This is a genomic window from Streptomyces sp. NPDC046716, from assembly GCF_040645755.1.
In the GTDB taxonomy this organism is placed as follows: domain Bacteria; phylum Actinomycetota; class Actinomycetes; order Streptomycetales; family Streptomycetaceae; genus Streptomyces.
The window spans coordinates 57,672-115,342 of sequence record NZ_JBEYYU010000026.1; the positions used below are offsets into that span (position 1 = coordinate 57,672).

General features: G+C 72.8%; 46 protein-coding genes (2 of these 46 cut by a window edge). 31 read left to right on the plus strand and 15 right to left on the minus strand.

Features of this window, described 5'->3' with window-relative positions; translation table 11 throughout:
• Together ABZ930_RS20645 and ABZ930_RS20650 are read right to left on the minus strand one after the other, a co-directional pair.
• Nucleotides 1–370 carry the start of an MOSC N-terminal beta barrel domain-containing protein gene (locus tag ABZ930_RS20645; protein ID WP_361549686.1) on the minus strand. The gene continues 458 nt to the left of window position 1, outside the view, so the window shows 370 of its 828 coding nt (coding positions 1–370); it begins with the start codon at nucleotides 368–370; the stop codon falls past the left edge of the window.
• Between the two features lie 51 nt (nucleotides 371–421).
• Complete coding sequence (locus ABZ930_RS20650; protein ID WP_361549688.1) at nucleotides 422–886, minus strand: DUF6643 family protein; 465 nt, start codon at nucleotides 884–886, stop codon at nucleotides 422–424.
• Nucleotides 887–1,072: 186 nt separating this feature from the next.
• Here ABZ930_RS20650 and ABZ930_RS20655 point away from each other — a divergent pair, with 186 nt between their 5' ends.
• Nucleotides 1,073–2,293, plus strand: a complete 1,221-nt coding sequence (locus ABZ930_RS20655) for a TerD family protein (protein ID WP_361549690.1) — start codon at nucleotides 1,073–1,075, stop codon at nucleotides 2,291–2,293.
• Between the two features lie 16 nt (nucleotides 2,294–2,309).
• On the opposite strand, the gene ABZ930_RS20660 is transcribed toward ABZ930_RS20655, so the two are convergent.
• Entirely contained in the window at nucleotides 2,310–3,476 is a 1,167-nt protein-coding gene (locus ABZ930_RS20660; protein ID WP_361549692.1) for a glycosyltransferase, read from the minus strand.
• Nucleotides 3,477–3,534: 58 nt separating this feature from the next.
• Here ABZ930_RS20660 and ABZ930_RS20665 point away from each other — a divergent pair, with 58 nt between their 5' ends.
• Together ABZ930_RS20665 and ABZ930_RS20670 are read left to right on the plus strand one after the other, a co-directional pair.
• A complete protein-coding gene (locus tag ABZ930_RS20665) occupies nucleotides 3,535–4,317 on the plus strand; it encodes an aspartate/glutamate racemase family protein (protein WP_361549694.1) in 783 nt (260 codons plus the stop codon).
• A gap of 76 nt (nucleotides 4,318–4,393) precedes the next feature.
• Complete coding sequence (locus ABZ930_RS20670; RefSeq protein ID WP_361549696.1) at nucleotides 4,394–4,957, plus strand: hypothetical protein; 564 nt, start codon at nucleotides 4,394–4,396, stop codon at nucleotides 4,955–4,957.
• A gap of 22 nt (nucleotides 4,958–4,979) precedes the next feature.
• Here ABZ930_RS20670 and ABZ930_RS20675 read toward each other — a convergent pair whose 3' ends face one another.
• Both ABZ930_RS20675 and ABZ930_RS20680 read right to left on the minus strand, forming a co-directional pair.
• Nucleotides 4,980–6,011: an O-antigen ligase family protein gene (locus ABZ930_RS20675; RefSeq protein WP_361549698.1), complete on the minus strand. Its 1,032-nt coding sequence runs from the start codon at nucleotides 6,009–6,011 to the stop codon at nucleotides 4,980–4,982.
• Nucleotides 6,012–6,227: 216 nt separating this feature from the next.
• The gene (locus ABZ930_RS20680; protein WP_361549700.1) at nucleotides 6,228–6,731 is read right to left on the minus strand and encodes a MaoC family dehydratase; all 504 of its coding nucleotides are present in this window, start codon (nucleotides 6,729–6,731) and stop codon (nucleotides 6,228–6,230) included.
• Between the two features lie 196 nt (nucleotides 6,732–6,927).
• On the opposite strand from ABZ930_RS20680, the gene ABZ930_RS20685 reads away from it, so the two are divergent.
• On the plus strand, nucleotides 6,928–7,200 hold the full coding sequence (locus tag ABZ930_RS20685; protein ID WP_361549774.1) for an SHOCT domain-containing protein: 273 nt from the start codon (nucleotides 6,928–6,930) through the stop codon (nucleotides 7,198–7,200).
• A gap of 34 nt (nucleotides 7,201–7,234) precedes the next feature.
• On the opposite strand, the gene ABZ930_RS20690 is transcribed toward ABZ930_RS20685, so the two are convergent.
• The 3 genes from ABZ930_RS20690 to ABZ930_RS20700 all read right to left on the minus strand — a co-directional run bounded on the left by ABZ930_RS20690 (nucleotide 7,235) and on the right by ABZ930_RS20700 (nucleotide 11,443).
• Nucleotides 7,235–8,119 (minus strand): universal stress protein, encoded by an 885-nt coding sequence (locus ABZ930_RS20690; protein WP_361549702.1) that lies wholly within the window; start codon nucleotides 8,117–8,119, stop codon nucleotides 7,235–7,237.
• Between the two features lie 25 nt (nucleotides 8,120–8,144).
• Nucleotides 8,145–10,508: a phosphoketolase family protein gene (locus ABZ930_RS20695; protein WP_361549704.1), complete on the minus strand. Its 2,364-nt coding sequence runs from the start codon at nucleotides 10,506–10,508 to the stop codon at nucleotides 8,145–8,147.
• A gap of 71 nt (nucleotides 10,509–10,579) precedes the next feature.
• Nucleotides 10,580–11,443, minus strand: a complete 864-nt coding sequence (locus ABZ930_RS20700) for a universal stress protein (protein WP_361549706.1) — start codon at nucleotides 11,441–11,443, stop codon at nucleotides 10,580–10,582.
• Between the two features lie 296 nt (nucleotides 11,444–11,739).
• On the opposite strand from ABZ930_RS20700, the gene ABZ930_RS20705 reads away from it, so the two are divergent.
• The 6 genes from ABZ930_RS20705 to ABZ930_RS20730 all read left to right on the plus strand — a co-directional run bounded on the left by ABZ930_RS20705 (nucleotide 11,740) and on the right by ABZ930_RS20730 (nucleotide 18,718).
• Nucleotides 11,740–12,204 carry a cyclic nucleotide-binding domain-containing protein gene (locus ABZ930_RS20705; RefSeq protein ID WP_361549708.1) on the plus strand — a complete coding sequence of 155 codons (465 nt, stop codon included), beginning with the start codon at nucleotides 11,740–11,742 and terminating at the stop codon, nucleotides 12,202–12,204.
• A 418-nt stretch (nucleotides 12,205–12,622) separates the two neighbouring features.
• Nucleotides 12,623–13,273: a CBS domain-containing protein gene (locus tag ABZ930_RS20710; RefSeq protein ID WP_361549710.1), complete on the plus strand. Its 651-nt coding sequence runs from the start codon at nucleotides 12,623–12,625 to the stop codon at nucleotides 13,271–13,273.
• Nucleotides 13,274–13,561: 288 nt separating this feature from the next.
• A complete protein-coding gene (gene lnt / locus ABZ930_RS20715) occupies nucleotides 13,562–15,310 on the plus strand; it encodes an apolipoprotein N-acyltransferase (RefSeq protein ID WP_361549712.1) in 1,749 nt (582 codons plus the stop codon).
• Nucleotides 15,311–15,320: 10 nt separating this feature from the next.
• Entirely contained in the window at nucleotides 15,321–15,803 is a 483-nt protein-coding gene (locus ABZ930_RS20720) for an NUDIX domain-containing protein (protein ID WP_361549714.1), read from the plus strand.
• 55 nt (nucleotides 15,804–15,858) lie between these two features.
• Nucleotides 15,859–16,647 (plus strand): 3-hydroxybutyrate dehydrogenase, encoded by a 789-nt coding sequence (locus ABZ930_RS20725; protein WP_361549716.1) that lies wholly within the window; start codon nucleotides 15,859–15,861, stop codon nucleotides 16,645–16,647.
• Nucleotides 16,648–16,780: 133 nt separating this feature from the next.
• Complete coding sequence (locus ABZ930_RS20730; protein WP_361549718.1) at nucleotides 16,781–18,718, plus strand: GAF domain-containing protein; 1,938 nt, start codon at nucleotides 16,781–16,783, stop codon at nucleotides 18,716–18,718.
• A 58-nt stretch (nucleotides 18,719–18,776) separates the two neighbouring features.
• On the opposite strand, the gene ABZ930_RS20735 is transcribed toward ABZ930_RS20730, so the two are convergent.
• Nucleotides 18,777–20,168 carry an MFS transporter gene (locus ABZ930_RS20735; protein WP_361549719.1) on the minus strand — a complete coding sequence of 464 codons (1,392 nt, stop codon included), beginning with the start codon at nucleotides 20,166–20,168 and terminating at the stop codon, nucleotides 18,777–18,779.
• 251 nt (nucleotides 20,169–20,419) lie between these two features.
• The gene (locus ABZ930_RS20740) at nucleotides 20,420–25,666 is read right to left on the minus strand and encodes a CHAT domain-containing protein (protein ID WP_361549721.1); all 5,247 of its coding nucleotides are present in this window, start codon (nucleotides 25,664–25,666) and stop codon (nucleotides 20,420–20,422) included.
• Between the two features lie 242 nt (nucleotides 25,667–25,908).
• On the opposite strand from ABZ930_RS20740, the gene ABZ930_RS20745 reads away from it, so the two are divergent.
• From ABZ930_RS20745 to ABZ930_RS20760, 4 genes are all read left to right on the plus strand, one after another.
• Nucleotides 25,909–26,592: a DUF3168 domain-containing protein gene (locus ABZ930_RS20745; RefSeq protein ID WP_361549723.1), complete on the plus strand. Its 684-nt coding sequence runs from the start codon at nucleotides 25,909–25,911 to the stop codon at nucleotides 26,590–26,592.
• The gene (locus ABZ930_RS20750) at nucleotides 26,592–27,281 is read left to right on the plus strand and encodes an RES family NAD+ phosphorylase (protein WP_361549725.1); all 690 of its coding nucleotides are present in this window, start codon (nucleotides 26,592–26,594) and stop codon (nucleotides 27,279–27,281) included. Before ABZ930_RS20745 ends, ABZ930_RS20750 begins: the two co-directional genes overlap by 1 nt.
• Before the next feature lie 394 nt (nucleotides 27,282–27,675).
• Nucleotides 27,676–28,182: a DUF6584 family protein gene (locus tag ABZ930_RS20755; protein ID WP_361549727.1), complete on the plus strand. Its 507-nt coding sequence runs from the start codon at nucleotides 27,676–27,678 to the stop codon at nucleotides 28,180–28,182.
• A gap of 57 nt (nucleotides 28,183–28,239) precedes the next feature.
• A complete protein-coding gene (locus ABZ930_RS20760; RefSeq protein WP_361549729.1) occupies nucleotides 28,240–28,992 on the plus strand; it encodes a trypsin-like serine protease in 753 nt (250 codons plus the stop codon).
• Between the two features lie 69 nt (nucleotides 28,993–29,061).
• Here the strand turns inward: ABZ930_RS20760 and ABZ930_RS20765 are convergent, their stop codons facing one another.
• From ABZ930_RS20765 to ABZ930_RS20775, 3 genes are all read right to left on the minus strand, one after another.
• Nucleotides 29,062–29,961: a hypothetical protein gene (locus ABZ930_RS20765; protein ID WP_361549731.1), complete on the minus strand. Its 900-nt coding sequence runs from the start codon at nucleotides 29,959–29,961 to the stop codon at nucleotides 29,062–29,064.
• Nucleotides 29,958–30,968, minus strand: coding sequence for an SPFH domain-containing protein (locus ABZ930_RS20770; RefSeq protein WP_361549733.1), 1,011 nt, complete (start codon nucleotides 30,966–30,968; stop codon nucleotides 29,958–29,960). The genes ABZ930_RS20765 and ABZ930_RS20770 overlap by 4 nt, the downstream gene beginning before the upstream one ends.
• Before the next feature lie 103 nt (nucleotides 30,969–31,071).
• Nucleotides 31,072–32,115 carry a LacI family DNA-binding transcriptional regulator gene (locus ABZ930_RS20775; RefSeq protein WP_361549735.1) on the minus strand — a complete coding sequence of 348 codons (1,044 nt, stop codon included), beginning with the start codon at nucleotides 32,113–32,115 and terminating at the stop codon, nucleotides 31,072–31,074.
• Between the two features lie 224 nt (nucleotides 32,116–32,339).
• Here ABZ930_RS20775 and ABZ930_RS20780 point away from each other — a divergent pair, with 224 nt between their 5' ends.
• The 15 genes from ABZ930_RS20780 (at nucleotide 32,340) to ABZ930_RS20850 (ending at nucleotide 52,618) form a co-directional block, all read left to right on the plus strand.
• A complete protein-coding gene (locus ABZ930_RS20780) occupies nucleotides 32,340–33,512 on the plus strand; it encodes a Gfo/Idh/MocA family oxidoreductase (protein ID WP_361549737.1) in 1,173 nt (390 codons plus the stop codon).
• Nucleotides 33,509–34,432 carry a PmoA family protein gene (locus ABZ930_RS20785; RefSeq protein ID WP_361549739.1) on the plus strand — a complete coding sequence of 308 codons (924 nt, stop codon included), beginning with the start codon at nucleotides 33,509–33,511 and terminating at the stop codon, nucleotides 34,430–34,432. Before ABZ930_RS20780 ends, ABZ930_RS20785 begins: the two co-directional genes overlap by 4 nt.
• Nucleotides 34,426–35,154 (plus strand): cupin domain-containing protein, encoded by a 729-nt coding sequence (locus ABZ930_RS20790; protein ID WP_361549741.1) that lies wholly within the window; start codon nucleotides 34,426–34,428, stop codon nucleotides 35,152–35,154. The genes ABZ930_RS20785 and ABZ930_RS20790 overlap by 7 nt, the downstream gene beginning before the upstream one ends.
• A gap of 77 nt (nucleotides 35,155–35,231) precedes the next feature.
• Nucleotides 35,232–36,560: an ABC transporter substrate-binding protein gene (locus ABZ930_RS20795; RefSeq protein WP_361549743.1), complete on the plus strand. Its 1,329-nt coding sequence runs from the start codon at nucleotides 35,232–35,234 to the stop codon at nucleotides 36,558–36,560.
• Nucleotides 36,557–37,522, plus strand: coding sequence for a sugar ABC transporter permease (locus tag ABZ930_RS20800; RefSeq protein WP_361549745.1), 966 nt, complete (start codon nucleotides 36,557–36,559; stop codon nucleotides 37,520–37,522). Before ABZ930_RS20795 ends, ABZ930_RS20800 begins: the two co-directional genes overlap by 4 nt.
• The gene (locus ABZ930_RS20805; protein WP_361549776.1) at nucleotides 37,429–38,388 is read left to right on the plus strand and encodes a carbohydrate ABC transporter permease; all 960 of its coding nucleotides are present in this window, start codon (nucleotides 37,429–37,431) and stop codon (nucleotides 38,386–38,388) included. The genes ABZ930_RS20800 and ABZ930_RS20805 overlap by 94 nt, the downstream gene beginning before the upstream one ends.
• 6 nt (nucleotides 38,389–38,394) lie before the next feature.
• A complete protein-coding gene (locus ABZ930_RS20810) occupies nucleotides 38,395–39,003 on the plus strand; it encodes a hypothetical protein (protein WP_361549747.1) in 609 nt (202 codons plus the stop codon).
• 62 nt (nucleotides 39,004–39,065) lie between these two features.
• Complete coding sequence (locus ABZ930_RS20815; protein WP_361549748.1) at nucleotides 39,066–40,868, plus strand: sugar-binding domain-containing protein; 1,803 nt, start codon at nucleotides 39,066–39,068, stop codon at nucleotides 40,866–40,868.
• A gap of 132 nt (nucleotides 40,869–41,000) precedes the next feature.
• A complete protein-coding gene (locus tag ABZ930_RS20820; RefSeq protein ID WP_361549750.1) occupies nucleotides 41,001–44,129 on the plus strand; it encodes a discoidin domain-containing protein in 3,129 nt (1,042 codons plus the stop codon).
• 186 nt (nucleotides 44,130–44,315) lie between these two features.
• A complete protein-coding gene (locus tag ABZ930_RS20825; protein WP_361549778.1) occupies nucleotides 44,316–45,104 on the plus strand; it encodes an ABC transporter ATP-binding protein in 789 nt (262 codons plus the stop codon).
• Nucleotides 45,101–46,084 (plus strand): iron-siderophore ABC transporter substrate-binding protein, encoded by a 984-nt coding sequence (locus tag ABZ930_RS20830; RefSeq protein WP_361549752.1) that lies wholly within the window; start codon nucleotides 45,101–45,103, stop codon nucleotides 46,082–46,084. The genes ABZ930_RS20825 and ABZ930_RS20830 overlap by 4 nt, the downstream gene beginning before the upstream one ends.
• 4 nt (nucleotides 46,085–46,088) lie before the next feature.
• Complete coding sequence (locus ABZ930_RS20835) at nucleotides 46,089–48,161, plus strand: iron ABC transporter permease (protein WP_361549754.1); 2,073 nt, start codon at nucleotides 46,089–46,091, stop codon at nucleotides 48,159–48,161.
• A gap of 221 nt (nucleotides 48,162–48,382) precedes the next feature.
• A complete protein-coding gene (locus ABZ930_RS20840) occupies nucleotides 48,383–49,885 on the plus strand; it encodes an NAD(P)/FAD-dependent oxidoreductase (protein ID WP_361549756.1) in 1,503 nt (500 codons plus the stop codon).
• Nucleotides 49,886–49,991: 106 nt separating this feature from the next.
• A complete protein-coding gene (locus tag ABZ930_RS20845; protein WP_361549758.1) occupies nucleotides 49,992–50,960 on the plus strand; it encodes a diiron oxygenase in 969 nt (322 codons plus the stop codon).
• A gap of 50 nt (nucleotides 50,961–51,010) precedes the next feature.
• Nucleotides 51,011–52,618, plus strand: coding sequence for an FAD-dependent oxidoreductase (locus ABZ930_RS20850; RefSeq protein WP_361549760.1), 1,608 nt, complete (start codon nucleotides 51,011–51,013; stop codon nucleotides 52,616–52,618).
• A gap of 13 nt (nucleotides 52,619–52,631) precedes the next feature.
• On the opposite strand, the gene ABZ930_RS20855 is transcribed toward ABZ930_RS20850, so the two are convergent.
• Nucleotides 52,632–53,330 (minus strand): TetR/AcrR family transcriptional regulator, encoded by a 699-nt coding sequence (locus ABZ930_RS20855; RefSeq protein WP_361549762.1) that lies wholly within the window; start codon nucleotides 53,328–53,330, stop codon nucleotides 52,632–52,634.
• 81 nt (nucleotides 53,331–53,411) lie between these two features.
• Nucleotides 53,412–53,825 (minus strand): rodlin, encoded by a 414-nt coding sequence (locus ABZ930_RS20860; protein ID WP_361549764.1) that lies wholly within the window; start codon nucleotides 53,823–53,825, stop codon nucleotides 53,412–53,414.
• A 241-nt stretch (nucleotides 53,826–54,066) separates the two neighbouring features.
• Between ABZ930_RS20860 and ABZ930_RS20865 the strand changes: the two genes are divergently transcribed.
• Both ABZ930_RS20865 and ABZ930_RS20870 read left to right on the plus strand, forming a co-directional pair.
• A complete protein-coding gene (locus ABZ930_RS20865; protein WP_361549766.1) occupies nucleotides 54,067–56,286 on the plus strand; it encodes an NADP-dependent isocitrate dehydrogenase in 2,220 nt (739 codons plus the stop codon).
• A gap of 124 nt (nucleotides 56,287–56,410) precedes the next feature.
• Nucleotides 56,411–57,671 carry the 5' portion of a M13-type metalloendopeptidase gene (locus ABZ930_RS20870; protein WP_361549768.1) on the plus strand. It continues 704 nt past the right edge of the window, so 1,261 of the gene's 1,965 nt are visible here — the first part of the coding sequence; the start codon lies at nucleotides 56,411–56,413; the stop codon falls past the right edge of the window.

Here is a 57,671-nt window from a genome sequence, read left to right on the forward strand (position 1 = left end):
TGAGGCGGACCTCGGTGCCCAGGCAGGTGCTCCACCAGGCGTGCGCCGCGTCCGCCGCGGGCACGGCCTCCACCTTGTCGCGCCAGACCTCGATGGTGGCCGTCGGGCCCGGCTCGGGCACCTCGACCGTCAGCGGCCGCTTCCCGGGCGCGGACAGCCGGACGGCGCCGCCGGGCAGCAGGTCGGCGGCGGCCAGCGCGAGGCGCGGATGCGGCCGCTGCGTGACGATCTTGTTCGCCGCGTCGACCAGGACCCAGCGCCGGTCTCCCGCCAGCCCCCACGGCTCCACGACCGCCTCGCGCGGTGCGTGCCCCCGAACCGCCTTCAGCGGGTAGACATGGATCGAACTGAGCACAGGCTGCTGCGACATGGGACCATCCTGCCAGCAGGCACCGACAACCCCATGTGCGGGCCGTCCGGATCAGTAACCGCGGTACTGCTGACGGTTGTACGGATCCTCGTACGGCGCGGGCGCGGGACGCGGCGCGGCCGGGCGCATCGCCTCGTAGCCGGTGCCGGGGGCCTGCCGCTGCGGCTGGTGCTGCTGCGGGGCCTGGTAGCCGCGCGGCGCGCTCGTCTGCTGCGGGATGTACGCGGTCGGCGCCGCCTGCATCTGCGCGGGCTGCATCTGGGCCGGCTGCATCTGCGCGGACTGCTGGTGCGGATAGCCGTACTGCGGCGCCGGAGCGGAGGGACCGGACGGCAGGGCGGGCAACGCGGCCGGAAGCGCGGGAAGATGGCTTCCGGTGTCGTACGCGGAGGGGACCCGGATCGGGGCGATCTGGGGTGTGCCCCGCTCGGCGACGAGGGAGTCGTAGATCGGGGTGTCCGGGAAGGACGGCGCGGAGTAGTAACCGCCGCCATAGGTGGAGCGGGGGGAGGTCATGGCACATAAGTTAAGCCCACGATGTGGTCGATGGGGTAGCCCGATAAGAGGGTTCTTTTGCGTGTCGGGTGTGACCGTGCGTCCCCAATGCGAGCGAACTCGGCAAAAACGGTCGTTGTGCGGCGTTAGATTCGTGTAAGGGCCGAGTTCTCGGCGGTAACAAATTCGCCCGTGAAGGGGGCAGACATGACCATGGGCAAGGGAACGAACGTCCCCGTGCGGGCTTCGGCGGTACGCGTCGAGCTGGGATGGCGCGGCGGCCCCGGCGTGCCCGACGCGGACGCCTCGGCGCTCCTGCTCGCCTCCGGAAAGGTCCGCTCGGACGCGGACTTCGTGTTCTACAACCAGCCCGCCCACGCGTCCGGCGCGGTCCGGCACGAAGGCAAGACGACCACGGGCGGTGAGGTGACGGACACGCTGTCCGTGGATCTCGCGCGTGTGGAGCCGGCCATCGAGCGGGTCGTCCTCGCCGCGTCGGCCGACGGCGGCGCCTTCGGCCGGGTCCCCGGCCTGCACATCCGCGTCCTCGACGCGGCCTCAGGCGCCGAACTCGCCCGCTTCGACAGCACGGACGCCTCGGTCGAGACGGCGTTCGTCCTGGGGGAGCTGTACCGCCGGCAGGGCGCCTGGAAGTTCCGCGCCGTCGGCCAGGGCTACGACAGCGGCCTGGCCGGGCTGGCCACCGACTACGGGATCACCGTCGACGAGCCGCGGGCGACGATCGCCCCGCCGCCGATGCCCACGGCACCGCCCGCCCCCTCCGGGCCGGTCCGGCTCACCAAGGTGACGCTCACCAAGGCCGCCCCCTCGGTGTCCCTGGCCAAGCAGGGCGGCACCTCGGGCGCGATGCGCGTGAACCTCAACTGGGAGGTGCGCAAGCAGTTCAGCGGCTGGGGCAGCAAGCGCGGCCGGGCGACCGCCCGCCACCGCGACCTCGATCTCGACCTGTGCGCCCTGTACGAACTCACCGACGGCCGCAAGGGCGTCGTCCAGGCGCTGGGCAACGCCTTCGGATCGCTGCACCAGCCCCCGTACATCCATCTCGACGGCGACGACCGCACCGGCGGCGTGGCCACCGGTGAGAACCTCACGATCAACCTCGACCACAAGAACGCGCTGCGCCGCGTGCTCATCTTCGTGACCATCTACGAAGGCGCGCGCAGCTTCGCCGACCTCCACGCCACGGTCACCCTCGCGCCCCTGGGCGGGGCCCCGATCGACTTCTCCCTGGACGAGTGCACGGTCCCCTCCACCGTGTGCGCGCTCGCGCTCATCACCAACGACGGCCACGACCTGACCGTGCAGCGCGAGGCCCGCTACCTGGTGCCCGAGCGGGGCGTCAGCCCGCAGCGCACCGTGGACCGCGCCTACGGCTGGGGCATGAACTGGACCCCGGGCCGCAAGTAGGAGGCGCCGGGGGAGGTCAGGACGTGGCGTCCGGCCGGGCGTACGTCCGGCCCTTCCACGCCGCGCCCCGCCCCCGGTAGTGCTGCACCGCGGAGTCCACCGTCATGAGGAGGTACAGGAACGCGGTGAACGGCAGCAGGGGCGCCAGCCACAGGGTCTGCCGGTAGTAGCGCAGCATCGGGATGTACGTCGCCGTCATCACCGCCCACGCGAGGCCGCCGAGGAGCGCCACGGGGCCGTTGCGCGCCACCAGGCCGAGGAACACGGCGGCGGGCGGCACCAGATAGACCAGCGCCAGTCCGAGCACGGTGCCCAGCAGCACCAGCGGGTTGTGCCGCAGTTGCGCGTACGCGGAGCGCGACACCATGCGCCACAGGTCCGTCAGCCGCGGGTAGGGGCGCACGCTGTCCACGTGTTCGGCGAGGCCGAGCCAGATGTGGCCGCCGGAGCGCTTCACCGCCCGCGCGAGCGACACGTCGTCGATGACCGCCTGCCGGATGGCGTCCGGGATCCGGGCCCGTTCGGCCGCCTCGGTGCTCAGCAGGACGCAGCCGCCCGCCGCCGCGGCCGTGCGCGACCCGGGGTCGGCGATCCGGCGGAACGGGTACAGCTGGGCGAAGAAGTACACGAAGGCCGGCACGACCAGCCGCTCCCACCCGCTCGCCACCCGCAGCCTCGCCATCTGCGACACCAGGTCGAAACCGCCCGTGCGGGCCGACGCCACCAACTCCCGCAGGCTCTCCGGCTCATGGGCGATGTCCGCGTCGGTCAGGAGCAGGAACTCCGGGCCACGCGCGCGTGCCAGCGTGATGCCGTGCCGCACCGCCCACAGCTTCCCGGTCCAGCCCGCGGGCGGTTCGCCGGGGGAGTCGACCGTCAGCGGGAGCCCGCCGTGCCGGTCGGACAGGGCGCGGGCCAGCGCGCCGGTGCCGTCCGAACTGCCGTCGTCGATCAGGAAGATCTCCGCGTTCCCCGGGTACTCCTGGGCCAGGAGCGAGGGCAGGCTCTCGGGCAGCACCTCCGCCTCGTCACGGGCCGGGACCACCACACAGACGTCCGGCCAGTGCCCCGGATCGGTGCGCGGCGGCAGCCGCAGATCGGTGCGCCAGAAGAACCCCTGGCACAGCAGCAGCCACAGCCATGCGGCGAGCCCGGCCGCGGTGATCCACACAACGACGTCCATCCGCCGCAGTCTGCCCCACCGGCGCGGTTCTGTCGGAGCCATCGTCTATGGTTTCCGGGTGAAGATCGCGCTCATGGACTCGGGAATCGGACTGCTCGCGGCCGCCGCCGCGGTACGGAGCCTGCGGCCCGACGCCGATCTCGTGCTCTCCTCGGACCCGGACGGCATGCCCTGGGGCCCGCGCACCCCGCAGGACGTCACCGAGCGGGCGCTGGCCGTCTGCGAGGCCGCCGCCGCACACCGCCCCGACGCCCTGATCATCGCCTGCAACACGGCGTCCGTGCACGCCCTGCCCGCGGTCCGGGCCCGCCTGGAGCCGGAGATCCCCGTCATCGGCACCGTCCCCGCGATCAAGCCCGCGGCGTCGGGTGGCGGCCCCGTCGCGATCTGGGCCACGCCGGCCACCACCGGCAGCCCGTACCAGCGTGGCCTGATCCGCGACTTCGCCGCCGGAGTCGAGGTCACCGAGGTGCCCTGCCCGGGGCTCGCCGACGCCGTGCAGTGGGCCGACGAGGACGCCATCGACCGGACCGTCGCGGCCGCCGCCGCGCTCACTCCGCGTGACGTGCGGACCGTCGTCCTCGGCTGCACCCACTACGAGCTGGTGGCGGAGCGTATCCGCGCGGCGCTGCAGCAGCCCGGCGCCGAGCCGCTGACGCTGTACGGCAGCGCGGGCGCCGTCGCCGCGCAGGCGCTGCGCAGGGCCGGCGACCGGGCCCGCGCCACGACCGGGCACAGCGGACTCACGGTGCTCCTCAGCGGTCGCGCGGAAACGCTTCCGCAGGCGGCGCTCACCTACGCCGAGGGCCGGGCGCTGCAGGCCGTCAGCCACGCCGGGTGACCCTGGGCACCGGTCCGGAGCAGTGACTCTCCGCGAGGCGGTGCCGCGGCGGCGGAACATGAGTAGTCTCGAACGCATGAGGAAAGACGCCGCCGACGCAGCCCCCGGGCGACGCACGTCCGACCGGGTGACCGAGATCTGGACCGGCCACGCACACAATCGTGTGCAGTGGCTGCTGGCCCTGGGCGGCTTCGCCTGCCTGGCCCTCGGCATCGAGCTCGCCGTGGACAGCTCCTGGGCCACCGGTATCGCCGCTCTGGCGATGTCCGTGGTCGGGCTGATCGCGGTCGGCCTGCTCGTGCTCTTCGGCACCCTCGCCTTCCTGCACGTCGCGGTGAAGGTCGACAAGGACCACCTCGAGGTGCGCTGCGGTCACGTCGGACTGCCGCGCCGCCGGATCCCGCTCGCCCATGTCGTCGACGCCGACTTCGCACCGCGCGTCACCCCGCGCCAGTGGGGCGGCTGGGGTTACCGCTGGCGTCCCGAGATCGGCACGGCCGTCGTCGTACGGCGCGGCGAGGGCGTGGTGCTCAGCCTCGGCGACGGCCGGAAGTTCACGGTGACCGTCGACGACGCGGAGAGCGCGGTGCGCCACATCCGCGACCGGCTGAAGCCGTCGCCCGCGCGGCCGGTGGCCTGACGCCCCGCCGCTCCACGACCGATCAGCCGCGGCCGTCCCGGACGAACTCCGGGGCGGCCGCGTCGTCGTCCGGCGGTTCGTCGCCGAACGGGACGGCGGTGGCGATGCCCGCGAGCAGCCCCGCGCCCGCCGTCACGGCCGTGAAACTGAGCGCGTTGCCGACCGTCGCCAGCATCGCCACCGCCGTCAGGGCCGCACCGGCCGTGAGCACCACCGGCGTCGGACGGGCCGAGCGCCACAGCACGTACAGCAGCCAGCAGTACGCGGCCGTGAGCAGCGCGAGCCCGATGAAGCCCTGTTCCGCCGCGACCTGAAGCACCGCCGAGTGCGGTCGGGCGTCCGGGGCCGATGATCCCGCGGACAGGGTGGACGCGGTGCCGAAGTCCGCGAACCGGCCCGGCCCCGCCCCGAGCGACGGGTCGGACGCGGCCAGGTCGAGCGCCCGGTGCCACAGCTGGACGCGGCGCTCGGACAGCTCGCCCTCCAGGAACGACGCCGGTCCCGAGGGCAGGGCGCCGTCGGCGAGCGCGATACCGAGCCCCGCCACCGCGGCCGTGCCGACGCCGAGTCCCGCGAGCGCTCCCGCCCGGCGCCGCAGCCGGGCCGAGGCGAGCGCGCACAGCACGACGACGCCGCTCGCCGCCGCCCCCGCGCCGGATCCGGCCAGCGCACCCACCGCGACGGTGCCGGCGGACAGCAGGTGCAGCGTGGTCCGCAGGCGCCGGTTCCGCGCCGCCCAGGCCGCACAGCTCAGCGCGCCCGTCGACAGGACGAGCAGCGCGGCCGTCGCCCCGGCGCCGCCCGGCGGCGCCGCGGTGTTCGGCGCGGGCACCGCCTGCGGGGACGCCACGGCCAAGGCCAGACCGCCGGCCGCGACCGCGCAGGACGTGGCGACCGGGGCGAGCCCACCGGCGATCCGCCCGCCCGCGTACCCCGCGGCGACGGCCAGCACCGCGAGCAGCACCCCTTCGGGGCGGCCCGCCCGCGCGGTCGCCGTGATCAGTGACCAGGTCGCGCAGCCGCCTAGCACGGCGACGCCGACGACGTCCGACACCCCGCGCCGCCGCCGGTCCACTCCCGGCCCGGCACTCGTGGACCACCCCGTTGATCCCAACCCCGTCGCCCCCCGACTGAGACGGGCCCCGCACGCGATGGCCGGATCCGGCACGGCGTCGGGGACTCGGGCACACGGTAACGGCTGGTGCGGCGCTTTGGACCGCAGTTGCGCAGGAACGTTCCTGGCTCGGTTCCGCCGGTGCTGCGGTGCGGGTCAGCCGGCGTCGCGGCTGCGCAGCAGATTCATCGCGGTGAGCGTGAGCACGGTCTCGTCGTGCTGGTTGAGCACCTCGACGTCGGTGTGCACGATGCCGCGGTCCGGCTTCGAGCGCGACAGCCGGGCCTCGCGGATCGTCGTACGGATCGACAGCCGGTCCCCGGGCCGGACCGGGCGGGTCCAGCGCAGGGTGTCGATGCCGGGCGAGGCCAGACTGGCGATCGCGCTGACGTAGTGGTCGGCGTAGAGCCGCATCATCACCGACGCGGTGTGCCAGCCACTGGCGATGAGGCCGTCGAAGGGCCCGGCCGCGGCGGCGACCGGGTCGGTGTGGATGCTCTGCGGATCGAACTCCCCGGCGAACCGGAGGATGTCCGCCTCGGTCACGGCGATGCTCCCGTACCGGTAGCTCGCGCCGGGCACGTAGTCCTCGAAGTACCGCTTCTCCACAGGGATGTCGAAGTCGGGGCCGATGGCGGAGGTCGCCGGCGTCGTCGTCATCGGCGCACGGTAACCCATGGGGTGTGCACGCATCATGGGATCCGGCCGGTCCCGCCCCGGCCGGTGGGCCGGGCGGCGTTGCCCCTTTCGGCCCATGGCGGGCCTGGGAGTTCGGGGCCACCGTGGAAGCGAGGCGCAGGTACCGGGGGCGCCCGGCCTCTGGTGCTCTGGGCCCGTGAGGGAGTGAGCGACCGTGATGTTCTGGAACGGACAGGCCGGTGGCTGGGCCTGGTTCGCGATGTCGGCGGGGATGCTGCTCTTCTGGCTGCTCGTGGGCGTGATCGCCGTGCTCTCCTTCCGGGCGTTGTCCCGCCCGGAGCGCACCGTGCCGCCGGGGGAGGCCGCACCCGGGACGATCCTCGACGAACGGTTCGCCCGCGGCGACATCGACGAGGACGAGTACCGGCGCCGCCGGGCCGTCCTGGCCGGACGACCCGCCGACGCCGGAGACCGGCCGCGGAAGCGGTAGACGGGGACGGGACGGGGGGAGGGAACCCCGCTCCTCAGTCGTGCGGCACCAGCAGCACCGGGCACTTCGTGCGGTGGATCAGGGTGTGGGCGACATGGCCCAGGCGGGCCCCGGCCGTCGTACGACGCCCGATGAGCACGAGCCCCGCGGTCTCGGCCGCCATGAGCAGATGGTGGGCCGGGTGCCCGTACTCCAGCCGCTCCACGACCCGTATCTCGGGGAACTTGTGCCGCCAGGGCAGGAGCGTCGCGTGCAGCGCCCGGAAGCGTTCGGTCTCGGCACCCGCGGCGTCGCCGGGCGGTGTCGTCCCGGGCGCGTAGTCGTGCAGGGCCGGCAGGGTCCAGGCGTGCAGCACCTGGAGTTCCATGCCGCGCACCGCCGCCGCCTCGAAGGCATGGGTGAGCAGATCGTCGCCCGGGTGCGCGAGGTCCAGGCCGGCCAGCACGGGCCGGTAGGGCGCGGGGACGGGCCCCGTGCGCTCGTCCTCGGGGCGCTGCCCGGCCCTGACCAGCGCGACCGGGCCGGTGGCGCGGGCGCAGACGGCGGCCGCCACCGAGCCCACGAGGAAGCCGGTGAACCCGGAGAGGCCGCGGGAGCCGAGCACCAGCATCGTCGACGAGGCGGCGGCGTCGAGGAGCACGGGGACCGGCGCTCCGTCGGTGTGCCCGAACCGGATCTCCAGCGCCGGGTGGGCGTAGGAGAGCTGGCGGGGCAGATCGTGCAGGGCCGCGGCCGCCCGCTCGGCCGGGGCGTCCAGCTCCGGCAGTCCCGACGGCGCGGCCGTGCCGGGACCCGCGTGCAGCAGGCGCAGCGGCAGACCGTGCCGCACGGCTTCACGGGCGGCCCAGTCGGCGGCGTCGCGGCTCTCGGCGGAGCCGTCGATGCCGGCGGTGATCGGGCGCTCGGACAGGGATGACATGAGGCGGACCTCCTCAAGGCGCGGGTCAGCCGGTCCAGGACCAGGCTGCGACATCGGGCAGATCGGTGCCGTGCTCGCGGATCCAGGCTTGGTGCCGGGTCCGGGCGTCGGCCATCTCCTGGCGGACCGCGGCCGCGCGCACGGCGAGGCCGGGCACCCGGTCGATGACGTCCATGACGAGGCGGAAGCGGTCGAGGTCGTTGCGCACGACCATGTCGAACGGTGTGGTCGTGGTGCCCGACTCCTTGTAGCCGCGTACATGGAGCTGGCGGTGCCCCGCGCGGCGGTAGACGAGCCGGTGGATCAGCCAGGGATAGCCGTGGTACGCGAAGATGACGGGTTTGTCGGGGGTGAACAGGGCGTCGTACTCGAAGTCGGCCATGCCGTGCGGGTGGTCGTCGCGCGGCATCAGCCGGGTCATGTCGACGACGTTGACGACACGGACCGTCAGCTCCGGCAGGTGCCGGCGCAGCAGGCCGGCGGCGGCGAGGACCTCCTGGGTGGGCACGTCCCCCGCGCAGGCGAGGACGACGTCCGGCTCCCCGGAACCGTTCTCCGTGCCCGCCCACTCCCAGATGCCGGCGCCCCGCGCGCAGTGGGCGCGGGCCTCGTCCAGGGAGAGCCAGTCGAAGCACGGCTGCTTCCCGGCGACGATCACATTGACGTAGTCGCGGCTGTGCAGAACATGCTCGGCGACGGACAACAGCGTGTTGGCGTCCGGCGGCAGGTACACCCGGACGACATCGGGGCTCTTGTTGAGGATGTGGTCGACGAAACCGGGGTCCTGGTGCGAGAAGCCGTTGTGGTCCTGGCGCCACACGTGTGAGGTGAGCAGATAGTTGAGCGAGGGGACCGGGCGCCGCCAGGCCAGCCGCCGTGCCGTCTTCAGCCACTTGATGTGCTGGTTCACCATCGAGTCGACGATGTGCACGAACGCCTCGTAGCAGGAGAACACGCCGTGCCGTCCGGTGAGCAGATATCCCTCGAGCCAGCCCTGGCACAGGTGTTCCGACAGCACCTCCATGACGCGGCCGTCCCTCGCCAGGTGTTCGTCGGTGGGCCTGGTCCCGGCCTGCCACGCCTTCCCCGTCACGTCGAACAGGGCCTGGAGCCGGTTGGACGCGGTCTCGTCCGGGCCGACCACGCGGAAGTCGCGGCGCCGCGCTGTGTCCCGTACGACCTGGGCGAGCAGATCGCCGAGCACCCGGGTCGGCTCGTGGAGTGCGGCGCCCGGCTTGTCGACGGGTACGGCGAAGCGCTCGAGCGGGGCGATCGGCAGCCGCCTGGTCAGCAGACCCCCGTTGGCGTGCGGGTTCGCGCCCGCACGGCGGTTGCCGTCGGGGACGTGTTCCAGCACCAGGGGAGTGGGCCGGCCCTGCGCGTCGAAGAGCTCCTCGGGCCGGTACGAGCGCAGCCACTTCTCCAGCTGGGCCAGGTGCTCGGGGTTCTCGCGCACGTTCGCGAGCGGCACCTGGTGCGAGCGCCAGGTGTCCTCGACCGGCTCCCCGTCCACGGTCCGCGGGCCCGTCCAGCCCTTCGGGGTGCGCAGCACGATCATCGGCCAGCGCGGTCGTGCGGTGGCGCCCGCCGTGCGGGCCTCGTGCTGGATCCGCGCGATCCGGTCCAGACAGCGGTCGAGCGCCTGGGCCAACTCCCGGTGCACACGCGCCGGCTGGCGTCCGGTGACGTGGACGGGTTCATGACCGTATCCGCGCAGCAGCTCGTCGAGTTCGGCCTCGGGCAGCCGGGACAGCACGGTCGGATTGCCGATCTTGTAGCCGTTGAGGTGGAGGATCGGCAGGACCGCCCCGTCGTGCACCGGGTCGAGGAACTTGGTGGAGTGCCAGGAAGCGGCGAGCGGACCCGTCTCGGCCTCGCCGTCGCCGACCACGCACGGCACCAGCAGGCCGGGGTTGTCGAAGGCCGCCCCGTAGGCGTGGGCCAGGGAGTAGCCCAGCTCGCCGCCCTCGTGGATCGAGCCGGGGGTCTCGGGCGCGACATGGCTCGGGACGCCGCCGGGGAAGGAGAACTGCCGGAACAGCCGCCGCATCCCGACGGCGTCCCGCGGCACGTCCGGGTACACCTCGGTGTAGCTGCCGTCGAGCCAGGTGTTGGCCAGCACCGCGGGGCCGCCGTGCCCCGGCCCCCAGACGTACAGGGCGTCCAGGTCGCGCGCCTTGACGGCGCGGTTGACGTGGGTGTGGACGAGGTTGAGGCCGGGCGAGGTGCCCCAGTGGCCGAGCAGTCGCGGCTTGATGTGCTCGGCCGCCAGCGGCCGGGTGAGCAGCGGATTGTCGAGCAGATAGATCTGGCCCACCGCCAGGTAGTTGGCGGCGCGCCAGTGCGCGTCGAGCGCGGCCAGCTGGTGCTTCGTCGGGTCCTTCGCCATCGGGATCCTCCGGAAAGGGTCTCGGGGACAGGGGAGTTCGGGCGCGGCGCGGGGGTTCCGGGCCGGGGCGGTCAGTCGTGCGGGACGACCGCGACGGGGCACGCGGAGTGGTGCAGTACGGCATGGCCGACCGGGCCGAGCTGCAGCCCGACTCCGCTTCTGCGCCGCCGGGCGCCGACCACCAGCAGGTCGGACCGGGCGGACGCCGACACCAGGACGTCGCGCGCCCGCCCTTCCTCCTGCACGGCCCGCACCGGCACCGAGGGGTACCGCTCGGCGGGATCGTGCAGGGCGGCCGCCAACTCGTTCTCCGCGTGCACCACATGGGCCCCGCTGTCGTCCGTCGGGTAGTCGGGCAGCTCGTGGGCGGGGCAGCGCCAGGCGCGCAGCGCGAGAAGCCGTGCCCCGCGCAGCTCGGCGGCCCGGAACGCGAACCCGGTCGCCGCGGCGGCCCGTTCGGGATCCCCGATGCCGAGAGCGACCTGACCGCGATCGCCCCGTACGTTCTCGTCCTCGCCCCGTACGACGACGACCGGGCACTGTGCGTGCGCGGCCACCGGCAGGCCGACCCCGCCGAGCAGCAGCCCGGTGAACGTGCCGTGCCCACGGCTGCCGACCACCAGCACACCCGCGTCGTGCGACGCCTCGATCAGCGCGGTGGCCGGATCGTGCGGCACCACCTCGGCGGCGACCTTGAGCCCGGGGGCGCGTTCGTGTGCCCGTGCGACGGCTTGCGCGGCGACGCGTTCCGCGTACCGCTGCAGGGCGTCGCGGTCCGTGCCGAAGGAGGCCTGGCGGACCTCGTAGCGGTCCCACCGGGAGGCGTGCAGCACCCGCAGCGTGTCGTCGCGGCGAACGGCCTCGTCGACCGCCCAGTCCAGCGCCCGGAGGCTCGGCTGCGACCCGTCGACCCCGATGATCAGAGGACGTTCCACGGTTCTCGTCTCCTCACGGGCGGGCCCCGTCGGGGCCGTCGTGCTCACGCTGGCACCGGGCGCGCGCCGGGTGGAGGGGCGATCCGGTCCCGCTGCGCGGGTCGTTCGGCCCCTGCCGCGGGCCGCTCCGGAGGCCCACGGTGGACATGGCGGGCCGACGCCGCGCAGCCGCCACCGGTCGTGGCCCATCCACCAACTCCACACGTGGCAGGACCAGTTCGACGCCGCATCACCTGGTGCCCCGTCGGCCTCGGCATCACCGAAGAAGTGACCGCGCTCGCGAAGGAGGCAGGACGATGATCGCGACGACCACCCCGCGGATGGGGCAGGCACTCCCCGCCGCACACCGAGGGCGTCTGATGAGCGTGGCGCGGCAGGTGAACTTCCCCGAGGGCTCCCGGCTGTTCGAGGAGGGCGGCCGCGCCGACCGTTTCTGGATCATCCGCTCCGGGACGGTCGCCCTCGACATGCACGTCCCGGGCCGTCGTTCCGCGGTGATCGAGCTGCTCGGATTCGGCGAACTCGTCGGCTGGTCATGGCTGTTCGAGCCGCACCAGTGGCAGCTCGGCGCGGCGACGACGAGCCCGGTGCGCGCCCACGAGTTCGATGCGGCGCTGGTGCGCGACATGTGCGAAGCCGACGCGGACCTGGGCCGTCAGGTCGGCCACTGGGTCGGCGAGGTGCTCAGCCACCGGCTGCACGCGGCCCGCGTCCGCCTCCTCGACCTGTACGCGCCGCACGGCAGCGGATTCCCGCGATGACGGCGTGCCCGGTGCGGTCTCGGCGCCCCCGTGCCACAAGCGGGCCTGCGGCACGGTCGGCCCGCGGGGATCGTCCGGCACTGGCCGGGGTCTTGAGGGGCGCCCGGGCATGATGTGCCCGTCGTCGCCGGAGGGACGGGACCAGCCCCGCAGCGACCGCTCGTGCGGCACACCGCCGCCGAACCGGAGGACTGCGGCCCCATCGGCGTCCTCGTCGGCGCGCACCCCGGAGGCGTCATCTCCCGTATGGAGAAACGGCGTTGCCCGCCCCCTGCGCGTCCGTCAGTGTCGACCACCCCGACCCGTACCGGCGCGGTGGGATCGGCCCCGCCACCCGCCTGCCGACCGCGCGCACCCGCTCCACCCACTGCCCCGACCTCACCGTCGAGCGAGTCCCACCGCCCCCGAGGAGGCTGCCGTGAGCGTCAGCCCGCACATCGTCAGTGACGTCATGACCCACACCGTCGTGGCCGTCGGCCGCGACGCGCTCTTCAAGGACATCGTCGAGATCATGGACCAGTGGAAGGTCGACGCGGTCCCGGTCCTGGAGGGGGAGAGCCGCGTGGTCGGGGTCGTCTCCGCGGCCGATCTGCTGCCCAAGGAGGAGTTCCGCGACACCGACCCCGACCGGCGCGAGCAACTGCACCGTCTGTCCGACCTGGCCAAGGCGGGCGCGGTCAGCGCCGGCGAGCTGATGAGCAGCCCCGCCGTGTGCGTGCACCCCGACGCCACCCTCGCCGAGGCCGCCCGCATCATGGCCCACCGCAGGATGAAGCGGCTGCCCGTCGTCTCCGCCGAGGGCGTCCTCGAAGGCATCGTCAGCCGCTCCGACCTGCTGAAGGTGTTCCTCCGCCCCGACGAGGACATCGCCGACGAGGTGCGGCACACCGTGGCCTCCTACCTCTTCCCGCAGGAGCACGTCACCGTCGCCGTGGCCGATGGCGTGGTCACCTTCGGCGGCACCCTGCGCAACCGCAACCTGGTGCCCGTCGCGGCCCGCCTCGCGCGCGCCGTCGAGGGGGTCGTCGACATCCGGATGGACTTCGCGGGACCGCCGCCGACCGACTGAAGGAGCATCGGGAGAAGTACCGCGATCCGGCCGCCTGACCCGACGGCTGCCGACTGTCGCCTGAACCTGCGGCCCCGGCCACCCGTCCGTGGCGGCCCGGCCGGGCGGGCGGGCGGAACCGCGCACGCCGGTCGGCGCGGGACGCTCCGTCGGCAGGGCACCCGACGAGCAACCGCCCCGCATCCGCTGAGGCGCGCCCGCGCCCGGCGCCCGGTGCCGCCGTGCCGGCCCCGGAGCGGCCGAAGCCCGGCCGGACTGCCGGACAGGCGTGCGCCGTACACTCCCCGGGTGACCGCCACCGCACCTCCCGTCGCCCCGTCCGACGAGCCCGACGCACAGCCCGCACGCCGCTCCGGCCTGCGACGGTTCGTTCCGGTCGTCCTCGCGGCGATCGCCGGACTCCTCCTGTACGTCACCTTCCCGCCGCGCGAGCTGCCGTGGCTCGCGCCGCTGGCGTTCGCCCTGCTCGGCATCGCCGTGCACGGGCGGCGACTGCGGGCCGGATTCGGCCTCGGTCTCGTCTTCGGTCTCGCCTACCTGGTGCCGCTGCTGTCCTGGACGGGCGTGGACGTCGGCCCGCTGCCCTGGCTGGCGCTCGCCGCCGCCGAGGCGCTGATCCTCGCCCTGGCCGGTATGGGCATCGCCTATGTGTCGCGGCTTCCGCTGTGGCCGCTGTGGGCCGGCGGCGTGTGGATCGCGGACGAGGCGCTGCGCGCCCGGTTCCCGTTCGGCGGGTTCCCCTGGGGCAAGGTCGCCTTCGGGCAGCCCAGCGGCGTGTTCCTGCCGCTCGCCTCCCTGGGCGGCACCCCGCTGCTCGGTTTCGGCGTGGTGCTCTGCGGCTTCGGTCTGGGCGGGCTCGTACTGCGGGTGCTCCACCTGAAGAAGGCGCGCGACACGGAACGGGCTCCGGCGGCTGACGAGACTTCCGGTACGGACGAGGCCCCCGCCAAGGACACGGAGACCGGGGCGCACGCGGAGACCGGGACGAGTGCGGCGCGCGGCAAGGGCGGCGCCCGCCCGCTGCGTGACCGCGCCCTCATCGCCGCGGCCGTCTGCACCGTCGCACCGGTGATCGCCGGAGTGGCCGCCATGCCGCTCGTCTCGAACGACGCCCAGGCCGGCACCGCGCGCGTGGCGCTCATCCAGGGCAACGTGCCGCGCATGGGCCTCGACTTCAACGCCCAGCGACGGGCCGTCCTCGACTACCACGTGCGCGAGACCATGAAGCTGGCCGCCAGGATCAAGGCGGGCACGGTGCAGAAGCCCGACCTCGTGCTGTGGCCGGAGAACTCCTCGGACATCGACCCGTTCGTGAACATGGACGCCTACGAGGAGATCCAGAAGGCCGCCGAGGCGGTCGGCGCCCCGATCTCCGTGGGGGCCGTCGTCACCGACAAGAACGGTGACGAGCGGAACCAGCTCATCCTCTGGGACCCGAAGACCGGTCCCGGGGCCACGTACAACAAGCGGCACCTGCAGCCCTTCGGCGAGTACATGCCGTACCGCGGCTTCTTCCGGATCTTCAGCAAGGACGTCGACCGGGCGGGCAACTTCGTCCCCGGCGACAAGGCCGTCGTCTTCGACATGTCGGGTACCAAGATCGGAAACGTCACCTGCTACGAGGCCGCGTTCGACGACGTGGTCCGCGACCAGGTCGACGCGGGCGCCGAGATCCTGTCCGTGCCGAGCAACAACGCCACGTTCGAGCGCAGCCAGATGACCTACCAGCAGCTCGCCATGGACCGGGTGCGCGCCGTCGAGCACGGCCGCGCCGTGATGGTGCCGGTGACCAGCGGTGTCAGCGCCGTCATCCGCCCCGACGGGTCCATCGCGCAGAAGACCGGCATGTTCGAGGCGGACACGCTGATCGCCGAGGTCCCCAAGCGGACCGGCAAGACGTTGGCCACGCGCGCCGGTGTCTGGCCCGAAGCGCTGCTGACCCTGATCGGCGTCGGCGGTCTGGCCCGGGCGGTCGTCCGGTCCCGCAAGGGGCGCGGCGCCACGGCCCGATCGAACGGCCGACCGGCGAACGGTTAGGGTCACGCGTATGGCTACCCCTGAATACATCCGCGCCATCCGCGCCACGGCGGGCCACCAGCTCCTCTACCTGCCCGGCGTCACCGCCGTCGTCCTCGACGACCAGGGACGGGTGCTGCTCGGCCGCCGCACCGACACCGGCCGGTGGGCCGTGCCGGCGGGCATCGCCGAGCCGGGCGAGCAGCCCGCGGACGTCGCCGTGCGCGAGGTGTTCGAGGAGACCGGGGTCGAGTGCGTCGCCGAACGCGTCGTCCTCGTCCAGGCCACGAAGAGCCCGATCACGTACCCCAACGGCGATCAGTGCCAGTTCATGGACATCACCTTCCGGTGCCGGGCCACCGGGGGCGAAGCGCGCGTCAACGACGACGAGTCGCTGGAAGTGGGCTGGTTCGCACTGGACGCGCTGCCGCCCCTGGACGAACACGGCACGTTCAGGATCAAGCAGGCCGCCCAGGACGCGCCGACGTGGTTCGAGACCACGACCGGGCAATGAAGTATGGGTTCTGACCACATCGGGGGGTGCGGGGCGACTGCCTAGGGTGCGGACCATGACCCCGCTCACGCCTGTCACCGCCCCCACCGCCACACCCCTTGACCTCGGCGGACGCACCGCACTCGTCACCGGCGCCGCCGGCGGCATCGGCCGGGCCTGCGCCCTGCGTCTCGCCGCCGCGGGCGCCAAGGTGCGCGCGGTGGACCGGGACGCCGCCGGACTCGACGCGCTCGCCGACGCGGCCGCGGGGATCGAGCCCTACGTCCTGGACCTGACCGACCTCGACGCCGCCGAGGCCGCGGCGGCCGGCACCGACGTCCTCGTCAACAACGCGGGAATCCAACTGGTGCGCCCCGTGGAGGAGTTCCCTCCCGACGTGTTCCACACCGTGCTGACCCTCATGGTCGAGGCACCGTTCCGGCTGATCCGCGGCGCCCTGCCGCACATGTACGGACAGAACTGGGGCCGCATCGTGAACGTGTCGTCGGTGCACGGACTGCGCGCCTCCGCCTACAAGTCCGCCTACGTCACCGCTAAACACGGGCTCGAAGGGCTGTCGAAGACGGTCGCGCTGGAGGGCGCCGCCCACGGTGTCACCTCGAACTGCGTGAACCCGAGCTATGTGCGCACCCCGCTCGTCGAACGGCAGATCGCCGACCAGGCCGTCGCGCACGACATCCCCGAGGAGCAGGTGCTCACCCAGGTGATGCTGCGGGACAGCGCCCTCAAGCGGCTCATCGAACCGGAGGAGGTCGCCGAGGCGGTGGCCCATCTCTGCTCGCCGCAGGCCTCCTTCATGACCGGGACGTCGATGGTCCTCGACGGCGGCTGGACCGCCCACTGATGCGGTGAGTCCTCACTGCCCACGCCTTTGATGGCTTCTGCGGTCACTCGGTCGAGTGGCCGCAGGTCTGTGATCGTTCGAGTTGTCCACAGGGCTGGCGGGGCCGGCCGTACGACGGGTAATTCTGGTGAGCATGTCGCACCCTCAACCGCACACGGCCGCGGCCGCCGACCCGCTGGACGCGGGGGACCCGCAGGCCCCGTTCCTGGAGCTGCTCGCCCGGGGCGCGTCCGCCGACGCCTACGAGCAGCCCGTGCTGCTCGCGCGCGCCGACGGCGCCCCGGCCGCCCGGATCGCCGCCCTGGAGGCGGCCAAGCGGCTCGCGCTCGGAGTGCGCGAGGAGATGGAGGGCAGACGGCGCCGCGAGGCCGAACTGTCCGCGCTGTTCGAGACCGCGCACGACCTCGCGGGCCTGCGCGACCTCGACGCCGTCCTCCAGGCCATCGTGCAGCGGGCCCGCTCCCTGCTGCGCACGGACGTCGCGTACCTGACGCTGAACGACCCGCTCAGGGGCGACACCCGCATGCGCGTCACCGAGGGCTCGGTCGCCGCCCGCTTCCAGCAGCTGCGACTCGGCATGGGCGAGGGGCTCGGCGGGCTCGTCGCCCAGACCGCCCGGCCGTACGTGACCGACAACTACGCACAGGACGTCCGCTTCCAGCACACCACCACCATCGACGCCGGCGTCCGGGACGAAGGGCTCCAGGCCATCCTCGGGGTGCCGCTGATGCTCGGCTCCCAGGTGATCGGCGTGCTGTTCGCCTCCGACCGCAGGACCCGGGTCTTCGAGCGCGAGGAGATCGCGCTGCTCGGCTCCTTCGCCGCGCTCGCCGCCGCGGCCATCGACGCGGCCAACCTGCTCACCGAGACCCGCGAGGCACTGGCCGGTCTCGAGCGGGCCAACGAGATCATCCGCGACCGCAGCGGAGTCATCGAGCGCGCCTCCGACGTCCACGACCGGCTCGCCGAGCTGGTGCTGCGCGGCGGCGGCGTGCACGACGTGGCGGCCGCCGTCTCCCAGGTCCTGGACGGGACCGTGGAGTTCACGGACGCCGGGGCCGCCCCCGCGGAGGCCCTCGAGGCGTCCCGTGCCGAAGGGCACGCGGTGCGCCGGGACCAGGACTGGGTCGCGGCCGTCGCCGCCGGCGGCGAGCTGCTCGGCGCCCTGGTGCTGCGCGGCCATCCCGGGCTCGACCCGGTGGACCAGCGCACCCTGGAGCGGGCCGCCATGGTCACCTCACTGCTGCTGCTCGCCCGGCGCTCCGCGTCCGAGGCCGAACAGCGGGTCCGCGGCGAGCTGTTGGACGACCTGCTCGACGCCCGTGACCGGGACCCGCGTCTGCTGCGCGAGCGCGCTGCCCGGCTGGACGCCGACCTGGACGCCACCCACGTGGTGCTCGCGGCCCGCCTGGAGGCCGTCGCGGACGACGCCGAGGAGGAGGCGGCCGCCCGCCGCCGCCTCGGGGCCGCCGCCGGACACCTCGCGGCGACCCGGCACGGCCTGGCCGCCGCGAGGGACGGCGGCACGGTCCTGCTGCTGCCGCTGGCCGCGAACGACACGGCCTCCCAACTCGCCTCCCTGGTCGCCAAGCGGCTCTCCGCGGCGATCCACGAGACGGTCACGGTCGGCGCCTCCGCCCCGGTCGACCGGCTGGCCACCCGCACCGAGACGGCCGCCGTCGCCTGCGCGGAGGCGCGGCGCTGCCTCGACGCGCTGCGGGTCCTGGGCCGGGCGGGGGAGGGCGCGGCGGCCGACGACTTCGGATTCCTGGGGCTGCTGCTCGCCGACAGCCGGGACATCCCCGGCTTCGTGACCCGCACCATCGGCGAGGTCGTCACCTACGACGCGCGCAGGGGAACCGATCTGGTCCGCACCCTGGACGCCTACTTCGCGGCCGGGTCGAGCCCCGCCCGCACCAAGGACGTACTGCACGTCCATGTGAACACGGTGGCGCAGCGCCTGGAGCGGATCGGCCATCTGCTCGGCCCCGACTGGCAGTCGCCCGAGCGCTCCCTGGAGATCCAGCTCGCGCTGCGGCTGCACCGGCTGTCGGGCCCGGACATACGCTGACCCCGTACGCCCGGCCCGCAGGGGACTGGAGCGTACGGGGTCGGTCGGCCCGGAGTCGTCAGACGCGGTGCGCGGCCTCGGCCGGCCGGGAGGCGCCGACCGCCTCGGCGTCGTCATTCCCCTCGATGTCGGCGAGGTCGCGGTGACGGGTCTCCTTGGCGACGGCGACGGCGATCAGGGTGACGACCGCGGCCGCGATCACGTACAGCGAGATCAGCGTGGACTCACCGGAGCTGTCGAGCAGCGCCGTGGCGATCAGCGGGGCCGGCGCACCGGCCGCGACCGAGGCGAACTGAGCCCCGATCGAGGCGCCGGAGTACCGCATCCGCGTGGCGAACATCTCCGAGAAGAACGCGGCTTGCGGCGCGTACATGGCGCCGTGCAGGACCAGGCCGACCGTGACCGCGAGGATCAGGTTGCCGAAACTGGCGGTGTCGACGAGGGAGAAGAACGGGAACATCCACAGGCCGACTCCGGCGGCCCCCAGCAGATACACCGGCCTGCGCCCGATCCGGTCCGACAGGGCGCCCCAGGCGGGGATCGCCGCGAAGTGGACGGCGGACGCGATGAGGACGGCGTTGAGCGCGGTCTGCTTGGAGACGTCGGCCGCCTGGACCGCGTACACGAGGATGAAGGCGGTGATGACGTAGTAGCTGATGTTCTCGGCCATGCGGGCGCCGATGGCGACGAGGACATCGCGCCAGTGGTGGCGCAGCACCGCGACGAGCGGCATCTTCTCCACCGTGTCCGCGTCGGCGGCCTTGCGGGCCTCGGCGCGGGCCAACGCGGCCTTGAAGACCGGCGATTCGTCGACGGAGAGGCGGACCCACAGGCCGACCATGACGAGCACCCCGGACAGCAGGAACGGGATGCGCCAGCCCCAGGAGGTGAACGAGGCGTCGGACATCAGCGCGGTGAGCGCCGACAGCACACCGGTGGCGAGGAGTTGACCGGCCGGCGCGCCGGTCTGCGGCCAGGACGCCCAGAAGCCGCGGCGCTCGGCGTCCCCGTGCTCGGACACCAGCAGGACCGCGCCGCCCCACTCGCCGCCGAGGGCGAAGCCCTGGACCAGGCGGAGCGCGGTCAGCAGCACCGGCGCGGCCGAGCCGACCGTGGCGTGCGTGGGCAGCAGCCCGATCGCGAAGGTGGCGCCCCCCATCATCAGCAGGCTGATCACCAGCAGCTTCTTGCGGCCGAGCCGGTCACCGTAGTGCCCGAAGACCAGAGCGCCCAGCGGCCGGGCGGCGAACCCGACGGCGTACGTGAGGAAGGAGAGCAGGGTGCCGACGAGCGGGTCGGAGTCCGGGAAGAAGAGCTTGTTGAACACGAGCGCGGCGGCGGAGCCGTAGAGGAAGAAGTCGTACCACTCGATGGTGGTACCGATGAGGGACGCGGCGACGATGCGCTTGAGGTTCGAAGGTGCTGGTGGAGCGGTTGCGGGCGACGACATCGGCACCACTTCCTGGCGTTTGCGGGGACGGTTGTGTGTTGCCACACCGTAGGAACGCGCAGGTCAGAGGCGTATGTGGCGGGACACCACAGTTGGGTGGGCGGGTGTGCGGTGCGGCCCCATAAGGGGGTGGTCGTGGGCGGGGCGGGGTCTGTGACCTGGACGACGCTCACCGACATCGCGGAGTCGTCCGGCGAGCCCGGCGAGCCCGGAGAGAGGGAACACGCAGGGTCCGCGCGGGCGACGGCGTCTCAGTGCCCGTGATGGGCGAAAGCCGCCCAGATGCGGGGTGAGGCGAAAGGGCGGTCGGGGGTCTCGACGGCGATGCCGTGCAGGGCGGCGGGGACCGTGCGGTGCGGGTCGAGCATCCACATCTGCGCCGCACGCAGGGCGTCCGCGGGAGAGCCGGCGGCCTCCGGGGCCTCGGCGTGCCCATGGCCGGAGAGGTAGTGGTGGAACATGAACATGAGGATCGAGGTGCGGCGGTCGTCCACCACCGACCAGCGCGAACCGACCACGGAGGCGGCCCCGGCGCTGAGCAGCGCGGTCGACAGGGTCAGGGCTTCGTCATGGTCGGACAGGGCGAGATCGCTGACGCAGTTGGCCAGCACGACGAGACCCCCGGGAGCCTGCGGATCCCGCGCAGCGGTCAGCAGTTCGGAGATGGCCAGGCGGTGACCACGGCCGAGGTCGAGGCGGGACTCCGCGGGGGTGGCACCGGGCGTCGCATGGCAGTTGACGTGACAGACGGCGACGCCGGGAGCATCCCGGACGGGCCGTCCCGGCAGCAGCAGCCGCACCGTGTCGGCGGTGGCGGCCACCGGTGCCGGACCGGTCCACGGGCCGTCGCGCTCGGCGAGCCACCCGATCGAAGCGGTCACCGTGGCCCGCGGAGAGAACGCGGACCTGATCAGGCGCGTCTCCTCGTGCATGACCGAGGAGCCGTCCGGGTCGACGACGAACGCATGGCGTCCGCCCCACGGCAGTCGTTGCCTCCCGGCGGCCTCGATGAGCTGCCGGGCCGTGGCGCACTGCGAGAGCACGGCCAGCCTGTTCGCGTAGTCGGCCCCTCGCGGACCGGCCACTCGCGCGGCCTGCCACGGCACCACTCCGAGCAGCCCGACCGGTGCCAGCACCAGACGCGGCAGCCGGCCGGGCCACCGCTCCCGCGCCCACCCCAGCACGCGGGTCATGACCGCCTCGCCGGCCCACGAACAGACGGCCTCCAGCGCCGTGCCCCAGCGCTCCTGCGCCTCCCGGGCCCGCTGCTCGGCCCGGTCCCGGATGCTCTGCTGGAGCGGCGCGTCGTGCGCCCCGGGCGGAGCCGGTACGTCCAGCGCCGCCGCCTGGAAGGCGCTCAGCGCATCGGCGTACTCGGTCAACGGCCGCCCGCCCGCGGTGTTGAGCGCCCGCAACGGCAGCTGCTCCACCGCCCCGGTGGCGGTGACCAGCAGGGCGTACCCGGGACCGCCCTCGCCCGGCACCAGGTGCACGAGCGCGTCCGATCCGACCTTGCGCAGCGCCCGGCCGATCTCGGCGGGGGTCGGCGCCGACAGCACCCGCGCCTCGGCCTCACCGCCCTCCAGCGCCTCCAGCACCTGGCGGCGCAATCCGCCCGGCCCGGCCTCCGGCGTCCTGCCGGTCGCCGCTGCCATGTCCTCCCACGCGACGGCGAGATCGGGGTGTCCCACGTCCCGCAGGAGCCCCGGGACGGTCGCCGAGACGGTGGCCGCGTTGAGCACCAGGCCGCGGCCCAGTTCGAGGGCGTCGAGCGCGGCGGCCGTCTCCCCGTCCTCCATGCACCAGCGGACCAGCCGCAGCATGTCGGGGCGCGCGGACCGCGCGATGACGAGGGCCCGCGCGGTGCCGGTCTGCAGGAGTACGGCCCGCCCGTGCGCGGCCAGGACGGACTTCGCGGCCTCCCGGGACCAACGACGCTGCGTGGTGTCCTCGGGCCCGTGGGAGCGGTGGGCCTGCGCCTGCGCGCGGCCGAGGACGATCGGGAACGCGTCCCCGGGCGCGGAGTTCAGCGCCATCCTGGCCTCACCCAGGACGTCGACGGCACGCCGCAGATCCTCCCGGTCCCCGCTCCGGTCGAACCTGGCCAGCAACAGCCGGCCGATCCCGTACAGGCACCGCGAGCGGCCGCCGTGGAAGCCCCGCTCGGCGTCGTCGAGCGCGCCGGACAGCAGCGCGATGCCCTGCTCCAGGCGCTCCGGCGCCCCTTCCGGGTGGGCGGAGAGGGTGAGGGCCGCGCGCAGCAGCAGCGCGGGCCGGTGGGCGCTCAGCGGCGGGCACGCGTCGGCGGCCGCGACCACCTCGCCGAGCGCGGCGTCCACCGCGGTCGGATCGCCGGCCGCCCGGGCCAGGTCGAGGTCCAGCAGGGCGATCTCGCTGCGCACCGCGGGCCTACGGGAGTGGCCGTCCGGCAACCGTCGCAGCACCGCCCGCAGTTGTTCGGAGATCCGGCGCGACTCGGCGGCGCGCGCACCCTTGCTGCGGTGCTGCTGCCCGCGGACCGTCAGCAGCGCGGCGACGGCCGCCGCCGCCCCGAGCCCGGCATGGAAGTCTCCGGCGGCCAGCGGCGGTACCTCCACCAGTGTGGCGCCCAGCCGCGGTTGCCCGGTGAGGTCCGCGTACCGGCGCAGCAGCGGTACGAGTCCGGGGTGCTCGCCGCGTTCGGTGACCCGCCTCAGCAGTACGGCATAGGTCTCGCGTGCCGAGTCCAGGTCCATCCGGTCGCCCAGCAGTGCGTACCGGTCCAGCAGCATCCCTGCGCGCAGGGCCGTCAGAGCGGTGCCGAGCTCTTCGACGGAGCCCGCCGCGCCGATCGCCACCTGTGCGGCGGCGATGGCCCGGGTCAGGTCCTCGGTCTCCCGTTCGTGGATCCACCGGTCGTAGCGTGCCAGGGCGCCGATACCGGCGGCGACGGCCGTCCCGACCGGATCACCGGTGCCGGTCCTGCCGTCCTCCGCGAGCTCCTCCACCCGTCCGACCGGTTCGGTGAAGGGGTACGGCGACCCGTCGCCCGGCAGGACGGCGGCGACCCGCAGGGCCTCCGCGGTCTCTTGGTCGTCGAAGGCGGCTCCGGGGTCCGCCCCGCCGGTTTCGGCGGGTGACGGCGTACGGGCCGGACCGTCTCGCGCATCGTCCGGCGCCCGGCCGAACAGGTCTCTGAGAAGCCGGGCCGCTCCGGAGTTCCGCGCTCGCAGGTCGGCCCCGAGCCGGTACAGGTCGCTCCCCGGGGGCACCTCCGAGAGGACCGCGTCGAGCACCTGTGCGACGCGGGCGCGCTCCTGCGGCCCGGTCAGGCCGCGGTCGGTGAGCTCCGTGCCGAACGCGGCGGCGATCAGGCTCAGGAGGGCCCGGGGGAACGGTTCGTCGATCTTCGCGAGCAGCAGGGTGTCCAGCCGGTCCCACCATGCGCGGCAGTACGCGTCGGTGAGCCGCTCCCCGCGGACGAACTCGACCGTCAGCTGGATGAAGGCATAGGCGAAGGAATCCGGCCCCGGCCCGCGGGCGGCAGCCTTCCGCAGGAGCTGTTCCAGCAGTTGCAGGCCTTCCTCGAGGCTGGGGTGGCGGCTGACGTCGGGCATCGGCGGGACGGTGGGGAGGCCCGCTCCCGTGGGTGGTGCGAACGGATCGCCGGTCCAGACGGAGAGCATGAGGGCCTGGATGACGAAGAACTCGTACTCCTCCATCGGCAGACCGGAGGCGGGCGCTCGCCCGAGGACCAACCGGATCCAGCGCAGCGCCTCCCGCAGAGCCGACGGATCGCCGTGCGGCAGGACGAGCAGGTGTTCCATCAGCAGACAGACGCTGAGCGCCTGTGCGCCCGCCACGTACATCTCATCCTGGTAGTGGTGGAGACCGACACCCTTGCGGAGGAGCTCGATCGCGCGCGCGGAGTCCTTGCGGGCGTCGGGTGCCAGCTTCGCCAGGGCGAGCGCGGGGTCGGGCACCATCACCCGCATCAGGTGCTGGGGCTGCCGGTTGAGATGGGGCTCGACCTTGCGCTGCATGCGCGCGGACAGCGCAAGGCCGATCTTGAGACAGATGAGGCCGCGGTCCTCGTCGTCGGCGGGGACGACGTCGACCAACTCCGTGCCGTGCCGCACCAGACGGTCGACGCGGTCGTCCTCGTCGTCGGTGCGCAGCCAGGCGCTGAGCAGTTCGACGAGGCCGTTGAGGCAGTGGAACCGCTCCTCGTCCCGGTCGGAAGCCGACTCGTCGGCCGGGACCGGGCCGCGCAGCTCGGCCTCGATCCGCTCGAACTGGTCCGCCGCCTCCCGCAGGTCCGCCTGCGGGTCGTAGATGCCGGCGCGCAGGGTGCGCGGACCCGTTGTCCCCGCCCCCGTCGCAGCCCCCGTCCCCGCGCCGCCCGCCTCCGCGAGGTCGACGAGCAGCAGGGCGAGGTCCATGCGCGCGCCGCGGACGTCCCGGGGAGACGTGCCTGGATGCGCGATCTGCCGACGGTAGAGGTCCAGGAGCGCCGACGCGTTCTCCGTGGATCCGTCGTGGCCGTGCCGGTCACGGGCGAGCATCGTGGCAAGCTCCAGCGCCATGGCGCCGTCCTCACCCGGGTCGTCGGCCAGCGCCAGCAGCGGCGCGATGAGCGGGCCGAGTTCCTCCGGCGGGGGAGACGCGGGGTCGCAGCGCTCGTCGTGGTCGAAGAAGCGCAGCATCGCCAGGTCGCGGGTCACGAGGGGTTCGGGGCCCTCCTCGGTCGCGCCGCCCAGCTCGTACGCCTCCTGCAGATGCGTCAGCGCGGCGGCGCGGTCCGCCAGACGCTCCGGCGTGTGGAAGTCGGGGGCCCGTGAACGATCGGCCAGCGCCAACCCGACCATGGAGTGCAGGAGTTCGAGGTCGGCCACCTCCGCCGCGTGGGGGCCGGCCAGCACCTCGGTCAGCAACGTCACGAGCCGGTCCCGGTCCTGCGCCCGGGCCTCGGCGGACGCGACCTCCGCGAGCCGTCCCCACAGGAGCCCGGCCAACTCCCAGCGGGCCAGCGCCGCGTGGTACGCGGTCCACGTCTGCGGGTCGTCGGTCGCCGTCGCCGGATCGGTGCCGCCCGCGGACAGGGTCCAGCGCGGGGCCGGTGCCAGCGCGCCGGCGTAGAACCGTACGGCGGCCTCCAACGTGTCGCTTTCGAAGCCGAGTTGTGCGGCGCGGGCGGACAGCAGCGCGGCCCAGCGGTGGAAGGCGCTGCCGGGAGGGGTGGTGGCCAGCACTCCGTCCAGCAGGGTCAGTGCCTCGGTGGCGTCCGAGGCGATCGCCGGGTCGGTCGCGTCATCGTCCAGGCACCGGTCGATGAGTTGCTGGGACAGGTCCAGGGCGGCGGTGATCTGCTCGGTCGAGCCCGTGGCCACCTGTGTGGCGAGCCACCGTAACGACGCGAAGGCGTCGTCCGGTTCGCCGCTCGCCACGGTCACCGGGCCGTACCGGCCGTGGGGGGCCGCCTCGGCGCACATCCGCGTGTCACGACGGGCATGCGGCACCTCCGGAAACATGTCGGGCCGAATCGGGAAAGCAACGGTATCCGAGCCCGGTGCTTTTGACGACTGCTTTCCCGACGGCACTTCTGCCGTTCTCCGTGCGGGGTTTCGGGGAAAGATCGAGTACCCGGCCCGGTTCCCCGTCATTGCCCGTCGATTTCGCCGATGGGGAGTTCTTGTCATCCGCGGTCGGTACCCTCCCAATGCGGCCCCCGAAAACCGAGTCCGGCACTGAGGAGGGGAACATGGATGCGAACGACCTGTCGATCCTCGCCGCTCTCATGCGCGATTTCGACGGCGTGCGGAACCGTCTGAGCGAGACCGACCGGAGGGAACTGGACCGGCTGCTGGCCATGTTCGCCGATCGTCCCGACGAGCAGGGAGCCGAGGCCATCGGCGCGGCGGTCGTCCTGCACCTGATGAACTCCCTGCCGGGCGACGAGCGGCAGAGACTGCGGCTGCAGGCCCCCGGGGTGGAGCTGGACCGCGGTGTGCTGCGGGAGCTGGCGGCGGTCTTCGGCTACCGGCGACCGGCCGCCGGGCCGCCGGAGGACGGGCCGTCGGCACCGGCCGCCGGGGGAACGCCGTGGGAGCGGATCCGGACCCGGCTGCTGTCCGAGGCGTCGCTCTCCGAGGAGCAGGTGGAACTGCATCTCGGCCAGGACCCGTGGCACCGGCACCTGATCCGGCTCACCGATGCCACGGGTGAAGTACGGCTGCCGACCTTCCAGTTCGGCCCGGACGGGACGCCGCTGCCCGTGGTGCTCTCGATCAACGAGGAGCTGCGGGCGGACGTGGACCCGTGGGGCGTCGCGGACTGGTGGCTCGGCCGCAACCACTGGCTGGACACCCCGCCCGCACGCGCGCTGGGCCGGGTGCCGGACGACGAACTGATCGCAGTGGCACGAACGGTGGGCGAGGGGTACTGATGGGACGAGGCCAAGGTCTGCCGGAGAAGATCCGCCGGACACCGGACGCGTTGGTGCTGCCGCCGGGCACCCGGCTCTTCCGGGTTCACCAACGCAAGTACTCCGCCGAGGAGTTCAACCCGACGGCGTGCGACCCGCACTTCGGCGGATCGCGGTTCGACGCCACCGAGAACGACCGCTACGCCTATCTCTACGCGGCACCGCGCGTGGAGACCGCGCTCGCCGAGACCGTCCTGCGCGACCTGCCGTTCGAGGACGACGGCAATCCGCGGGTGCTGCCGTACAAGGCTCTGGTGGGCCGGTGCGTGACGGAGCTCGAACTCGTCACGGAGGTCCGCCTGTTGTCCCTGATGGACGAACCCGCGCGGGTCGCCGTGCGGCAGGACGCCTGGCTGGTGCACGCGGAGGCGCCTGAGTACCCGTTCACCCGCCGCTGGGGCCACTGGATCCGCTCGCAGGCCTCGTGGGCGCAGGGGCTGGTCTGGCCGTCCAAGCGGGACGGGCCGTACCCCGCGATCGTCCTGTTCGCCGACCGGCTGGGGCAGCCGCACCCCGCCGAGGTACTGCGACGGCTGCCGAAGCCGTCGATCGACCTGGACGACGAGGCCGGCGTGAACTGGCTGGACCGGACGCTGTACCGCTACGACGTCTGCGTGGGCGCACCGCCCGGGGCCGTCGCCGGGCCGTGACCGGTCGGAATCCGGGCGCGAGCCGGTTGCACTTCGGGCACAAGGGGATTCCGGACTTCGAAGACTGTTCGGCAATGGCATCATCGGATGCGGTGGGCCCGGAATGGATGGAGGGATTCCATATTCGCGCCGCTGGATGCCGCATTCACTTCACGGGTAAGTGGCTTTCCCCTTTCATTCCACGTTTCCACGCTTCCACGGGTGACAGCCGTGCGACGTATTCGAAAGCCCTTTCCCCGAGATGGCGCGGACTGCTCCGTCATGAGGACCTGAGGACCTGAGGGCCTGAGGACGTGAGGAATCGGGTCCTCGATATCGGGAGTCCCGCGACCCTGCGCCGGAGGTCGCGGAAACCAGGTCGACGTCGCCCGGTGCGGTACCCGATCATGCGGTCATGCCGCTGAGAGAGACCCTCGCCCGAGTCGACGCGGACCTGGCCGCCGGCCGGATTCCCGTCGCGCGCCAGCGCCTGCGCGGTCTCGTCTCGTCCTTCCCGCACGATCTGACGGTTCGGCGTCGGCTGGCCGAGGTGTACCGGCTCTACGGCGATGCCGCCGAGGCCGGACGCTGGATGTACCTCGAAGCCGACCGGAACGCCGAGGAGACGGCGGCCTTCGAGGCGCGGTACGGATCCCCGGCGCGGCGGATGAAGGCCCTCGCCTGGCGCGGCCCCGAGGCGCGGGCCGCCGACGCCTTCGCGGAGGGCCGGCTGGCCGCTGTGCGGATCGCCTGCGCCGAGGAGTCGGGACACGCCGTCGACTGGGACGTCCCGGGGGAGGAGGGCCGGGCGTCCTCCGAGCCCTGGACGGTCGGTGGTGTGCTGGCGGGTGCGGGCTGCCTGGTGGCGGTACTCGTGTTGCTCGCGATCTGGGTGAACGGACTCGTCGCCCTCTTCGACTGACTCGGCCCGTCGTGCCGCTGCGGGAGAACGGGGCCTCGGCGTGCCAGAGTCGGGACGATGAGGACGACTACAGCGTGGGCGCGTCGGATCGGTGGGGCGGCGACGGCCGTTCTGGTGCTGCTGACCGGCGCCGTGGCGACGGCGGGCCCGTCCGCCGCGGTGATCGGCGGGAACCGCAGCACGTACGGGCCGTGGGCGGTCCGGATGTTCGTCGACGGCAAGCCGGAGTGCACCGGCACGGCGGTCGCCCGGCAGTGGATCATCAGTGCGTCCCACTGCTTCTACGAACAGGCCGAGCCCGTCGCCGACCGGCGGATCACCTTCCGGGTCGGCGCGCTCGACGTGCGCGCGGGCACCGTGGTGCACCCCCTGCCGGGCAAGCGGGTGGGCAGCGCGGACGCCGACATGATGCTGGTCAAGGTTCCGCCGATGAACGTCCGCGCGGCGCGTCTGGCCACCGCTCCGCCCCGCCCCGGCGCCGTGGTCCGGCAGTTGGGCTGGGGCGCCACCTGCACCGACGACGAGAACCGCTGCCAGTCGCCCGTGCTCAGGGAGTCGACGCTGCGCGTGCTCGAGCCTGACGACCCGCGCTGCGAGGGGTATGCCGTGCCCGGCGGCACGGACTTCTGCATGGGCAAGGTCGTGGGCATCCCCGCGGGCGGTGACTCGGGCGGACCCGTGACGACCGTCGGCCCGCACGGCACGGAGACCCTCCTCGGGGTCTTCTTCGGCTCCGACCGCGAGAAGACGGCCGGCGCCGGCGACGTCTCACGACAACTGCCCTGGATCCGGTCCGTGATCCGGCACTGACCCCGCCGGACCGATTCCACGGGCCGATCCCGACACGCCCCGCCTCTCACAAGCGGGCCCCCACCCCACTCACCCGACAAGCCGCAACCGCTCACCGCACACCCCCACCCGCACCGTCTGCCCCCAGGTCAGCTCGACCGCGTCGGCCTCCATTCCGTCGCCGAAGACCACCAGCCGCTCCGACTCCACGGTCAGGGACAGCCGGGCCCGCGCCGTCAGTTCGCCCGCGCTCAGCCGCGTTCCGGTGACCGGCGAGGGCCACGCCTCGCGGACGAACCACAGCAGCCGCTCGTCCGTCGGACCGGGCAGCGCCCCGGCCCCGCCGCGCTCCTGCCACACCGACCGGATCCACCCGGTCGCCCCTGTCCCCGTACCGATGAGGACCCCGGAGGAGGCCTGGGCCTCGACGACACCCCTGTCGTCGTCGAGGCCCAGGCGGTAGCGGGCGGTGCGGTGACCGGACGCACCGACGTAGATCTCGTTGAGGGCCACCAGCCGCTGGGCGTCGTCGGTGACCGCCTCCACCATGGTCAGCTCGTCGACCCCCCGGCCCCCCTCCAGCGCGGCGGGCAGCAGCCGGGCGACGTCCGCCGACCGGTGGCGCACCAGCACCCCCGGATTGCGCCCCGGGTCCGCGTCGACGCCGATCACCGGCCGGTCGCCGACGTACTGCGCGACGTTCGCCACCAGCCCGTCCTGCCCGACCGCGACCACCACGTCCTGCGGCGCGAACAGGAACCGGTCCAGATCCGCGCGCTCCACCTGCGCCCGCCGCCAGCTCAGCGGCACGGCGGCGGCCGCCTCGGTCAGCGCGCGCTGCGCCCGCCGGTGCCGCTCCGCGACCTCCGCGATGTCACGGCCCCGGGACGACAGGAAGAACGCCGCCTGCCCGTGCGTCCCGTGGTGCGCCACCAACTCCTCGTACTCGGTGGTGCGATGGACCAGGACGGCCCGGGGCGCGAGGCTCATGCCGACTGCCCGCCGTCCGTGCCGAGCCGGGCGAGGAGACCGGTGAGCACATCGGGGGAGACGGTCACGCTCTCGATCCGCGGCAGGTTCTCGGCGAGCCGCGTGCCGGTCAGCGCGTGCAGCGTCGCGACGTCCGTCTCGCCGTGCACCCGCAGCCAGGCGGCCTGCGCCTGGGCCCGTGCCTCACCGGCCTCGCGGGCGGCCTCCGCCTCCGCGCGGGCGAGGCGGACCTTGCGGTCGGCCTCGGCCTGGACGCGTACGGCGTCGGCCGCGGCCTGCTCCTCGGCCTCGCGCCGGGTGTTGGCACCGCGCTGCTCGACCAACTGCTCCTCCCTGCGGGCCAGTTCGATCTGGCTGGCCAGCTCGTTCTCCGCGATGGTGCGCTCGCGCTCGACGGCGACCGCGCGCCGTTCGTACGTCGCCTTGTCCGCCTCCTGCTGGATGCGCTCGCGGGCCGGGGTGCGCAGGGCGCGCTCCACCTCGGGCTCGGGGCGCAGGGCCATCACGCGCACCGCGACGACCGAGAGGCCGGTGGCGGGCAGCCGCGGCTCCTCGCTCAGTCCCGTCGCGACGGCGTCCCGGACCGCGGGCACCCCGTCGGCGAGGGCGGAGGCCAGCGTGGTGCGGGCCAGCACCTCCAGCGCGTGCTGCTGCGCGGTCTCCGTCAGGAGCGTCGCCAGCTGCTCCAGCGGAGCGCCGCGCCAGACGCCGGAGTCCGGGTCGACGGAGAAGTCCAGGTGCTCGGCCGCGACCGCGGGATCGCCGATCCGGTAGGTCACCGTGGCCTGCACGGCGATGTCCTGGAAGTCCGCGGTTCTGGCGTGGAACGTCATCGCCAACTCCCGGTCGTCCACCGGCACTTCGGAGATGGCGGCCGACAACGGACGGAACCAGAAGCTCAGGCCGGCCCCGTCGTGGGCGAGCTGCCCCGAGCGGTGGTGGCGTACGTGGGTCGTGGGTGCGGCGCGCAGGTGGCGCCAGCCGAACCGCTTGGTGATGTCTGCCATGACGAAGCCCTCCCGTTAGAGTCATTCTGACTTTAAATCGGGAGTCGCTTGTCGTCAAGCGGACGAAAAAGGGAGGGGGAGGTTCCGCAAGAGGCGGCGGGAGCTAGGGCGTCACCTCCGTGCGGCCGCCCAGCGTCGATTCTCGGGCCTCGAGCGCGTGCGGAGCCGTGTGGACCTCGAACGGGAGCGGGTCCTCGGCCCTGATCCGGGCGGCCAGGCACCGCACGGCCAAGGAGGCGATCGCCGCCTTGTCGGGGACGACGGACGTCAGCGACGGCGTGCAGTACGCGCCCTCCTGCGATCCGTCGACGCCGGCCAGCGCGATGTCCTCGGGAACCCTCAACCCGGCCTCGAACACCGCGCGTTGGGCGCCGATGGCGAGGGTGTCGCTGAAGCAGAAGACGGCATCGGGGCGGACGGCGGGCGGCAGCGCGAGCAGGGTGCGCATCGCGGCGAGCCCGTTGGGCCGGTCGAACTCTCCGATGGTGGGCGCCAGCCGGGGGTCGAAGGGTAGGCCGGACTCGTGCAGCGCCGTCTGATACCCCGCCAGGCGCTGGCGGCTCGTCGCCGACCCCTTGCGGTCCGCGCCGATCACCGCGATCCGGGTCCGGCCCAGACCGGTCAGATGGGCCGTCGCGTCCCGGGCCGCGCCCGCGTTGTCGATGAGGACGTGGTCCGCGCCGACGCGCTCGTCCTCGTAACTGCGCTCGCCGAGCAGGACCAGGGGCACCTCGCTGGCCACCGGGGCCAGTTCGGTCGCCGAGACGTGCAGCGGTGACAGGATCACGCCGTCGAGCAAGGACGCGCTCACTCCCGTGGCGAGCCGCAGCTCCTCCGCCGGGTCCCCGAGGGTCTCCTCGATGAGGACCGTCAGGCCGAGCGCCGTCGCCTCGGTGCGTACGTGGTGGGCGAGTTCGGCGAAGTAGGGCGTCGTCAGCTGGGGCACGGCCAGCGCGATCAGCCCACTGCGTCCCGTGCGCAGCCGCCGGGCCGACGGGTTGGGCCGGTACCCCAGGTCGCGGACGGCCCGCAGCACCCGCTCCCGGGTCGCCGGAGCCACCTTGGGCGCCTCGCGTACAACGTTGGAAGCCGTCTTGATGGAAACCCCCGCGAGTTCCGCCACGTCCTTGAGTGTCACTGCTCGCACAAACCCGTCCCCTTCCTGGAGTTTTCCCGATTATGCATGCTCAGAGGGGTGTTGGACGGGGCGGGCGATGAGTTGAAGTTGTTTGCGTCCGGAGGGTTGACCCTGCGGAGACATGGCGGTTACAACGTTGGAACGCATTCATGGCAAGCGCTTGCTGTCGAGGTCGCTCGCCGGTGCCGTCCATCGAGGTCGATCCATCCGCCTGTCCGACGAGAGGGTCCGTCATGTCCCCGCAAGGTCCGAAGACTCCGCTGCGCACGGCCGTGGTCGGCGCCGGCGGGATCGCCCGCGGCAGCCACCTGCCCGCGCTGCGCACGCTCGCCGAGGAGGGCGGGACGGAGATCGTGGCCGCCGTCGACGTCGACGACGCGGCGGTGCGTTCCCTGGCCGAGGAGTTCGCGATCCCGTACGCGTCGACGGACCTCGACGCGATGCTCGCCGAGGTCCGCCCGGACCTGGTGGTGCTGTGCACCCCGCCGGCCGTGCACCGGGAGCAGTCCGTGGCCGCGCTGAAGGCCGGCGCGTGGGTGTGGTGCGAGAAGCCGCCGTGCCCCTCGCTGGCCGACTACGACGCCGTCGAGGCGGTCGAGGACGGTGCCGACAGCGCGCCGTACGCCTCGATCGTCTTCCAGCACCGCTTCGGCTCAGGCGCCGGGCATGTGCGCAGGCTGTTGCGCGAAGGCGCCTTCGGGCGGCCGCTCGTGGCGCACTGCCAGACCACCTGGTACCGGGACACCGCCTACTACGCGGTGCCCTGGCGCGGCCGGTGGGCCACCGAGGGCGGCGGCCCCGCCATGGGACACGGCATCCACCAGACCGACCTGCTGCTCGACCTGATGGGCCCCTGGTCCGAGGTGCGCGGCATGGCGGCGCGGCTCGTCCACGACGTGGAGACCGAGGACGTCTCCACCGCCCAGGTCCGCTTCGCCGACGGCGCCGTCGCCACGGTCGTCAACAGCGTGCTCAGCCCGGACGAGGTCAGCCGCATCCGCATCGACTGCGAGCGCGCGACCATCGAACTCACCCACCTGTACGGCTACGGCAACGCCGACTGGCGCATCACCCCCGCCCCCGGCGTCAGCGCCGAGGAGGCCGGCGCCTGGCGGGACTTCGGCACCGACGAGCCCAGCTCGCACCTGGCCCAGCTCCGGGCCCTGGTGGCCGACATCAAGGCCGGCCGGCGCCACCCGACCAGCGGCGAGGGCGGCCGCCGCACGCTCGAGTTCATCACCGCCCTGTACAAGTCCGCGTTCACCGACGCCACGGTCCGCGCAGGGGACATCGGCCCCGGCGACCCCTTCTACACCGCGCTGCACGGCGACGCCCCCGGCTGGGCGCCCGACACCACACAAGAAGCCCGCACGGACGACGCCCCCACGGAAGAGGCCCAGGCATGACGCTCGCACTCACGCACGCCCACGGCGACCGCATCACCGTGGTCCACGAGCCCACCGGCACCGAGCTGTTCGCCTACGTGTACCGACCGGAAGCCGCGTGGGAGGCCCCCAAGCCCTACCTCCACCCGATCCGCACCCTGTCCGGCGCCCTGGTCACCGACTACCGGCCCAACGACCACCGCTGGCACAAGGGCCTGCAGCTCACCGCCTCCCACCTCTCGGGCCAGAACCTGTGGGGCGGCAACACCTACGTCCACGGAGAGGGATACCTCCCGCTGCACGAGAAGATCGGCTCGATGGCGCACACCGGCTTCGACGAGGTCTCCGCCGACGGCGACCGCGCCGTGATCGCCGAACGCCTCACCTGGCACCCGTACGACGGAGAGCTGTGGGCCGACGAGGAGCGCCGCCTGGAGGTCTCCCACCTCGACGCCGACACCGGCTGCTGGTCGCTGACCTGGACCTCCGCCGTCACCAACCGCCGTACCGAACCGCTGCGCTTCGGCAGCCCCACCACCCACGGCCGCCCCGCCGCCGGGTACACCGGTCTGTTCTGGCGCGGTCCGCGGGCCTTCCGCGACGGGCGGGTCTTCACCGCCGAGGCGGACGGCGGCGACCCGATGGGCACGCAGGCGCCCTGGCTCGCGTACGTCGGTGAGCACGACGGCCGCGACGGGCACGCCACGCTGGTCTTCGAGCACGCGGCGGCCAACGACCACGCGGGGGAGAAGGGGACGCACCCGGCGCACTGGTTCGTGCGCAGCGACCCGTTCGCCGCCGTCGCTCCGTCCTGGGCGTTCCATGACGAGCTGGTCCTCGCACCCGGCGACACGCTCACCCGCTCCTACCGGGTCACCGTCGCCGACGGCGCCTGGGACCGCGAGCGGGTCGCCGCGCAGGTCGAGGGGACCGCGTGGTGAGCGCGGCCCACGACGGCTTCCCCGCGGCGGTCGGCGTCTCCCGGCTGCGCGTGTACGACTGGCCCACCGTCGAGGGCCTGCCCGGCGGCGGCACCCCGCACCTCCACCTCGCGTGCAGCGAGGGATACGTGGTCGTCGGCGGGCGCGGCCGGGTGCAGACCCTGACCCTGTCCGGGTACGAGGAGACACCCCTGGAGGCGGGCACCGTCGCCTGGTTCACGCCCGGCACGATCCACCGCCTCGTCAACGACGGGGAGCTGGAGATCGCGGTCGTGATGCAGAACAGCGGCCTGCCCGAGGCGGGCGACGCCGTGCTCACCCTCCCGCAGGACCTCCTCAGCGACCCCGACACCTACGCGGACGCCGTCCGCATCCCGGGCGACGTCCCCGAGGCCGAACAGGTGGAGGTCGCGCGGGCCCGCCGGGACCTGGCGACCCGCCGCTTCCTGGAGCTGCGCGCCGCCGCCGAACAGGGCGATCTCGCGCCCCTGGAGGCGTTCCAGCGGGCCGCCGCCGCACTGGTCCGCCCCCGCCTCGACGCCTTCGAGCAGCGCTGGCGCGAGGGCGCGCAGGCCGCCGCGTCGGCGACCGGATCCCAGCTGGCGGCGCTGCGCGAAGGGCGCACCGACCACCTGGCGCACGCCTCCGTCACGGCCACCGGGCCGACCGCACGCGGCCGGTTCGGCATGTGCGGCCGGCTCGACGTCTACCCCGGCATCTGAAGCACGCCCGCGAGGTGCGGGCCACAGCACGGCCCGCACCCGCTCTCCCCCTACCCCCACCCACCAGGAGGGCCTCCATGCCCGAGCCCCCGAGCCGCCGCCTGCCGCGCAGGGCCGTCCTCGCCACGGCCGCCGTCGCACTCAGCACCGCCTTGACCGGCACCCTCTCCGCCTGCTCCGGCGCGAGCGGCGGGACGTCGCACGGCGTCACGCTCACCTTCACCTGGTGGGGCAACGACGACCGGGCCGCCCGCACCGTCAAGGCCGTCCGGCTCTTCGAGAAGGAGCACCCCGGCGTCACCGTGCGCACGTCCTCCGGTGACTTCGGCGCCTACATGCAGAAGCTCGCCACCCAGGCCGCCGGCGGCGGCATCCCCGACGTCGCGCAGCTCGACTACCGGCAGATCTCCCAGTACGCGGGCGGCGACGCCCTGCTCCCGCTCGACAAGGCGGTCGGCGACGGCACGATCCGCACGTCCGCGATGGACAAGGAACTGGTGCGCACCGGTGTCTTCGACGGCACCCAGTACGCCATCCCGATGGGCCGCGGCATCACCGGCTACGCCTACGACTCCAAGGTGTACGAGAAGGCGGGTGTGCCCACGCCCGAAGCCGACTGGACCTGGGACGACTTCGCCGATGCCAACAAGAGGATCGCCGCGCTCGGCCTGAAGTCCCCGGACGGACGGCACGTCGCCGGATCCAACGACGGCGGCACGAACGAGGACGTCTTCGAGGACTGGCTGCGCAGCCGGGGCGGCAAGCTCTACGCGAGCCAGACCCGGCTCGGCTTCACCGAGGACGACCTCACCGCGTTCTGGACGTACTTCAACGACCAGCGCAAGCACGGTGCCGTCGCCGAGGCCGAGGACACCGTGCAGGCCGACAGCACCGAGTGGACGCCCATCGGACGCGGTCTCGCCGCCGCCGACTACACCTGGGACGCCACCTTCCCCGGCTATCCGGCGCTCCTCGGCGACCAGGTGCGGTTCGCGCCGGTGCCGACCACCGACGGCCGGGCCGGCACCTACTTCAAACCGTCGATGCTGCTCGGCGTCGGCGCGCACACCGCCCACCCGAAGGAGGCCACCGAGCTGGTCGACTTCCTCCTCAACGACAAGCGGGCGGGCGACATCCTCGGCTTCACCCGCTCCACCCCGCCCAACCGCACGATCGCCGCCCGCGTGGCCAAGACCCTCAAGGGCCCGGAGCTGGACATCTACCGATACGGACAGGCGATGGAGAAGTACGGGGTCGACGCGCCGCCCGCCGCTCCACCCCGCGGAGACGTCGCGATCCAGAACGCCTTCAACCGCAACTACCAGCGCGTGATGTACGACCGGGCCTCGCCGCGTGCGGCGGCCCGTGAGTTCATCGCCGAGGCGAACCGGGAGCTGAGGTCATGACAACGATGTCGACCGAGGTGCCCCAGCGCACCGACCGACCCGGGGCACCCCGCCCGAAGAGCGCCCGGCGGCGCCGCCGCGAACAGCAGTGGCCCGCCTACGTGTTCCTGTCGCCGTGGATGATCGGCGCCGTGGTGCTGACCCTGGTGCCGATGGCGGTCTCGCTCTACCTGTCCTTCACGGACTACAACCTCTTCGACCCGCCGCACTGGGTGGGCCTGCGCAACTACACCGAGATGCTCACCGAGGACCCCCGCTACTGGCGCTCGGTCGGCACCACCCTCCTGTACGTCGTGATCGCCGTCCCGCTCAAGCTGGGCCTCGCGCTCGGCGCGGCGATGCTCCTGAAGAACCTCGGCCGGGGCCGCGCCTTCTACCGCTCCGCCTTCTACGCGCCCTCACTGCTCGGCGCGAGCATGTCGATCGCCCTGGTGTGGCGCGCGCTCTACAACGACGGCGGCACGATCCCGAACCTGCTCGACGACATCGGCATCCACACCGGTGGCTGGGTCGGCAACCCCGACCTCGCCATGTACGTCGTGGTCGGCCTGACGGCCTGGCAGTTCGGCGCCCCGATGGTGATCTTCCTCGCGGGCCTGCAGCAGATATCGCCCGACCTCTACGAGGCCGCCGCCCTCGACGGCGCGGGCCGCTGGCGGCAGTTCGTCTCCGTCACCGTGCCGATGCTGTCCCCGGTCGTCTTCTTCAACCTGGTCCTGGAGATGATCCAGTCCTTCCAGGTGTTCACCCCGGCCTTCGTGGTCAGCAACGGCACCGGCCGGCCCGCCGACTCCACGAACTTCTACACCCTGTACCTGTACGAGCGCGGCTTCACCGCCTCCCACATGGGCTACGCGGCGGCGATGGCCTGGCTCCTGCTGATCGCCATCGGCGTCGTCACCCTGATCCTGTTCCGGACCTCCCGGTCCTGGGTCTTCTACGCGGACGAGGAGGGGCGATGAGTGTCATCGCGGCCAAGAACGGCACGGCCAGGAACCCGGGAGCCAGGCGCTGGCTGCCGCACGTGATCGCCCTCGTGTCCCTGCTGGTCATCCTCTACCCACTGGCCTGGCTGCTCGCGACGTCCCTGAAGCCCGCCGACGAGGTGGTGACCAGCCTCGACCTGTGGCCCAGCCACCTGGAGTGGTCCAACTACACCACCGCCCTGGACGGGGTGTCCGGCGTCAGCGTGACCCGGCTGCTCGGCAACTCCCTGACGATCGCCGTCGGCGCCGTCATCGGCAACGTCCTGTCCTGCTCGCTGGCCGCCTACGCGTTCGCCCGGCTGCGGTTCCGGATGCGCGGGCCGATGTTCGGCTTCATGGTCGCGACGCTGATGCTGCCCCACCACGTCGTGCTGATCCCGCAGTACATCATCTTCAACCGGCTCGGTCTGGTGGACACCTACTGGCCGCTGATCCTGCCGAAGTTCCTCGCCACCGAGGCGTTCTTCGTCTTCCTCATCGTGCAGTTCATGCGCGGACTGCCCCGCGAACTGGAGGAGTCGGCCCGCATCGACGGCTGCGGCCCGTTCCGCACCTACTGGGCCATCACCCTGCCGCTGAGCCGCCCGGCCCTGATCACCACGGCCATCTTCACCTTCATCTGGACGTGGAACGACTTCTTCACGCAGATGATCTATCTGTTCGCGCCGGAGAAGTTCACCATCACCCTGGCGCTGCGCAGCTTCGTCGACCAGTCGAGCACCTCCGCGTACGGGCCCATGTTCGCCATGTCGGTGATCTCGGTGCTGCCCATCGTGCTCTTCTTCTTCGTCTTCCAGCGCTATCTGGTGCAGGGCATGGCGACCTCCGGACTGAAGGGCTGAACCGGCATGGCAAAGACGGTCACCGCACCGCCGCGACAGCACCGGGAGCCCGGCGAGGTCTTCGGCGCCGGGTTCACGATGTTCGCCGACATGCTCCTGATGGGGCTGCTCACCACCCTCGCCTGTCTGCCGGTCGTCACCGCCCCGGCCGCGTTCGCCGCCGCCTCGGGCACGCTGCGGCAGGCCGCCGAGAGCGGGGCCCCGGCCGACCTCGGCGGGTTCGTCCGCCGGCTGCGCGCCCGTACGACCGTGCGCTCCCTCGCCGCCGGGCTGCTGCTGCCGCTCGTGGCCGTGGTGGTCCTCGTCGACGCGGCCCTGCTCCGCAGCGACCTGCCCGGAGCCGCCGTCGTGGCCCCCGCGCTCGTCCTGCTCACCCTCGGCGGCGCGGTCGTCGCCCTGCGCTCCACCGCCCTGCCCGAGAGTAGCCAACTCTCTCTGCGTACAGGCCTGTTGCGCACCCTCGACGACGCCCGGGGGAGTGCCCTGCTGCTCGCCGCGGTGGTCCTCGCCGGGCTGCTGATGTGGTCCACGCCGCTGCTGCTCCCGCTCCTGCCCGGCCCCCTGGCCTTCGCCGCGACCGCCGTCGACCTGCGCGGCCCCGGCACGGACGGCTGAAGCACCTTCCTGACGACCGCTTCCCGGGCCCGCCCGCCGCACGACCCCACCGGAGTTCCCCGATGCACCACACCCACCTCGACGTCGCCGGTCACCCGCGCCCGCAGCTCGTCCGCGACCCCGACTGGCGCGACCTGGGCGGACCGTGGGGGTTCGCCCACGACGACGCCGACCTCGGCCGCCGGGACCGCTGGATGGACCCCGACGTCACCGGTCCCTTCGCCGCCACCGTCACCGTGCCCTACCCGCCCGAGTCCCGGGCCTCCGGCATCCACGACACCGGCCCGCACCCGGTCGTCTGGTACCGCCGCACCGTCGACCTGAACCGGCCCGCGGCGGGCCGCCGCCTGCTGCTGCACTTCGGCGCCGTCGACCACCGGGCCGACGTCTGGGTCGACGGCCGGCACGTCGGCCACCACGAGGGCGGGCACACCGGCTTCACCTGCGACCTCACCGACGTCGTCGACGGCGACGGCCCGCACGTCGTCGTGGTGCGCGCCGAGGACCAGCCCCTGGACCCGACGCAGCCGCGCGGCAAGCAGGACTGGCGGCGCGACCCGCACGTCATCTGGTACCACCGCACCACCGGCATCTGGCAGCCGGTCTGGCTCGAGGAGGTGCCCGGCGAACACCTCACCCGGGTCCAGTGGACGCCCGACGTCGCCCACGCGCGCGTGCACTGCACGGTCCGCCTCAACCACTGGCCGGACGGCCCGCGCACGGTGACGGTACGGCTCGCGCACGGCGAGCGGATCCTCGCCGAGCAGCGGATCCGCACCGACCAGCAGGAGACGGTGTTCGAGATCACCGTCCCCGCCCTGCGTCACGGGCAGGACCTCGACGACCTGCTCTGGACGCCCGAGCACCCGCACCTCGTCGACGCCACGGTGACCCTCGCCGAGCCCGAGGGCGCGCCGCTCGACCAGGTCGCCTCCTACCTCGGACTGCGCGACATCGGCCGGCACGACGGCCTGTTCCTCCTGAATCACAAGCCGTACTTCCTGCGGTTCGCCCTGCAGCAGGGCTACTGGCCCGACACCCACCTGGCGGCCCCGGCCGAGGCGCTGCGCCGGGACGTCGAGATCGCCAAGGAGATCGGCCTCAACGGCCTGCGCGTCCACCAGAAGATCGAGGACCCGCGCTTCCTGTACTGGGCGGACCGGCTCGGTCTGCTGCTGTGGGAGGAGATGCCGTCCGCGTACGCCTTCGGGACCGCGACCGTCGAGCGCGTGACCCGCGAGTGGACCGAAGCGGTCACCCGCGACCTCGGCCATCCCTCGATCATGGCCTGGATCCCCGTCAACGAGTCCTGGTCCGTGCCGAACCCGGCCGACGTCCCGGCCCAGCGCCACTTCATGGACGCGCTCTACCACCTCACCAAGGCGCTCGACCCTTCCCGGCCCGCCGTCTCCAACGACGGCTGGGAGATCTCCCGGGCCGACATCTGGGGCGTGCACGACTACACCCAGGACGCCGCCACCCTGCGCCGCCGCTACGGACACGCGGCGCTGCGCCAAGGCGAGCTGCGCGAACAGTGGCCCGGCGCCAAACGCCTCACGCTCGACGGCGTCGAACACGACCAACAGCCCGTCGTGCTGAGCGAGTTCGGCGGCGCCACCTTCGAACCGGCCGCGGGGGAGGAGTGGTTCGGCTACGACACGGTCGCCACCGGCGAGGACTTCGCCGACCGGCTGACCGGCCTCGTCTCCGCCGCCGTCGACTCCGGCCTCGCCGGCTTCTGCTACACCCAGTTCACGGACACCCTCCAGGAGACGAACGGCCTGCTCACCGCGGAGCGCGAGCCCAAGATCCCGGTCGCCGAACTGCGCGCCGTCCTCACCCGCGCCTGGTTGGCGTCCGGCTGAGCGCCACCGCGGTCCGGACTCCCCGGATCCCCGGAAATCACTTCCGTCCCATGCGTTGACGTACGTACCGGCAGGCGTCGACCATGGGGCGGCCCCCTGCTGACAACGTTGTCTTGCGTGAGAGGACCACCCGTGCCGCCCCTGAACACCCCGATCGACCGCAGGCGCCTTCTCCAACTGCTCGGCCTCACGGGCGCGGCTGCCGTCCTGCCGGCCACGTTCGGCCCGGCGAGCGCTCACGCGGCGACCGGCACCACGGCCGCGCCGGACGACATCGCCGCCGTGTACCACCGGGTCCTGCTCCAGCACACCCGGTGGTCGGAGACCCAGTGGGACGAGGCCAAGGGCCACTACACGGCGAAGGACTTCGGGTTCGCCGTCGTCCTCGGCAACGCCCTGCTGCTCACCCACGGCGACTACGACGCCGACCTCGCCGGGATCGGCCGCGACGAGCTCGCCCGCCGCACCCTGGCCACCCTGCGCCACTTCGCCGCCTCGAACCGGCTCACCGGCGGCACCGAATGGGGCCGCACCCTCTTCTTCGACACCACCTTCCAGCTCTACTTCGTCCTCGCCGCCCGGCTCCTCTGGGACGACCTCGACGCCGACACCCGCGCGAACGTCGACAAGATCACCCGCGAACAGGCCGCCTACACGCAGAAGTTGGGCACCGGCAACGACCCGGCCTCCGGCTCCTGGACGCCCAACGGACTCGACGGCGGCCACGTCGGCGACACCAAGCTGGAGGAGATGGGGGTGTACGCCCAGTCCCTCGCCCCCGCCCTGGCCTGGGCGTCCGACGATCCGCGCGCCGCCGACTGGTCGGACACGTACGGCCGTTGGTCCCGCAACGAGACGGGGCTGCCGCCCGCCGACCTCGCCAACCCCGCGCTGGTCGACGGGGTACCGGTCGCGCGCAACACCGCCCGCAACCTCTACGACACGTTCATCGTCGAGAACCACGGCTCCTTCGGCCCCCACTACCAGGAAGAGCTGTGGCGCACCTCGGGCCGCAACGCCGCCCACTTCCTGACCGCCGGCCGCCCGCTGCCCGAGGTGCTCACGCACCAGCCCAGCGGCCCCGCCCTGTGGCGGACCCTGCTCGGCGTCATGAGCGACGCGGGCGAACCGCTGATGCCGATGGTCAACGACCGCGAGCACCTCTACGGCCGGGACGTGATCCCCCTGGCGTTCCTGTCGCAGGTCCTCGGCGACCGTGCCGCGGCGCGCGCGGAGCAGGAGCTCGCGGAACGCCTTGAGGCGTACCAGAAGTACCCGCCCGAGTACCGCCTGGCGAAGTTCTCCGGCGAGCCCAAGTACGAGCCCGAGGCGCGCGCCGAGATCGCCATCAGCTATCTGCTGCACGTGTGGGCGGCGGGCGAGAAGCGCACGGTGACCCCCTTCTCGCGCGCGGAACTGTTCGCGCACGTCGCGGGCGTGACCGACTTCGGCAGCGGCCCCGGACTCGTCTCCCACCAGTCGCCCGCGGCCTGGGCGGGCGCCGTCTCCAAGGCGGGCTTCGTGAAGTTCGCCTGGCAGCCGGCCCACGACGACTGGCTGTTCAGGATCAGCGGCTCCACTCCCATGTTCCTGCCCGCCACCACCGGCAAGGTCGGCGGACGCGCGGTACGCGTGTACGAGAAGGTGCGCGACGGCTTCGACGGCAGCGCGACCGTGCTCCGACTGGACGGCGGGCACGCCGGGTTCACCACCCTGCCCACCGGCTCGGTCGTCTACGCGAGCAGCGGAACGGCGGCGGGGGAGGGCCACTTGGAGCTCCACAACCTCACCCTGCCCGGCATCGCGGGCCTCGACGGCGACCGCACCTACCGCTTCGAGGAGGGGAAGGTCTCGGTCGCCGCGGCGGACGCGTCCCCGGCGGCGAGCGCCGACGGCCGGGTCGACCGGCTGACGTTCCCGAAGGCCACCGTCCGCCACCTGCGGATGCTGGGCGTCCGCCCCGACCCGTCGTACGGATACTCCCTGTACGCCTTCGAGGCCCGCGCCGGTGCCGACACCGCGGATCTGGCCCGGGGCGGGACGGCGACGGCCTCCTCCGCCGACGCGGGCAAGGCGGCGGGTCTGGCCGTGGACGGCGACCCGGCGACCCGCTGGGCGGTGTCGAAGGCCGAACGGCCCCGCGCCGACAGCTGGTTGGCCGTCGATCTCGGCTCGGCCCAGCAGGTCGCCGAGGTCACCCTGCGCTGGGAGGCCGCCGCGGGCCGCGCCTACCGCGTCCAGGGCTCGGCCGACGGCTCGGAGTGGCAGGACCTCGCCGCGTGGCCGACCCCCGACGCGAGCAGCCGGGGCCGCTGGCTGGACGTGGACGGCCGGGCCGGACTCGTCGTGCGCGGCACGGACCGGCCGCTGTCGGTCTACGGCGACACGATCGTGCTGGCCGACGGCCCCGCGGCGCCGCTCGTCGTCGAGGGTTTCGCCGAGAAGTCCGCGACACAGCTGCGGGCGTTCGCCCGCGAGACCGGGCCGACGGCGGAGCACGAGGCCGTGCGCGCGGCCCTGACCGACGGGCACCTCAGCCTCTTCAATCTCTCCGCCGACCCCGTCACGACCTCGGTCGCCGTCCCGCAGTCCCGGCGCCGCGTCGCGGTCTTCGAGGGCGCGCAGACGGTGACCGGCGACGGCACGCGCTTCGAGGCCCGCCTCGACGCGGCCGACGCTCGGCTGCTCCCGCCCCGCTTCACCCTCACCCCGGACCGGGGCGGCGCGCTTGCGTCGGGGCTGCGCGTCGAGGTGGACAACGGGGCCCGGCTGCGCCTGTCCGGCGCCGACACCCGCGTACGGATCGAAGGACAGGGGCACAGCACCACCGTCACGGTCCACGCCCGCCGGGAGACGGCCGTCGACCTGCGCGGGGCCGCCGCCTACCCGCACCAGGACCGGGCCCTGGGGCGCCAGGTCTTCCCCAACAGTCCGTTGCCCGAGGGGATGTCGGACCCGTCCGCGGTGGTCGACGGCGACGCCGGCACGTCCTGGCGGCCCGGGCGCGACGGCCGGCTGGTCGTGGACCTCGGAGCCGTCCTGCGGATCGGCACCGTGGAGGCGCAGTGGACGGGCGGCGGCGCACCGGCCGGCCGCGTGCAGTTCAGCGACGACGGCATCGAGTACCGGGACGCGGGCCGGATCTCCGGACGCGGCCCCGTGCGACGGCTGTCGGCCACGGGCTCCGCGCGCTATGTCGCCTTCCAGGTGGAGGGGGAGCCGTCCGCGCGGATCCGGCTGGTCCGCCTCTCGGTGAGGTGAGGTCCTGACGCACAGCGGGGGCGCCGTTCGCGGCGCCCCCGCTGTGGCCTGGGGAGACGTCTTTCCGCCCCCGGACAGTCGCAGTGTTTAGGTTAGGCTAACCTTTGCCGCGTGCATGGAGCTGAAGAGACCACCGGCGCGGCCCCGCGCCGCCATGGCCACGAACTGTCGGCAACCGACGTCACCGTGGCCTACGAGGGCGTCGACGTCGTCCACGGCGCCGCCATGACCTTGCGGCCCGGCGAGGTGACGGTCCTGGTGGGGCCGAACGGCAGCGGCAAGTCGACGCTGCTGCGCACCCTCGCGCGGCTGCAGCGTCCCCGGGCGGCGACGCTCGTGCTCGACGGCGAGACCGACGGCCTCGCGCTGAGCCCCCGCGACTTCTCCCGCCACGTCGCCCTGCTCACCCAGGGGCGGCCCACGCCCGGCGGTCTGACGGTCCGTGACGTCGTCGAGTTCGGCCGCTACCCCTACCGCGGAAGGTGGGGCAAAGCGGACCCCGGCGGCCGGGAGGCGGTCGACCGCGCCCTCGCGCTGACCGGCGCCGCCGAACTCGCCGACCGCGGGGCCGAACACCTCTCCGGCGGCCAGCTCCAGCGCGTCTGGCTCGCCGGCTGCCTCGCCCAGGAGACCGGCGTCCTTCTGCTGGACGAACCCACGACCTATCTCGACCTGCGCTACCAGGTCGAACTCCTCGATCTCATGCGGGACCTGGCGGACCGTCACGGCATCGCCGTCGGCGCCGTCCTGCACGACCTCGACCAGGCCGCAGCCGTGGCCGACCGGATCCTGCTGCTCGACGCGGGCCGGATCGTCGCGTCCGGCGCCCCCGAGGACGTCCTCACCGGCGACCGGCTCACCACCACGTACGGCATCCGCATCGAGGTCGACACCGACCCCCTCACCGGCCGGCTGCGCACCCGCGCCATCGGCCGTCACCACGAACGAACCGAAAGGGTGCGCACCACCTCATGAGACGACCCCTGATCGCCGCGGCCGCCGCCACCGTCGCGGCCCTCACCCTGGCCGCCTGCGGCACCACCGAGCCCGCCGCCGACGCCGACGCGAAGCAGAGCGCCGAGCCCATCACCCTGACCGACGCCTCGGGCGCCAAGGTGAAGCTCGACGGCCCCGCGAAGACGGTCGTCGGCACCGAGTGGAACGTCGTCGAGAGCCTGATATCCCTCGGCGTCGACCCGGCCGGCGTCGCCGACGTCAAGGGCTACAAGACGTGGGACAAGGCCGCGCCGCTCACCAACGACGCCAAGGACATCGGCACCCGCGGCGAGCCCAGCATGGACACCGTCGCCGCCATCAAGCCCGATCTCGTCGTCGCCACGACCGACCTGCCCGCGGCCGCCGTCAAGCAGCTGCGCAAGATCGCCCCGGTGCTCACCGTCAACTCCGCCGACGCCTCCGACCCGATCGGGCAGATGACGGAGAACCTCGACCTGATCGCCGAGGCCACCGGCACCACCACGAAGTCCACCGAGCTGAAGAAGGACTTCGAGGCGAAGCTCGCCGACGGCAAGAAGAAGCTCGCCGACGCCGGTCTGTCCGGCGCCGACTTCGCCTTCGCCGACGGCTACGTCGCCTCCAACCAGGTCTCCGTGCGCCCCTACACCAGCGGTTCGCTGATCGGCGGCGTCAACGAGAAGCTCGGCCTGAAGAACGCCTGGACCGTCAAGGGCGACAAGAGCTACGGCCTCGGCTCCACCGACGTCGAAGGCCTCACCAAGCTCCCCGCCGACGTGCACTTCGCCTACATCGGCAACGACGACGACAAGAACGCCACCCCGTTCGACGGCGTCCTGGCGAAGGACAAGATCTGGACCTCGCTGCCCTTCGTCAAGAAGGACGCCGTGCACCGGCTGCCCGACGGAGTCTGGATGTTCGGCGGGACCGCGTCGATGAGCCGGTACGTCGACTCCGTCGTCGAGGCGCTGACCAAGTAACGCCATGGCCGTCACCACCACCGCTCCCGCCACCCGTCCCACGGTGGCCGCATCCCGTACGGGCGCGGCCGCGGTGACGGCCGCAATGCTCGTCCTCCTCGCCGTCCTCGCGGTCGTCGACATCACCCAGGGCACCGCCGCCGTCGGCGCCCCCGAGGTGTGGAAGGCGCTCACCGGCCGGGCCGGCGACGGCGACGCGTCCGTCGTCGTCGCCTCCCGGCTGCCGAGGATGTGCGCCGGACTGCTCGTCGGCGCCCTCCTCGGCGCGGCCGGAGACGCCCTCCAGCGCATCAGCCGCAACGCCATCGCCTCCCCGGACACCCTGGCCGTCAACGCCGGGTCCTACCTCGCCCTCGGCGTCGCCGCCGCCACCGGCGTCTCGCTGCCGCTGCTCGCGTCGTCCGGCATCGCGTTCGTCGGCGGCCTCGCGGCGGCCGCCGTCGTCCTCGGCCTGTCGGGACTGGGCGCCGGCACCGTCCGGCTCATCCTCGCGGGCAGCGCCCTCACGCTCGGCCTGAGCGCCGTCACCCAGGCGCTGATCCTGCTCTTCCCCGAACAGACCGAGGGCCTGTACGCCTGGAACCAGGGCAGCATCGCGCAGAACGGCTTCGACGGCGTCGTGCAGATGGCGCCCGTCGGCCTCGTCGGTCTGGTCGGACTGCTGCTGCTCGCCCGCCGCGTCGACGCCCTCGCGCTCGGCGACGACGCGGCGCGCGGGGTCGGCGTCCCCGTCCGCTCCACCCGGATCGGCGCCGTCGTGCTGTCCGCGCTGCTCTCCACGGCCGCCGTCACCCTCGCGGGACCCGTCGGCTTCGTCGGCCTGTGTGCACCCGCGCTGGTGCGCCTGCTCACCCGCAGGTTCCACGCGTTCACCAGGTTCCGGGCCGCGCTGCCGTTCACCGGACTCGTCGGCGCGGCCCTCGTGCTCGGCTCCGACGTGCTGCTGCGTGCCCTCGTGTCGGCGGACACCGCCGTGGCCGTGCCCACCGGCGTCGTCACCAGCCTCGTCGGCGCGGTCTTCCTCGTCGTCCTGGCCGCGCGGGTACGGGACGCGGGCGGCTCGGCCCCCGCCGACCGGCTGCGGCTGCGCAGCCGGACCGTCGTCGTCGCCACCACGGCCGCCCTGGTCGTCGCCCTGGTCGGCGTGAGCATCGCCGGCGTCCTGCTCGGCGACAGCAAGCTGCTGCTCGGCGACGTCGTCAACTGGGCCCAGGGCAACGCCGGCCGGACCGTCTCCTTCGTCCTGGAGACCCGGGTGCCCCGCGTCCTCGCCGCGCTGCTCGCCGGGACGGCCCTCGCGCTCGCCGGCACCATCGTGCAGGCCGTCACCCGCAACCCCCTGGCCGAACCAGGGGTCCTCGGCGTGACGAACGGCGCGGCGCTGGGCGCCGTGGTCGTCGTCACCTCGGTGTCGACGGCCGGCACCTGGGCCGTCGCGGGCGGCGCCTTCGCGGGCGCCGCGTTCAGCGCCTGCGTCGTCTTCGGGCTCGCGGCGCGGGGCGGATTCCAGCAGAACCGCCTCGTCCTCGTCGGCTTCGGTGTCGCGACCGGGGCCGCGGCCCTGACGAGCCTGCTCATCATCCTCACCGACCCGTTCAACGCCACCAAGGCGCTGACCTGGCTCTCCGGTTCGACGTACGGACGCACCTACACCGACTCGCTGCCGCTCGCGCTCGTCCTCGCCGTGGGCATCGCCGTCGCGGTGGGCCGGCGCACCGAACTCGACCTGGTCTCCCTCGACGAGGACACCCCGCGCCTGCTGGGCCTCGGTCTCAGCCGCGCCCGTCTCGGCTTCCTCGTCCTTGCCGTCCTGCTCAGCGCCACAGCCGTGGCCGCCGCCGGCACCATCGGCTTCGTCGGCCTGGTCGCCCCGCACGCGGCCCGCGCCCTGGTCGGCCGCCGCCACGTCCGGGTCCTCCCGGTCGCCCTGCTCCTCGGCGCCCTCCTCGTCTGCACGGCGGACCTGGTGGGCCGCACCGTGATCGCCCCGGCCCAGCTGGGCGCGGGTCTCATGACGGCCGTGATCGGTACGCCGTACTTCATGTACCTGCTGGCGCGGGGACGCGGCGCGAAGTAGTCCCGGTGCGCAGGTTCCGTCCGGGACCTGCGCACCGTCGATGGCCTGGACCGCTGAGAATTTCCTGACGATTTGTCCTCACTCTTGTGTGACCCACGTCACGTTACCGAAGGTATCTGAAACACGGTGTCGCAGGTAAATTGCCGTTCACACGCAGAAGTGGAATCACGCGTCCCCTGCCTCTCCCGGGGCACCGCGAGCGAGAGTGAGGAACCTCCGCGATGGAGCAGCAGCACGTCGACGTCCTGGTCATCGGCGCCGGAATATCCGGCATCAGTGCGGCCCGACACGTCCTGCGTGACAATCCCGGCGCCTCCCTCGTCGTGCTGGAGCGCCGCGCCCGCGTCGGCGGTACCTGGGACCTCTTCCGGTACCCCGGCATCCGCTCCGACTCCGACATGTCCACCTTCGGATTCGGCTTCCGCCCCTGGCGCGAGGCACGCATCCTCGCCGACGGCGCCAAGATCCGCCAGTACGTGGAGGACGCCGCGGCCGACGACGGAGTGCTGGAACGCATCCGCTTCGGCCGCCGGGCCGTCGCCGCCGACTTCTCGCACGCGACCGGCCGCTGGACCGTGGAGGTCGAGGACGAGGGCACCGGCGAGCGCGAGTCGTACAGCGCGGGCTACCTCGTCGGGGCGACCGGCTACTACGACTACGACACCCCCTACCGCCCGCAGTTCCCCGGCGAGGCGGACTTCCGGGGCACCCTGGTCCACCCGCAGCACTGGCCCGAGGACCTCGACCACACCGGCAAGCGCGTCGTCGTCATCGGGTCCGGCGCCACCGCCATCACCCTGCTGCCCGCCATGGCCGACGACGCCGCGCACGTCACCATGCTCCAGCGCTCGCCCACGTACGTCCTGGCCCTGCCCGAGGTCGACCCGCTCACCTCCGTCCTGCAGAAGCTGCGGGCCCCCGCCCGGCTCACGTACAAGACGGTCCGCGCCCGCAACATCGCGCTCCAGCGCGGGAGTTACGCCTTCTGCCGCAAGTTCCCGCGCCTCGCCCGCAAGGTGCTCCTCGGGCTGGTGCGGGCCCAGGCCGGCAAGAACGTCGACATGCGGCACTTCAGCCCGGACTACAAGCCCTGGGACCAGCGCCTGTGCGTCGTCCCCGGCGGCGACCTGTTCAAGACGCTCAAGAGCGGCAAGGCCTCCATCGCCACCGACCACATCGACACCTTCACCGCCGACGGCATCCGCCTCAAGTCCGGCGAGGAGCTGAAGGCCGACATCGTCGTCACCGCCACAGGGCTGAGCGTCCGCCTCATGGGCGGCATGGACCTCACCGTCGACGGCAGCCCGGTGGACGTCAAGAACCGCGTGCTCTACAAGGCCGTGCTGCTCGAGGGCGTCCCCAACATGTCCCTCGTCATCGGCTACACCAACGCCTCCTGGACCCTGAAGGCCGACCTGGCGGCCGCGTACACCGCCCGCCTGCTCACCCACATGCGGCGCCACGGGCACGACATCGCCACCCCGGTCGCCGCCGACGGCGACCGCTCCGAGTTCTCCGTCATGGGGGAGGCCCTGACCTCCGGGTACATCGCCCGGGCCAACGAGGTCATGCCGCGCCAGGGCACCCGCGACCCGTGGCGGCTGTGGAACAACTACTACCGCGACCGCGCCCTGCTCCAGGACGCCCCCATCGACGACAGCCCCCTGCGCTTCGACAAGGCGGGCGCCGCGGCCGACGCCCAGGAGCCGGCCGAAGCCGCCTGAGCGTCCGCCCCGCAGCAGCACACCAGCCCCGTACCACCGCATCACCGCACCGGCCCGCGCACCCGCCTCCCCCCTCCGGCGGCCGAGCAGACAACCGAGGACGAAGATGACTGCGAATCTGACCAGGAAGCTCTACGACGAGCGCCTGCGGACCCTGTCCGAGGGCTCCGTGAACGTCAACTTCAACGCCTTCATCGACATCAAGTGGGACGATCCCGAGTTCGCCGTGGACATCGACGACCCGCGCTGGGTGCTCACCAGCGCGGACGCCCTCGGCGCCCACCCCTGGTACCAGGAGCAGTCGCTCGAGACGCAGATCCGCATCGGCATCTGGCGCTGGGCCGTGATCGCCAAGGTGGGCATGCAGTTCGAGAACCTCCTGATGCGCGGAGCACTGGACTACGTCTACCAACTGGGCAACCAGGACCAGGAGTTCCGGTATCTCACGCACGAGATCACCGAGGAGACCCACCACACCCAGATGTTCCAGGAACTGGTCAACCGCACCGGCGTGGACACCGCCGGCGGAAAGCGCTGGTTCCGTCAGGTCAGCCGGGTCCTGCCGCTGTTCGGCTCGATCTACCCGGAGGCGTTCTTCACCGGCATCCTGGCCGGCGAGGAGCCCATCGACCACCTGCAGAAGGGCGCGCTGCGCAGCGGGGAGCCGGTCCACCCCCTCCCGCAGCGGATCATGCAGATCCACATCGCCGAAGAGGCCCGGCACATCTCCTTCGCCCACGAGTTCCTGCGCCTGCGGGTCCCGCGGTTCGGCAAGACCCGCCGCGGCGCCCTGTCGGTCCTCTTCCCGCTGATCATGCGGATCCTGTGCGATGTCATCATGATCCCCGACCGGAAGTCCGCCGCGCAGGTCGGCATCCCGGCCTGGGTGGTCAAGGACGTCTTCTGGAAGTCCGAGGCCGGGCAGAAGATGCTCCACGACCTCTTCTCCGACGTCCGCATGCTCGCCGAGGACATCGGCCTGATGAACAAGGTGTCCCGCCCGGTGTGGAGGGCGCTGCGCATCGCCGGCCGCCCGGCGCGCTTCCGCGGCGAGCCCGCCCTGCACACCGACTGAGAGCCCGCAGGCTCCGCACCGCCCTTTCCCCGAACGGAGACCAGCCCGCCGTGCCGTACGTCGTCACCCGATCCTGCTGCGCCGACGCCTCCTGCGTGCTGGCCTGCCCGGTCAACTGCATCCACCCCGCACCGGGGGACCCCGACTTCGCCACGGCCGAGATGCTGTACGTCGATCCGCGCACCTGCGTGGACTGCGGCGCCTGCACGACGGCCTGCCCGGTCGACGCGCTCAAGCCGCACACCGCGCTCGGTGAGGCGGAGCTGCCGTTCCTGGAACTGAACACCAACTACTACAAGGAGAATCCGCACGCCGACCGCACGCCCATGTACGTCGTGCCCAAGCAACGCAGCCTCCCGGCGGGGGAGTTGTCCGTCGCCGTCGTCGGCGCCGGGCCCGCCGGTCTCTTCGCCGCCGACGAACTGCTGCGCCACCCGGGCGTGCGCGTCACCGTCCACGACCGGCTCCCGACGCCGTACGGCCTCGCACGGGCCGGTGTCGCCCCGGACCACCAGGACACCAAGCAGGTCACCGAGCTGTTCCGGACGATCGAGTCCCAGCCGGGCTTCACCTACCGCCTCGGTGTCGAGGTCGGCACCACCCTCACCCACGCCGACCTCCTGCGCGAGCACCACGCGGTGATCTACGCGGTCGGTGCCGCGACCGACAAGCGGCTCGGCGTCGACGGCGAGGACCTGCCGGGCAGCGCCTCGGCCACGGACTTCGTCGCCTGGTACAACGGCCACCCCGACCGCGCCCACGACGACTACCCCCTGGACACCGAACGCGCCGTCGTCGTCGGCAACGGCAACGTCGCGCTCGACATCGCCCGGATCCTCACCGCCGACCCCGAGGCCCTGGCCCGCACCGACATCTCCGACCGCGCGCTCGCCGCGCTCCGCGCCAGCAAGGTCCGCGAGGTCGTCCTCCTGGGCCGACGCGGACCCGCCCAGGCCGCGTTCACCGTCCCCGAACTCATCGCGCTCAGCGCCCTCAAGGACGTGGACGTGCGCGTCGAGGGCTGGCCCGACGGCCTGGAGCACGACGCCGACGAGAAGACCCGGCTGCTGGCCCAACTGGCCGCCCGCACCCCGGTCGAGGGCCGCCGCCGCATCGTGCTGCGCTTCCTGACCAGCCCGGTCCGGCTCACGGGCGGGGACCGCGTGCGCGCCCTGGAGGTCGCCGCCACCGCGCTGCACACCGACGAGGACGGCACCGTCCGCGCCCGCCCCACCGCAGACACGCAGACCCTGGAGACCGGCCTCGTCCTGCGCGCCGTCGGGTACCGCGCCCGGCCCGTCCCCGGCCTGCCCTTCGACGAGGACAGCGCGACCGTTCCGCACGAGGGCGGCCGGGTCGAGCCCGGTGTCTATGTCGCGGGGTGGATCAAGCGCGGGCCGACCGGTTTCATCGGCACGAACAAGACCTGCGCCCAGGAGACCGTCGAGTCGCTGCTCGACGACTTCGCCGCGGGGCACCTCACGCGCTCGGCGCACGGCGTCGGCACGGTGACGCGGGCTCCGGGCCTGGACGCGTGGCGCGCGATCGACCGCGCGGAGCGGGCGGCGGGCGAGGCCCAGGGGCGCCCCCGGGTCAAGTTCACGGACACCGAATCCCTGCACCGGGCCGCGCAGGCGACCGCGGCGGTACGCGCCTGACGGTCGGCACCGGTCAGTGCGCCGGAGCCCCCTCCAGATCGGACACGCGCTGCTGCGGCGACAGCTCCACGCCCAGGTCCCGCAGCGTCGCGTCCAGCACCGCCCAGACCGAACGGCACAGCATCGCGCGCAACTCCTCCTCGGACACCTCGCGTTCGGTGTCGCCCGCCCACTGGTTGACCGCGGTGTCCACGAACCCCACGATGCCCACCGCGACCGAACGGATCGACGCCTCGCGCACGCCGAGCGCCTTGAGCACGTCCCCGAACCGCTCGCTCAGCATCAGCGCGATGGCCGTCTTGGTGTCCGCCACCAGGGATCCGTCCCCCATGGCGTGCTCCCCGACGCCCATGTAGGCGTACAGCCGCGGGTGCTGCGCCACCCAGTCCAGATGGGCGCCCACCACGCGCTCCACGGACTCCTCGATCGTCCCGTCGAAGGTGAGGGTCGGCTCCATCCGCCGCATGAAGGACTCCACCACCCGCCGACGGATCAACTCGTCCAGCGTGGCCCGGTCCTTGAAGTGCCGGTAGAGCACCGAGCGCGAAAGCCCCACCCGCTCCGCGAGGCGCTGCACACGGAAGCGCGCGCCCTCCTCCTCGATGAGGGCGACCGCCGCGTCCACCAGCTCGCCCTGACGCTGCGCCTTGTGCTCGTCCCACCGGGTGGAGCGCCCGTCGATCTGCGGCTCGCCGCCGGTTCTGTCCGCCATCCCGTCAGGATATCGGGACAGATGTGCGGACGGCCGAGGTCCCGGAGAGAGACCTCGGCCGTCCGCGTCGTCGCGGCTGTGTCAGCCGTTGTGGGCGCCGTTGCCCGAGAGCACCGGGATGCCGTGGAGGATGTGCGAGGCCGGCTCGTCGCCCTTGGCCTGCGTGGAGCCGTCGGCGCACTGCTGGTTCTGCGGGGCGGACAGGACGGGGATGTCCTGAGCGGCGACGGGCACGAGGATCCCGACGAGCGACCCGGCGTTGGCCTTGGCGGGCAGGCCGACACAGAGCTTGTTCAGCGACCCCTGGACCGCGCCGACCTGCGGGCTCTGCGCGCCGTCCGTGGTCGAGTTGCCGACCTCCGACTGCGAGGCGTTGCCGCTGGCCGAGGTGGTGCCCTGGTCGTCCCCGATAGCGAGGGCCTGACCGGCGGTGGCGGCGGAGATGCCGACAACGGAGGTGGCGAGGGCGGCCGAGGCCATGACCTTCTTCAGCATGGTGTTTTTCCTTGGTCAGAGATGGGTCACTGCGCGTGGACCAACGGGAAGCCGGCCCCGCAGGTTGCGCTGATCCACTCCATCGACCCATCTTGCGTAACCCCGGGACGCCGGGCGCCACGATCTTGCGGCCGGACCCCTTTCGAACATGACCCGGCCACGAGATATCTTGATGTCGAGCAATATTGAGCAGACTGAGAAAAACTGCCGATGACATGGAAGACGTGGAGCGGAGCACCCGGTGACTGACTCGACCATCATTTACACGCACACAGACGAGGCCCCGGCCCTCGCGACGTATTCCTTCCTGCCGGTCATCGAGGCCTACGCGTCCACCGCGGGTGTGGGCGTCGAGACCCGTGACATCTCGCTGGCCGGCCGCATCATCGCCGCGTTCCCGGAGCACCTGAACGAGGACCAGCGGATCGCGGACGCCCTCGCCGAGCTGGGCGAGCTGGCCAAGACCCCGCAGGCCAACATCATCAAGCTGCCGAACATCTCGGCGTCCATTCCGCAGCTCAAGGCCGCCGTCGCCGAGCTCCAGGAGCAGGGCTACGCGCTCCCCGCGTACCCGGACGAGCCGAAGACCGACGAGGAGCGCGAGATCCGCGCCCGCTACGACAAGATCAAGGGTTCCGCCGTGAACCCGGTCCTGCGTGAGGGCAACTCGGACCGCCGCGCCCCGGCCTCGGTGAAGAACTACGCCAAGGCCCACCCGCACCGCATGGGCGCCTGGACCGCGGAGTCCAAGACCAACGTCGCCACCATGGGTGAGAACGACTTCCGCTCGACGGAGAAGTCCACCACCATCGCCGCCGACGGCGCCCTGCGCATCGAGCTGGTCGGTGACAACGGCACCACCACCGTGCTGCGCGAGTCCGTACCGGTCCTCGCCGGTGAGGTCGTCGACGCCTCCGTGCTGCGCGTCGCCGCCCTGCGCGAGTTCCTGACCGCCCAGGTCGCCCGCGCCAAGGAGGAGGGCGTCCTCTTCTCCGCGCACCTCAAGGCCACCATGATGAAGGTCTCCGACCCGATCATCTTCGGTCACGTCGTGCGCGCCTTCTTCCCGGAGACCTTCGCCCGCTTCGGCGGCGATCTGGCCGCCGCCGGCCTGACCCCGAACGACGGTCTGGGCGGCATCTACAAGGGCCTGGAGTCGCTGGCGAACGGCGCCGACATCAAGGCGTCCTTCGAGGCCGAGCTCGCCGCCGGCCCGGAGCTGGCCATGGTCGACTCCGACCGCGGCATCACCAACCTGCACGTGCCCTCCGACGTCATCATCGACGCCTCGATGCCCGCCATGATCCGCACCTCGGGCCACATGTGGGACAAGGACGGCAACGAGGCGGACACCCTCGCCGTCATCCCGGACTCCTCCTACGCCGGTGTGTACCAGGCCGTCATCGAGGACTGCCGCGCCCACGGCGCCTACGACCCGTCGACCATGGGCTCCGTCCCGAACGTCGGCCTCATGGCGCAGAAGGCCGAGGAGTACGGCTCCCACGACAAGACCTTCGAGATCCCGACCACCGGCACGGTCCGCCTGGTCGACACCGACGGCGACGTCGTGCTGGAGCAGACGGTCTCCGAGGGCGACATCTTCCGCGCCTGCCAGACCAAGGACGCCCCGATCAAGGACTGGGTCAAGCTCGCCGTCACGCGCGCCCGCGCCACCGGTGACCCGGCCGTCTTCTGGCTGGACGAGGGCCGCGCCCACGACGCCCAGCTGATCAAGAAGGTCGAGGCGTACCTGCCGGAGTTCGACACCGAGGGCCTGGACATCCGGATCCTCAACCCGGAGGACGCCACCAAGCTGTCGGTGGAGCGCATCCGCGAGGGCCTGAACACCATCTCGGTGACCGGCAACGTGCTGCGTGACTACCTGACCGACCTCTTCCCCATCCTGGAGCTGGGCACCAGCGCCAAGATGCTGTCGGTCGTCCCGCTGATGAACGGCGGCGGCCTCTTCGAGACGGGCGCCGGCGGCTCCGCCCCGAAGCACGTCCAGCAGCTGGTCAAGGAGAACTACCTGCGCTGGGACTCGCTCGGTGAGTTCCTGGCCCTGGCGGTCTCCTTCGAGCACCTCGCCACCACCACGGACAACGCCCGTGCGAAGGTGCTCGGCGAGACCCTCGACCGCGCCACCGGCACCTTCCTCAACGAGGACAAGTCGCCGACCCGTCGCCTCGGCGGCATCGACAACCGCGGCAGCCACTTCTACGTCGCCCTGTACTGGGCCCAGGAGCTGGCCAAGCAGACCGACGACGCCGAGCTCGCCAAGGCGTTCGCGCCGCTCGCCGAGACCCTCGCGGCCAACGAGTCGAAGATCGTCGACGAGCTGATCGCCGTCCAGGGCTCCCCGGCCGACATCGGCGGCTACTTCCAGCCCGACCCGGCCAAGGCCGACAAGGTCATGCGCCCGTCGCAGACCCTGAACCAGGCGCTCGCCACCCTCGCCTGATCCACGGCACGACCCCACTGCCCCGTCCGGCTCCGCGCCGGGCGGGGCAGTGCGCTGTTCACGCTGCGCGGAAGCCGCCGCAATTGATGCTGTTCACCCGCGCTGACCTGGGTACGCTGCCTCGATGAGCACTCTGGATGACGCGCGCTCGGGCATGGACCCGGCGATCCGACCGCAGGACGACCTCTTCGGCCATGTCAACGGCCACTGGCTGGCGACCGAGCCGATCCCCGACGACCGCTCCAGCTGGGGCCCCTTCGTGCAGCTCGTGGACGTCGCCGAGCAGCAGGTCAAGGACATCATCCAGGAGATCGCCGCGGGCGGCCCCACCAGCCTCGACCCGGACGAGGCCCGCAAGATCGCAGAGCTGTACGCGTCTTTCATGGACGAGGAGGCCGTCGAGGCGCGTGGCCTCGACCCGGTCCGCCCGCTCCTGGACGAGGCCGCGGCGCTGACCGACGTGAGCCAGCTGGCCGGCTTCATCGGCCGCTTCGAGCGCAAGGGCGGCTCCGGCCTGTTCGGGGCGTACATCGACTCCGACGACCGTGACTCGGACCGATACCTCTACAACATCCTCCAGGGCGGCCTCGGCCTGCCCGACGAGTCGTACTACCGCGACGAGAAGTTCGCCGAGACCCGCGAGAAGTACGAGGCGTACCTCACCGAACTGTTCCGGCTGGGCGAGCACACCGATCCGGCCGCCGCCGCGCGCACCGTCCTCGCCCTGGAGACCCGGCTCGCCGAGGGCCACTGGGAGCGGGCCGAGACGCGGGACGTGCAGAAGACGTACAACCTGACGACGTTCGACGAGCTGACCGCGCTCGCCCCGGCCTTCGACTGGCGTGCCTACGTCGACGCGCTCGGCGGCAGCGACGACACCCTGGCCCAGTCCTGCGTACGCCAGCCGTCCTACCTCGCGCACCTGTCGACCGTGCTCAGCGAGACGCCCGTCGAGCAGTGGCGCGACTGGCTGCTCGCGCGGGTGCTGCGCACCAGCGCCCCCTACCTGTCCTCCGCGTTCGTCGAGAACAACTTCGAGTTCTACGGGCGCACCCTCAACGGCACCCCGGAGCTGCGGGCCCGCTGGAAGCGCGCCGTGCAGTTCGTCGAGGGCGCCATGGGCGAGGCCGTCGGCAAGGAGTACGTCGCCCGGCACTTCCCGCCGGCGTCCAAGGCCCTCATGGACGACCTGGTCGCCAACCTCCTGGAGGCCTACCGGCAGTCCATCGGCGCGCTCGACTGGATGACCGACGAGACCAAGGAGCGGGCCTACGAGAAGCTCGCCACCTTCCGGCCGAAGATCGGCTACCCGGACTCCTTCCGCGACTACTCCGCGCTGGGCGTCGTCGAGGGCGACCTGGTGGCCAGCGCCTACGCGGCCGACG

Coding starts and splice junctions, on each gene's coding strand:
- ABZ930_RS20815 (WP_361549748.1), top strand. CDS start 39,066: ATGCACCACACCCACCTCGACGTCGCCGGTCACCCGCGCCCGCAGCTC.
- ABZ930_RS20670 (WP_361549696.1), top strand. CDS start 4,394: ATGAGGAAAGACGCCGCCGACGCAGCCCCCGGGCGACGCACGTCCGAC.
- ABZ930_RS20800 (WP_361549745.1), top strand. CDS start 36,557: ATGACAACGATGTCGACCGAGGTGCCCCAGCGCACCGACCGACCCGGG.
- ABZ930_RS20685 (WP_361549774.1), top strand. CDS start 6,928: ATGTTCTGGAACGGACAGGCCGGTGGCTGGGCCTGGTTCGCGATGTCG.
- ABZ930_RS20745 (WP_361549723.1), top strand. CDS start 25,909: ATGGATGCGAACGACCTGTCGATCCTCGCCGCTCTCATGCGCGATTTC.
- ABZ930_RS20730 (WP_361549718.1), top strand. CDS start 16,781: ATGTCGCACCCTCAACCGCACACGGCCGCGGCCGCCGACCCGCTGGAC.
- ABZ930_RS20695 (WP_361549704.1), bottom strand. CDS start 10,508: ATGGCGAAGGACCCGACGAAGCACCAGCTGGCCGCGCTCGACGCGCAC.
- ABZ930_RS20765 (WP_361549731.1), bottom strand. CDS start 29,961: ATGAGCCTCGCGCCCCGGGCCGTCCTGGTCCATCGCACCACCGAGTAC.
- ABZ930_RS20860 (WP_361549764.1), bottom strand. CDS start 53,825: ATGCTGAAGAAGGTCATGGCCTCGGCCGCCCTCGCCACCTCCGTTGTC.
- ABZ930_RS20810 (WP_361549747.1), top strand. CDS start 38,395: ATGGCAAAGACGGTCACCGCACCGCCGCGACAGCACCGGGAGCCCGGC.
- ABZ930_RS20690 (WP_361549702.1), bottom strand. CDS start 8,119: ATGTCATCCCTGTCCGAGCGCCCGATCACCGCCGGCATCGACGGCTCC.
- ABZ930_RS20835 (WP_361549754.1), top strand. CDS start 46,089: ATGGCCGTCACCACCACCGCTCCCGCCACCCGTCCCACGGTGGCCGCA.
- ABZ930_RS20840 (WP_361549756.1), top strand. CDS start 48,383: ATGGAGCAGCAGCACGTCGACGTCCTGGTCATCGGCGCCGGAATATCC.
- ABZ930_RS20750 (WP_361549725.1), top strand. CDS start 26,592: ATGGGACGAGGCCAAGGTCTGCCGGAGAAGATCCGCCGGACACCGGAC.
- ABZ930_RS20780 (WP_361549737.1), top strand. CDS start 32,340: ATGTCCCCGCAAGGTCCGAAGACTCCGCTGCGCACGGCCGTGGTCGGC.
- ABZ930_RS20795 (WP_361549743.1), top strand. CDS start 35,232: ATGCCCGAGCCCCCGAGCCGCCGCCTGCCGCGCAGGGCCGTCCTCGCC.
- ABZ930_RS20655 (WP_361549690.1), top strand. CDS start 1,073: ATGACCATGGGCAAGGGAACGAACGTCCCCGTGCGGGCTTCGGCGGTA.
- ABZ930_RS20650 (WP_361549688.1), bottom strand. CDS start 886: ATGACCTCCCCCCGCTCCACCTATGGCGGCGGTTACTACTCCGCGCCG.
- ABZ930_RS20660 (WP_361549692.1), bottom strand. CDS start 3,476: ATGGACGTCGTTGTGTGGATCACCGCGGCCGGGCTCGCCGCATGGCTG.
- ABZ930_RS20830 (WP_361549752.1), top strand. CDS start 45,101: ATGAGACGACCCCTGATCGCCGCGGCCGCCGCCACCGTCGCGGCCCTC.
- ABZ930_RS20760 (WP_361549729.1), top strand. CDS start 28,240: ATGAGGACGACTACAGCGTGGGCGCGTCGGATCGGTGGGGCGGCGACG.
- ABZ930_RS20755 (WP_361549727.1), top strand. CDS start 27,676: ATGCCGCTGAGAGAGACCCTCGCCCGAGTCGACGCGGACCTGGCCGCC.
- ABZ930_RS20785 (WP_361549739.1), top strand. CDS start 33,509: ATGACGCTCGCACTCACGCACGCCCACGGCGACCGCATCACCGTGGTC.
- ABZ930_RS20735 (WP_361549719.1), bottom strand. CDS start 20,168: ATGTCGTCGCCCGCAACCGCTCCACCAGCACCTTCGAACCTCAAGCGC.
- ABZ930_RS20705 (WP_361549708.1), top strand. CDS start 11,740: ATGATCGCGACGACCACCCCGCGGATGGGGCAGGCACTCCCCGCCGCA.
- ABZ930_RS20845 (WP_361549758.1), top strand. CDS start 49,992: ATGACTGCGAATCTGACCAGGAAGCTCTACGACGAGCGCCTGCGGACC.
- ABZ930_RS20725 (WP_361549716.1), top strand. CDS start 15,859: ATGACCCCGCTCACGCCTGTCACCGCCCCCACCGCCACACCCCTTGAC.
- ABZ930_RS20680 (WP_361549700.1), bottom strand. CDS start 6,731: ATGACGACGACGCCGGCGACCTCCGCCATCGGCCCCGACTTCGACATC.
- ABZ930_RS20720 (WP_361549714.1), top strand. CDS start 15,321: ATGGCTACCCCTGAATACATCCGCGCCATCCGCGCCACGGCGGGCCAC.
- ABZ930_RS20770 (WP_361549733.1), bottom strand. CDS start 30,968: ATGGCAGACATCACCAAGCGGTTCGGCTGGCGCCACCTGCGCGCCGCA.
- ABZ930_RS20855 (WP_361549762.1), bottom strand. CDS start 53,330: ATGGCGGACAGAACCGGCGGCGAGCCGCAGATCGACGGGCGCTCCACC.